This is a genomic window from Streptomyces bungoensis, assembly GCF_001514215.1.
Taxonomy (GTDB): Bacteria; Actinomycetota; Actinomycetes; order Streptomycetales; family Streptomycetaceae; genus Streptomyces; species Streptomyces bungoensis.
In genome coordinates, this window is the sequence record NZ_KQ948853.1 from 372,060 (window position 1) to 428,219 (window position 56,160).

The following is a 56,160-nucleotide window of genomic DNA, read 5'->3' on the forward strand; positions in this document are numbered from 1 at the left end:
CCTTCGGCGGTCTGCTGCTCTTCGGCGGCCGGGTCGCCGACCTGTGGGGCCGCAAGCGCGCCTTCGTCACCGGCCTCGCAGGGTTCGCCGCCGCCTCGGCGCTCGGCGGCGCGGCGACCACCGGCGCGATGATGTTCGGCGCCCGCGCGCTGCAGGGCGTCTTCGGCGCGCTGCTCGCCCCGGCCGCGCTGTCCCTGCTCGCCGTGATGTTCACGGACGCCAAGGAGCGCGCCAAGGCGTTCGGCATCTACGGCGCGATCGCCGGTGGCGGCGGCGCCGTCGGCCTGATCCTCGGCGGCTTCCTCACCGAGTACCTGGACTGGCGCTGGACCTTCTTCGTGAACGTCCCGTTCGCCGTCGTCGCCGCGGCCGGCGCCTACTTCGTCATCCGGGAGCCGGAGGGCGGCCGCAACCGCTCCCCGCTCGACGTGCCGGGCGTCATCCTGTCCACCCTCGGCCTGGTCGCGCTGGTGTACGGCTTCACGCGCGCCGAGTCCGACGGCTGGGGCGACGGCCTCACCGTCTCGATGTTCGTCGCGTCCGCGGTGCTGCTGAGCGCCTTCGCGCTCGTCGAGTCCCGGGTCAAGGCCCCGCTGCTGCCGCTGCGCGTGGTCACCGACCGCAACCGCGGCGGCATCTACCTCTCGCTGGGTCTCGCGATCATCGGCATGTTCGGCCTCTTCCTCTTCCTGACCTACTACCTGCAGGTCGTGAAGGGCTACTCGCCGGTCAAGACCGGGTTCGCGTTCCTGCCGATGGTGGCCGGCATGATCACCGGCTCCACGCAGATCGGCGCCCGGCTGATGACCCGCGTCCCCGCCCGCCTGCTGATGGGCCCCGGCTTCTTCGTCGCCGGCCTCGGCATGCTGCTGCTGACGCAGCTGGAGATCGACTCCTCGTACGCCACCGTGCTGCTGCCCGCCATGGTGCTGCTGGGCCTGGGCATGGGTACGGCGTTCATGCCGGCGATGTCCCTGGCGACCCAGGGTGTCCAGCCCCGGGACGCGGGTGTGGCCTCCGCGATGGTCAACACCTCGCAGCAGGTGGGCGGCGCGATCGGCACCGCCCTGCTGAACACGATCGCCGCCTCGGCGACCACGTCGTACATCCGGGACCACATCGCCGGCGCCACCGCCAAGCCGCAGCAGCAGCTGGTGCAGCTCCAGGGCATGGTGCACGGCTACAGCACGGCGATCTGGTTCGCGGTCGGCATCCTGGGCCTGGCCTCGCTGATCGCCTTCACCTTCGTCAACGCCGGCCGGCCGGGAGCCGCCGTGGTGGCCTCCGGCGAGGGCGCCGAGGACGAGGTGCCGGTGCCGGTGGTGGCCCACTGAGCGGCCGCCCCTGAGGAGTCAGCGGAGCCAGGGCAGGTCCGCACCCGCTTCGTCCGGCTGAAGGCCCTCGGCGACGATCGTCATGATCTCGCCGAGGGCCTTCTGCTGCTCCGGGGTCAGCCGGTCGAACAGCGCCTGCCGCACGGCGGTCACGTGGCCGGGGGCGGTCCGGCGCAGCACCTCGGCGCCCGCGTCGGTGAGGACCGCGAACTGGCCGCGCTTGTCGGAGGGGCAGTCCTCGCGGCGGACCCAGCCGCTCTTCTCCAGGCGCGCCACGGCGTGCGAGAGGCGGGAGCGGGTGATCTTCGACCGCATGGCCAGCTCGGTCATCCGCAGCCGCCGCTCCGGCGCCTCGGCGAGGCCGACGAGCAGGCCGTAGTAGATGTGCGGCATGCCCGCGTCGCGCTGCAGCTGCCGGTCGAGATGGTCCTCCAGCAGGGTGGTGGCGTGCAGGTAGGCGCGCCAGACGCGCTGCTCCTCGGCGCTGAGCCAGCGGTCCCGGCCGGCGGTGTCCGTTGCCGTGTTCATGCGTCCACTGTACGAGGCATCTCCTTGAATGTTGAACAAGTCGGACGTACCCTGTGTCGTAGAACTTGAGAGTTGAAGCACCCTGAGGGGTGAAACCAGCACAACCGGGAGCCGCCGCCATGTCCGCCGCACCGCACGAGACGCCCGCCGCGACGCGGGAGCGCATGCCCGCCCTCTACCTGAGCCACGGCGCCCCGCCCCTCGCCGACGACCCCGTCTGGCCCGGCCAGCTCGCCGCCTGGGCCGCCGGGCTGCCCCGGCCCAAGGCGATCCTCGTCGTCTCCGCCCACTGGGAGGAGGCACCCCTCGCGCTGGGCGCGGTCGAGACCGTGCCGCTCGTCTACGACTTCTGGGGCTTCCCCGAGCACTACTACCGGGTCCGGTACGGGGCCCCCGGCGCACCGGAGCTCGCCGAGTCCGTGCGCAAGCTGCTGCGCGCCCCCGGCACCCCCGTCCAGGACATCCCCGACCGCGGCCTGGACCACGGTGCCTACGTCCCCCTCGTCGAGATGTTCCCCGACGCCGACATCCCCGTCCTGCAGATCTCCATGCCCACCCTCGACCCGGTCCGCCTGATGGACATCGGCCGCAGGCTGGCCCCGCTGCGCGACGAGGGTGTGCTGATCATCGGCTCCGGGTTCTTCACCCACAACCTCGCCGCCCTGCGGCACACCGGCGGCGGCGTGCCCGCCTGGTCCGCCGAGTTCGACGACTGGGGCCGCCGCGCCCTGGAGGCGCGCGACTGGGACACCCTGCTGGACTTCCCGCACAAGGCCCCGGCCGGCCGCTACGCCCACCCGCGCACCGAGCACTTCGCCCCGCTCTTCGTCACCCTGGGCGCGGCCGAGGCGGGCGGCGAGCCGGACGCGCAGAAGTCGGTGATCGACGGGTTCTGGATGGGGCTGGCCAAGCGGTCCGTGCAGTTCGGCTGAGCCGGACCCCGCCCGGACCGGACCCGGGGCGGGCCCTAGCCGAGTTCCTTCTCGTACCAGGCCACGTCCCAGTAGCGGCCGAACTTGCGGCCCACCTCGCGGTAGGTGCCGACGTGGTGGAAGCCGAAGCGGGAATGCAACCGCTCGGACGCCTCGTTGGGAAGGGCGACACCGGCGTAGGCCCGGTGCACGTCCTCACCGGCCAGGGCCGCGAACAGGGCGTCGTAGAGCAGCGTGCCGATCCCGCGGCGCCCGGCGTCGGGGGCGACGTACACCGAGGTCTCCACGGAGGTCACGTACGCGGGCTTCGGCCGGTAGGGGCTGGATGTGGCGTACCCCAGAATCGCCTGTGAGTCCGCGTCCGTGGCAACCATCAGGCGGTACGGGCCGTCTTCCGGGTGGGAGAGCAGCCAGGGGCGGCGCTCCCGGGCAGTGAAGACCGCCGTGTCGAAGGTGATGGCCGTCTCACGTACGTAGTGGTTGTAGATCTCCGTGAGGGCGTCAAGATCCGCCTCGGATCCCGGCCTGACCTGCACCTCTGTACGTCCGGACACCACCACGCCCCTCCGTGTGGCCGACAGGGTACTGCATGATCAGAAAAATTGAGGGGCAGGTTGGGAATTCTGTCCGGATTCCAGTCGTTGTTTCCATCGGATGCAGGGCACCCGAGGAGAGTCCCGGATAAGGGAGTCCGCGAGACCGAACCGGAGCGCCGAGCGTTCACAGGACCACCCGCCAGCCCACCATCGCAAGGGAGCACGCATGGCAACCCGCGCCGTCGCCCGTCGTAAGTCCGCCACCGGCGAGACGGCCGACTCGGCAGGCAGTGTCCGCGCCCACGCCGGCGAGATCGCCGATCGCGACCTGGTCGGCATGTACCTCGACGAGATCGCGCGTACGCCGCTGCTCGACGCCGCCAAGGAAGTCGAGCTGTCACAGACCATCGAGGCGGGTGTGTTCGCGCAGCAGGTCCTCGACGGCTTCGAGGAGTCCTCGTCGGACGCCACCCGCGAGGAGCTCGAGGCCCTGGTGGCCGCCGGTGAGCGTGCCAAGGACGTCTTCATCCGCTCCAACCTCCGCCTGGTCGTGGCGGTGGCCCGGCGCTACCCGCGCAGCGGCCTGCCGCTGCTGGACCTGATCCAGGAGGGCAACGCCGGTCTGGTGCGCGCGGTGGAGAAGTTCGACTACCGCAAGGGCTTCAAGTTCTCGACGTACGCCACCTGGTGGATCCGCCAGGCCATCACCCGCTCCATCGCCGACCAGTCCCGCACGATCCGGCTCCCCGTCCACCTGGTGGAGGAGCTGGGCCGCATCCGCCGCGTCCAGCGCGAGTTCAACCGCGAGCACGGCCGCGACCCGGAGCCCGCGGAGATCGCCGCCGAGCTCGGCTCGACGCCGGAGCGCGTGACGGACGTCCTCGACTGGTCCCGCGACCCGGTCTCGCTGAACATGTCGGTGGACGACGAGGGCGAGACCCAGTTCGGCGACCTCCTGGAGGACACCTCGGCGGTGTCGCCGGAGCAGTCGGTGCTGACCCTGCTGCGCAGCGAGGAGCTGGACGACCTGATCGGCCGCCTGGACCAGCGCACGGCCTCCATCATCAAGATGCGGTACGGCATCGAGGACGGCCGCGAGCGCACCCTGACCGAGGTCGGCAAGGAGCACGGCCTCACCCGCGAGCGCATCCGCCAGATCGAGAAGCACGCGCTGCTCGAACTGAAGAAGCTGGCCCGCCAGACCGGCTTCGACGCGGCGGCGTAACGGTTCGCGGCGGCCGGTGTGACAGGGGTGCGAAAACCGGGCGCGACGGGCGTACGGAGACCGTGTGCCGCGCACGCCCGGTGGCGGAAGACGGCGCAAACATGGCGTGGTACCGCCGCTTCAACCCCGGGGCCCGCGGGAAAAACCCTTCCGGGCCCAGGAGCAGGGCCCGAAGGACCGCACTCCCACACCCCCACACACGGTTCGCTGCACCGGTGAGCCAGGTCCCGACGCTATCCCCCCCCGGCGCCGGGACCTTCCAGGCCGGGCCCCGGCGCCTACCCCCCCCCAGGCGCCTGGGCCCGGTCTTTTCCGTGCCGGTGCTCATGCGGGGTCTCTGCGCCGGTGCCCTACACCGGTCCTGCCTGCTGAGGCGGCGGGTCACCCCGTACCTGAACCCCGGGGTGGCCCGCCGAATGGCAGATTCTGCCACACCGGCATAGCCTGCCGAGGTGAGCACCCCCCGCCCCGACCGCACCACCCCGGACCAGCCGCTTTCCGCCACCGCCCCGGCGTCCTCGGCGTCCCTCACCGAACGCCGCAAGGCCGAGACCCGGATGGTGATCGCGCGCGCCGCGGCCGCCCTCTTCGTCCGCCAAGGGCTGCGCGCCACCCGCGCGGAGGACATCGCCCAGGCGGCCGGCGTCGCGCCCCGCACCTTCTACCGTTATTTCGCCACCAAGGAGGAGGCGGTGGCCCCGCTGTACTCGGTGGGCGCCCGGCGCTGGACGGAGGCGGTCCGCGCCGCGCCGGCCGCGCTGTCCGTCCCGGAGGCCCTGCGGCACGCGGCGCAGCACACCCTCACTCCCGGGGCGGGTGTCTCCGCGGCGTCCTGGGAGTGGGTCCGCACCCTCATCCGCCTGGCCCTCACCAGCCCGGCGCTGCGCAGGGTCTGGGCCGAGGTCTGCCGCACCTCGGAGGCCGACCTCGCCGGCGTGCTGGCCGAACGGCTGGGGCGCGGCGGGCAGAGCGCCGGGGACGCGGCCCGGGGCGAGGCTGACAACGTTGCCGGACCGGCCGGGCCGGACCTCCGCTTCGCCGCGGCGGTGGCCGACGCCGCCGTCCGCGTGGCCGTGGAGTCCTGGGCAGCGACCGAGGCCCCGCCGACCGGCCCCGGCGGCCCGGCGGCCCTGGCGCTGGGCAACCTGGACGCACTGCGGGGGTTCCGGTGGGGCGGGGAGGACATCCCTCAGGGCCCCGCGGCGGGCCTCTCCTGACCACTGCCCCCGGCCCGCCGGCCCTGGGCAACCCGTAGGCGCGGCGGGGTTCCGTCGGGCGAGGGAGACACCCTCAGGGCCCCGCGGCGGGCCTCTCCTGACCACTGCCCCCGGCCCGCCGGCCCTGGGCAACCCGTAGGCGCGGCGGGGTTCCGTCGGGCGGGGGAGACACCCTCAGGGCCCCGCGGCGGGCCTCTCCTGACCACTGCCCCCGGCCCGCCGGCCCTGGGCAACCCGTAGGCGCGGCGGGGTTCCGTCGGGCGGGGGAGACACCCTCAGGGCCCCGCGGCGGGCCTCTCCTGACCGCCGCCCCGCGGCGCTCGCGGCCCTGGGCCCGCGCATTCCGGAGGCGCCACGGGGGCCGGCCGGGTCAGGTCCCGGCCTCCTGAGCCGTCTCCCGCCCGCCGCAGACCCCCGCCGCACGGCTCAGGCGGCCGCCCAGCCGGCCCACGCACTCGGCCAGTTCCGGTGGGTTCAGGACCGTGAACTCGTGTCCCACCATCGCCAGGCGCACCGCCAGCCACTCCAGCGGACCCCCGCCCGAGCCCCGCAGGACGCAGGCGTCCTCCCCGTCCGGCTCGGGCGCGCCGACGAACGCCGGGACGTGCGCGGCCACCACCTCGGCCGGTGCCGCGAAGCGGACCTCGTACGCGAACTCCCGCCGTCCCTCGAGCGACCGGCGCAGATACTCGGCCGCATCCCCGGTCGGCAGCTCCCGCGGGGTGAACCGCGCCCCGGTCGCGAACGGCTCGCTCACCCGGTCGACGCGGAACGTGCGCCAGTCCGCCCGGTCCAGGTCGTAGGCGACGAGGTACCAGCGCCGGCCCGTCGACACCAGCCGGTGCGGCTCGGTCAGCCGGCGCGACCCGCTGCCGTCCTTGGCCCGGTAGGCGAACCGCAGCCGCTCCCGGCCGGCCACCGTCGACGCCATCACGGTCAGCGTCTCCGGCGCGATGCTCGGCCCGTCCCCGCTGGTCAGCGCGGTGGTCGCGGCCTGCAGGGTGGACACCCGGTGCCGCAGCCGGGCCGGCAGCACCTGCTCCAGCTTGGCCAGCGCCCGCACCGACGCCTCGTCCACCCCCTCCACGGCGTGCCCGGCTCCGGCCCGCAGCCCGACCGCGATCGCCACCGCCTCCTCGTCGTCGAGCACCAGCGGCGGCATGGCCTTGCCGGCGATCAGCCGGTACCCGCCGTCGGCGCCCTTGGTGGCCTGCACGGGATAGCCCAGTTCGCGCAGCCGGTCGATGTCCCGCCGCACGGTCCGGCGGGACACCCCGAGCCGGCCGGCCAGCTCACCGCCGGGCCACTCGCGCGGGGTCTGGAGCAGGGAGAGCAGCTGGAGGAGCCGGGCCGGAGTGTCCGTCGTCATGTGTCCGAGGATGCCGTACCACTAGGACACGAGCTGACCTAATGCGGGCCTAGCGTGGGCGCATGACCTCCACGGAACAGACCCTCAGCGCACCGCGGACCCCGGCCGGCCCGGGCGACCGCCGACGCTGGCTCGCGCTCGCGATCGTGATGGCCGCGGCCTTCATGGACCTCGTCGACGTCACGATCGTCAACATCGCCATCCCCTCCATCCAGCGGGACGAGGGCGCCTCCGTGGGCCAGATCCAGTGGATCACCGCGGGCTACGCGCTGGCCTTCGCCGCCGGCCTGATCACCGGGGGCCGGCTCGGCGACATCCACGGCCGGAAGCGGCTGTTCCTCCTCGGGATCGCCGGCTTCACCCTGGCCTCCGCGCTGTGCGGCTTCGCGGCGAACCCCGAAATGCTGGTCGCCGCCCGCATCCTGCAGGGCGGCATGGCGGCGATGATGGTCCCGCAGGTCCTGTCGATCGTGCACGCCACCTTCCCCGCCCACGAACGCGGCAAGGTCTTCGGCCTGTTCGGCGCGATCGTCGGCCTCGGCGCGGTCTCCGGGCCACTGCTCGGCGCGCTGCTGACGGAGTGGAACCTGTTCGGCCTCGAATGGCGGCCCATCTTCCTGATCAACCTGCCGGTCGGCGTCGTCGCCCTCCTCCTCGGCCGCCGCTTCATCACCGAGTCCCGCGCGCCGAAGGCACTCAAGCTGGACCTCGTCGGCGTCGCCCTGGTGACGCTGGGCCTGCTGATGCTGCTCTACCCGCTCACCCGGGGCCGCGAGCTGCACTGGCCGGTGTGGGGGTACGTCTCGATGGCCGGCGCCTTCGGTGTCTTCGTGGCGCTGGTGGCGTACGAGCGGCGCAAGGCGGCGCGCGACGGCTCCCCGCTGGTCGAGCTGTCCCTGTTCCGCGTGAAGAGCTTCGCCGCCGGCATCGCCGTGCAGACGGTGTTCGGAGTCGCGCTCGGCATCTTCTTCCTGGTCTGGACGCTGTACATGCAGATCGGCCTGGGCTGGAGCCCGCTGCGGGCGGGGCTGACCGGGGTGCCGTTCTCGCTCGCGGTGTCGACGGCGGCCGGGCTGTCGGTGCAGAAGCTGGTGCCGCGGTTCGGCCGCAAGGTGCTCCAGGCGGGCGCGCTGGTGATGGGCGCGGGCGTCCTCCTCTACATCTGGGAGGCGCACCGGTACGGCCTGTCCATCGCCTCCTGGCAGATGGCGCTCCCGCTGGTCGTGATGGGGACCGGCATGGGCCTGATCGTCGCGCCGCTGACGGACGCGGTGCTCTCGGAGGTGCCCCGCGAGCACGCCGGGTCCGCGTCCGGCCTCATCAACACCGTGCAGCAGATGGGCAACGCGCTCGGCCTGGGGCTGGTCTCGGTGGTGTTCTTCGGGGTGATCGGCGACCGGCTCACCCGCGCGGAGGTGCGCCCTGCCTTCGTACACGCCTTCCAGCACGCGCTGTGGTGGGTCGCCGGGGTGATGGGCGTGATCTTCCTGCTGATGTCCGCCCTGCCCAAGCGGCCGGCGCAGCACGTGGAGGGAGCCGTGGCCGAGGTCGCGGCGGTGGAGAGCGCGCTGGTGGGCTGACCGAGCGGGGACCGAGCGGCAACCGAGCGGGACGGAGGCCCGAGGCCCGGCACCAGGGGTGCCGGGCCTTCGTGCTGCCCGGACGGCCTCGAAGTCCGTTCGTGCCCGAAGTCCATTCCCGGGCCCGAAGTCCGTTCATGCCCGAATGAGCCCGAAGCTGTTTACTTCGCGGATATTCAGGCGTAGCCTCACAGAGAAACCACACGTTCGGGCATGGCATCGGGCGCGGGCGGACAGCGAGTCGGAGGCGAGACGGACATGTACGCACCGGAGCGGCAGCAGGAGATCCTCCGGCTCGCCCGGGACGGCGGCCGGGTGGACGTCCTGTCGCTCGCCGAGGAGTTCCAGGTCACCGCGGAGACCATCCGCCGTGACCTGAAGGCCCTCGACCGCGCCGGCCTCGTCCGCCGGGTGCACGGCGGCGCCATTCCGGTCGGCCGCCTGGACTTCGAGCCGGACCTCGCCGAGCGCGAGTCCACCGCCGCCGGCGAGAAGGACCGCATCGCCAAGGCGGCGCTCGCCGAACTGCCGGCCGAGGGCACCCTGATCCTCGACGCCGGTACGACGGTGGCGCGGCTGGCCGCGGCCATCCCGCTGGAGGCCTCCCTCACCGTCGTCACCCACAGCCTGCCCATCGCCGCCCGCCTCGCCGACCACCCGGGCATCCAGCTCCACCTGGTCGGCGGGCGCGTCCGGCACCGCACCCGCGCCGCCGTGGACGCCTGGGCGCTGCGCGCCTACGGCGAGATCCGCGCCGACGTCCTGTTCGTCGCCGCCAACGGATTCTCCGCCGAGCACGGGCTGACCACCCCCGACCTCGCCGAGGCCGCGGTCAAGCGGGCGGCCGTCGCCGCCGCCCGCCGGGTCGTCCTCCTCGCCGACTCCGCCAAGCACGGCCAGGAGCACTTCGCCCGCTTCGGCGGCCTGGACGACGTGGACCTGCTGATCACCGACAGCGGGCTGAGCCCCGACGACGCAGCCGACATCGAGCGCGGCGGCACGGAAGTAGTACGCGCATGATCCTCACCGTCACCCCCAACCCCTCCCTCGACCGCACCTACGAGGTCCAGGCCCTCAAGCGCGGTGAGGTCATCCGTGCCGAGACCGAGCGGATGGATCCCGGCGGCAAGGGCGTGAACGTCTCGCGCGCCGTGGCCGCCGCCGGCCGGCGCACGCTCGCCGTCCTGCCCCTGGGCGGCGCGCCGGGCGCGCTCGTCTTCGAACTGCTCGACGCCCAGGGCATCGAGGTCGCGCCGGTGCCGGTCACCGGGGACACCCGCTCCAACATCGCGCTCGCCGAGGCGGACGGGGTGCTGACGAAGATCAACGCGCCGGGGCCGGAGCTCTCGGCGGCCGAGCAGGAGCAGCTCCTGGAGACCGTGCGCGAGCAGTCGCGCGACGCCGACTGGATCGCGTGCTGCGGCAGCCTGCCGCGCGGTCTCGCGCCCTCCTGGTACGCCGACGTCGTCACGCGGGCGCACGCCGGGGGCGCGCGCATCGCCCTGGACACCTCCGGGCGGGCGCTCGCGGAGGCCCTGCGCGCCCGGCCCGACGTGGTGAAGCCCAACGCCGAGGAGCTCGCCGAGGCCGTCGGACGCCCCCTGGCGACCGTGGGCGACGCGGTGAAGGCCGCCGAGGAGCTGCGCGCGATGGGCGCCCGCGCCGTCCTCGCGAGCCTGGGCGCCGACGGACAGCTCCTTGTCGACGACGCGGGCGCCTGGTTCGGCAGCGCGCACGTCGACGCCGTACGCAGCAACGTGGGCGCCGGTGACGCGGCGCTGGCCGGCTTCCTGATCGCCGGCGGCAGCGGCCCGGAGGCCCTCGCCTCCGCCGTCGCCCACGGCGCCGCCGCCGTCCAGCTCCCCGGCAGCGTCATGCCGACCCCGGCCGACCTCGACCCGGCCGCGGTGACCGTCACGACCGACATCCCCGCCGACCGCGAACTCACGGAGCCGGTGTCATGACCTCCTACGCGCCGGACGCTGTGCGCCCCGGGTCCCGGCGGCTGGGCGGACGGTCCGTGTCCGTGCCGAGCCGCGCACGCTCCTGGTTCCGGCACCCGGGTGCGCGTCCGGTGTCCGCGCCGGGCGGCGCGCCGTTACTCGCCACCCGGGCCGGCCGGCCCGGTCTCCCGGACCACCAGGCCGGCCACGGCAGGCGGGGTTTCCCCGGCTCCGCCTCCCGCACCCCAGCTCCCCCCACGGCACCCCCGTCCCCTCTCCCGCCCACGGCACTCCCCGGGCGACACGCGTGCAGAGGAGCCCGCGATGAGTGACATGATCACCGCGGACCTGGTCGACCTCGACCTGTCCGCCGACACCAAGGAAGCGGCGGCCCGCGCCCTCGCCGAGCGGATGGTCGCCCAGGGCCGGGTGACCGACCTGGACGGCTTCCTCGCCGACGTGGCCGCCCGCGAGGCGCAGATGCCGACCGGTCTCGACGGCGGCATCGGCATCCCGCACTGCCGCAGCGCCCACGTCACCGAGCCGACGCTCGCCTTCGGCCGCAGCGCCGCCGGCATCGACTTCGGCGCGCCGGACGGCCCCGCCGACCTCGTCTTCCTCATCGCCGCCCCCGCGGGCGCCGACGACGCCCACCTGACGATCCTCTCCTCCCTGGCCCGGCAGCTGATGAACACGGAGTTCACGGACGCGCTGCGCTCCGCGGACGACGCGGCCTCGGCGGCGGCGCTGATCCGCGGGGAGGAGGCGGCGGAGGCACCGGAGCCGCAGGGCGCCGCCGAGGGCGCCTCCGGTGCGGCAGGCGCCGCCGAAGACTCCGCCGCGGCTCCGGCGGCGGCCTCCGCCGGCGCCGCGGCGGACACCCCGGCCCCGGCCGCGCGGCCCTTCCGCGTCGTCGCCGTCACCTCCTGCCCGACCGGCATCGCCCACACCTACATGGCGGCCGAGTCCCTGGAGAACGCGGGCCGCGAGGCCGGCGTCGAGCTGGTCGTCGAGACGCAGGGCTCGGCCGGCTTCACCCGGCTCGACCCGGCGGTGATCGCGGCGGCGGACGGCGTGATCTTCGCCCACGACGTCCCCGTGCGCGACAAGGACCGCTTCGCGGGCAAGCCGACCGTCGACGTCGGCGTGAAGGCCGGCATCAACCGCGCGGCCGAGCTGATCACCGAGGTGCGCGGCAAGGCGGAGCGCGGCGAGGTCACCGCCGGCGCCGGCCCCGCCACCCCCGTCGAGCGGGCCGGCGACTCCACGGAGGGCTACGGCACCAAGCTCCGCAAGTGGCTGATGTCCGGCGTCAGCTACATGGTCCCGTTCGTCGCCGCGGGCGGCCTGCTCATCGCCCTCGGCTTCGCGATCGGCGGTTACAAGATCAACAAGGCACCGTCGGTGATGGACCACTTCGTGTGGACGCAGACCGACAGCTGGGGCGCCCTGCTCTTCCAGATCGGCGTCGTCGCCTTCGGCTTCCTCGTCCCGGTCCTCGCCGGTTACATCGCCTACGGCATGGCCGACCGGCCCGGCCTGGTCCCCGGCTTCGTGGGCGGCGCGATCGCCCTCACCATCAACGCCGGCTTCCTCGGCGGCCTGGCGGCCGGTCTGATAGCCGGCGGCGTGGTGATGGCCATCCAGAAGGTCGCCATCCCACCGGCGCTGCGCGGCGTCATGCCGGTGGTGGTGATCCCGCTGATCTCCTCGGCGGTCGTCGGCTTCCTGATGTTCGTCGTGATCGGCAAGCCCATCGCCGCCGCCCAGAAGGGCATGACCGACTGGCTGGGCGGCCTCACCGGCACCAACGCCGTCCTGCTCGGCGCCCTGCTCGGCCTGATGATGTGCTTCGACCTGGGCGGCCCGGTCAACAAGGTGGCCTACACCTTCGCCACGGCCGGCATCGCGGTCACCAACCCGAGCGACTCCGCGATGAAGATCATGGCCGCGGTGATGGCGGCCGGCATGGTCCCGCCGCTGGCGATGGCCCTGGCCACCACCGTCCGCGGCCGGCTCTTCACCCGCACCGAACGCGAGAACGGCAAGGCCGCCTGGGTGCTCGGACTGTCCTTCATCTCCGAGGGCGCGATCCCGTTCGCCGCGGCGGACCCGCTGCGGGTCATCCCCTCCGCGATGGTCGGCGGCGCGCTCACCGGCGCCCTGTCGATGGCCTTCGGCGCCACCCTGCGCGCCCCGCACGGCGGCATCTTCGTGGTCCCGCTGATCGGCAACCCGTTCCTCTACCTGATCGCCATCGCGGCCGGCGTCTGCGTCACCACCGGCCTGGTCGTCCTCCTCAAGGGCCTGCGCAAGCCGGCCCCGGAGGCCACGGCGGCCGACTCCGCCGCGGGCGCGGCCGGTGCGGCGGGGGAGAGGAAGCAGCCGGTCGCCGCATAGCCCGGTGTCCCTTTGGTGAGCTGTGGGTCGTTCACCTCACTTGCGAGATACGTCACGGTCCGGGACCACAGTCCCGGACCGTGGTGTTCACTGGATCCCATGCCCCAGCACGTGTCGACCCTCCAGCTGATCGGCGCCGCCGCCCTCACGGTGGCGGGCGTCGTCTGGGCCGTCGTCGTGACGCGCCTGCTGCGCCGCGCACGCGTCGAGGCCGCCGGCCGGTACGCCGCCGCCACCCTGGCGGCCCTCCCGCCCCAGCGCCAGGCCGGCCCCGCCCGCGAGTCCGTCGAGCTGACCTCGGCGGAACGGGACGCCTTCGCGGGCCTGGTACGACTGCTGCGCGACCGCTGACGGCCTCCCCGCCCCCTGTGTCTGCCGCGCCCTACGCCTGACGTGCCGCGCGGCGCTCCATCGCCCCGCGCGCCGCGGCCTCCGTCGCGTACACCTCGCACATGTGCCGCCCGTCGGGCGTCGCCGTGTGCTCGACCTCCCACAGGGAGACCTCCCGGCCGTCCGGCAGCAGGAACGCGTGCTCGTACAGCGCGTAGCTCAGCCCCGCGCGGACGGTCCGGCCGGGCCGCCCGAACGCCTGGGTGATCTGGTGCCCGGCGGCCGTCGCCAGCAGTGCCGCCAGCTCCGCGTCCGGCCGGTCGGGGTTCTCGGCGCGGCGCAGCAGCCGGCGCGCGTGGTCCGCCGAGTCCTCCGGCGCGTACACGTGCCGCGGCTCGGGGATCGCGGAGAGCTGCAGCAGCACCGGCAGCTCGAAGTCCGGGGTCTCCGGCGGCAGCGGGAGCCGCGCGGTGGCCGCGTGCAGTTCCTCGTCGTCGCTGTACAGCTCGTGCTGCGCCTCGCCGCCCGGCGCCGTGTTGTGCACGAGCTCCCACAGGGTCACCGCCGAGCCGTCGGCGAGCAGCCAGGTGTGCCGGTACGTCTCGCGGTGCAGGCCCGCGCTGTGGTGCGCGGAGTGCAGGGAACTGTCGTGGGCCAGCGCGCAGTCGAGCCGGCCCAGCACCTCGTCGGGCAGCTCGAAGGAGTTCAGGGCACGGCCGAGGAGCCGCGCGAGGTGCTCCTCCGGAGACTCGGGCGACTCGGCGGGTTCGTACGCTGCCGTCTCGTACGGAACGCTCAAGGTTTCTCCCGGCGTTGCTGCATGTCACCTTGTGGGTGCATACCGTAGCCCCTCGGTCGGACATCGTGTCCGGGATACCGAGAAAACGTCTGCCGGGAAAACGCGAGAGCCGCGCGAAAAGTTCCCGCGCGGCCTCACAGGGCGTCAAAACAAGCCGGTCAGACGGCACTTCCGGCGGTCCAGGCGCTCCAGGACAGGTTCCAGCCGTTGAGGCCGTTGTCCGGGGCGACCGTCTTGTCGGGGGAGTTCTTGACGATCACGACGTCCCCGATGAGGGAGTTGTCGTAGAACCACTTGGCGGGCGTGGCGCCCTGGCCCCCCTGCTCGTCCGCCATGCCGACGCAGCCGTGACTGGTGCCCTCCCGGCCGAAGGGCGGGTTGCCCCGGTTGTACCAGTAGTTGCCGTGGATGAAGGTGCCGCTGTTCGTCAGGCGCATGGCGTGCGGCACGTCCGGGATGTCGTACTCGCCGCCCAGGTCGACCGTCCTGCTGTCCATCCGGGTCTGGGCGAACTTCTCCGCGATCACCATCTGCCCGTTGTACGTGGTGTGGTCCGGGCTGCCAGTGGAGACCGGCACCGTCTTCACCGTGGCGCCGTCCCGGACCACCGTCATGGTCTGGGTCCTGACGTCGACGGTGGAGACCTGCGACCGGCCGACGGTGAAGGTCACCGTCTTCCTCTGCACGCCGTAGACGCCCTGCGCGCCCTGCACGCCGTCCAGGTCGATCCTCATCGTGACCTTGGAGCCGGCCTTCCAGTACTCCTGCGGGCGGAAGTCGAGCCGCTGCGTGCCGAACCAGTGCCCGGCCACCTGCTGGCCGCTGCTGGAGGTGACCGTGATGTGCGACTGCACGGCCTTCCTGTCGGTGATCGCCTTGTCGAAGGTGAACGACACCGGCATGCCCACGCCGACCGTGGTGCCGTTGTCCGGCGTGTACGTGCCGATGAAGCTGTTGGCCGAGGTGACGGTGGTGAAGATGGAGTTGGCCGCGGCGGCACGGCCGTTCGCGTCCTTCGCCTGCGCCGCGATCTCGTACTTCGTGCCGCGCTCCAGCTGCTCCTTCGGCTTCCAGGTGCTGCCGTCCGTGGATATCGTCCCCGGCACGGCCTGTCCGGAGCCCGCGACGGTCATCTTCACCGCGGTCAGCTTCCCGCCGCTGACCTTCACCCCGGTGGAGTTGATGGACGCGCCCGTCGAGCCGTCCTCGGCCGAGATCCGGATGGTGGCCGTCGAGGTCCTGGAGGAGGTGCCGCCGCCCTTGCCGCCGGCGTCGTCGGCGCTGGCGGCGCCGCCGCAGGCGGTGAGGGTGAGGGTGCCGACCATCAGGGCGGCACAGGCCCCCAGTACGCGCCGCGCTGCAATGTCCGGCGTTGTCACGGGCTGCTCCCTGTACGTGTGATGTGCGTGATCCGTTCCAGTGCGTGGAGAAGGATGGCCCGGGCAGCCCGGGAGGTTCCCGCCGACGCCCCGGCAACCGCGTCACGTGACACAACCGCGACATCCACCGCACCACCGTGACCTTGCGGACCGCTCGGCTACGGCCGCCCGTACAGCTCCCCGTACGACGGCCACGCTCCGCCCGGACCGGCCACCGGCTCGGCGGCGCGCACGGCGCGCACGATCGCGCGCGTCACGAGATCGGCGCCGGCCGCGAGGACGTCGTCGAGCGCCGTCGGGCCCTCGCCGCCGAGCGGGCGGGCGCCCGTCGCCAGGGTGAACACCGTGTCGCCGTCGTGCATCAGGTGCACCGGCCGGACGGCGCGCGCGATGCCGTCGTGCGCCGTGCCCGCCAGCTTCTGCGCCTGCGCCCTGGTGAGGACGGCGTCGGTCGCGACCACCGCGAGCGTCGTGTTGAGCGGCGGGACCGGGTTCCGCGACGCGGCCTCGTCCAGACGCCGGCGCGCCGCCTCGTGCACCCGCGCGTCCGGGTACCGCACCGGCCCCTGGAACAACTCGCCGTACAGCACACCGGTTTCCGGAGCCGCCACGGCTCCCACCGCGTTCACGACGGCCAGCGCGGCCACGGTGATCCCGGAGCCGAGCACCGTGCTCGCGGTCCCCACCCCGCCCTTGAGGCCCCCCGCCACCGCTCCGGTGCCGGCCCCCACGCAGCCCTCCGGCACCGGCGCACCGGGCGGGCTCGCCGCGGCCGCCTCGACCGCCGCGCGGCCGGTCGCCGCGTCCGGGCGCGCCCGGAAGTCCCCGCCCCGCCCCAGGTCGAAGACGCAGGCGGCGGGCACCACCGGCACGACGTGCCTCGGATCCGGGCCCACCGGCACCCCGCGCCCGCGCTCCTCGAGCCAGGCCATGACGCCGGAGGCCGCGTCCAGCCCGTACGCGCTGCCCCCGGTCAGCACCACGGCGTCGACCTTCTGCACCAGGTTGCGCGGATCGAGGGCGTCGGTCTCCTTGGTGCCGGGACCGCCGCCGCGCACGTCCACGGCGGCCACGGCGCCGCCCTCGGGCGCGAGCACGACCGTGGTGCCGGTGAGCCAGCCGTCCCCGGCGCGGGTGGCGTGCCCCACGCGCAGCCCGGCCACATCCGTCAAGGCGTCAACAACTGTCATGGGGGCCAGTCTGGCCGACCCGTCACGGCCCTCCGCGGCGGCGCTCGGCCCGGGGCCGGCGGCACCGGGCCGTACCCTGGAGGTATGAGTACGACCCCTGCGGCCGAGCCGCGCGACCCGAAGGCCGCGCTGGTCTTCGACGACCCGCTGAGCCAGCAGTCCTCGGACGACACCGACCGCGGGTGGGGCGAGCGCGCGGACCGTGACAGCGCCGCCGATCTGCGGCGCTTCCTGGACGAGAAGCCGCCCCACCACCTGTGAGCCCGCCGCGCGGCGGCCGCCGCTAGCGCTCGCCGCGGCCCGCGGTGCGCCGGGCGACCAGTTCGTCGCGGATCTCCTTGAGGACCTCCAGCTCGGTCACCTGGACGACCTCGTGCGTACCCTCGCGCGCGGCCTTGCGGGCCGCCTGCCGCGCCAGGTACCTCGACATGGGCAGCACCATGAGGAAGTACACGACCGACCCCGTGATCAGGAAGGTCAGGGTGGCGCCGAGGACGGATCCCCACATCAGCTGGATGCCGTGCGTGCCCTTGCAGGTGGTGCTCAGGCACGTGCTGTAGGCGTCCAGGTTCTGGGTGCCGATCGTGCCGACCAGCGGGTTGATTATCCCCTTCACCACCGCGTTGACGATGTTCGTGAAGGCGGCGCCGATGACCACCGCGACCGCCAGATCGACGACGTTGCCGCGCATCAGGAAGGCCTTGAAGCCCTGCCAGACGCTCGGTTCCTTCTTTGCGCTCACCTCGGGGACTCTCCTCGCATGCACAGGCTGTGGAACGAAACGCTCCGCAACCTACGGCACGGTGACACCACCGTGTCCAGTCCCGGCTCAGCACAGCGTCACCGCCAGCCGGGCCGTGGCGCTCGCGCCGACCACCCGCGCCGCCGAGGCGCGCGGCACCGCCAGCACGACCAGCGCGCCGCTCTCCGCCGCGCCCTCCAGGGGTTCGGGCACCTTCGTCACCCGCACACCGCGGGCGAGCACCCGGGCGCCGCCTCCGGTCGACGGGTCCTCGGCGGCGATGACGTCGACCCGGTCACCGGGCCGCAGCAGCCGGACGGCCGCGGCGTCGGCGATCCGCACCGGCGCCGTCACCACGTCCGCCGCGGGCCGGCGTACCGGCCGCTCGACCGGGTGGCCGCGGGCCCGGTCGTCGCGGGCCGGCTGCGGCGCGGCCCGTGGCCCCGCCGCCACGAGCGCCGCCGCGGCCACGGCCAGCCCGGCCACGAGGGCTCCCCGGCGCCGCCGTACGAGCCGTTGCAGCCCGTACCGCCCGTCGCGCACCCGCACCGGGGCGAAAGGCGGCACCTCGCTCGTCGCGGGAGCGTCCGTGCCCAGCGGGTGCGGGAGCCGGAACGGGCTCCCGGACGGCGCGGGGGGAGACGGGTGGGGGGAGGGTGGACGGGGGGCGGACGACGGGGTCAAGGGCATGGGGATCACCGCCTGCGACGAGGAGTTCGGCCTGCGATGCCACGATGACGCCTCGCGCCGAAGCCCGCCGGAGCCGGTGCGCTACTCACCGGTTGTGGAAAACTCGCTCACCCGGAAGGGCAGAGCCACCGGGGCGCACCCCCGCGGACCCACCGCACGCCGGGGCCGCGCCCCCACGTCAGGGCACTACGGCAGGGGGAACCCCGGGTCCATCCCGCCCAGCGCGTTCACGCACAGGCAGTCCCGCGCCCCGCTCCCCGGCAGCGCGGCCACCGCGTCGAACAGCACCCCGCGCAGCCGGTCCACGTTGGCCGCGAACACCTGGAGCACCTCCTCGTGCGAGACGCCCTCGCCGGTCTCCACGCCGGCGTCCAGGTCCGTGACCAGGGTCAGCGAGGTGTAGCAGAGCTCCAGTTCCCGGGCGAGCGCGGCCTCCGGGTGCCCGGTCATGCCGACCACCGACCAGCCCTGCGCCTGGTGCCACAACGATTCGGCACGGGTGGAGAAGCGCGGCCCCTCGACCACGACCAGCGTGCCGCCGTCCACCGGCTCCCAGTCCCGGCCGCGCGCCGCCTTCAGCGCGGCGGCCCGGCCGGCGGGGCAGTACGGGTCGGCGAGCGACACGTGCACCACGTTGGGCACCGTGCCGTCGGGCAGCGGCAGCCCGTCGAAGTACGTCTGCGCCCGGGACTTCGTCCGGTCCACGAACTGGTCCGGCACCAGCAGGGTGCCCGGGCCGTACTCGGGGCGCAGCCCGCCCACCGCGCACGGGCCGAGGACCTGGCGGACGCCGACCGAGCGCAGCGCCCAGAGGTTGGCGCGGTAGTTGATCCGGTGCGGCGGCAGGTGGTGGCCGCGCCCGTGCCGGGGCAGGAAGGCCACCCGCCGGCCGGCGATCTCGCCGAGGAACAGGGAGTCGCTGGGCTGCCCGTAGGGGGTGTCCACCTGGACTTCGGTCACGTCCTCGAGGAACGAGTAGAAACCCGAGCCCCCGATCACGCCGATCTCTGCGTTCGCCATGGCCAGCACACTAGCTGGCCGCGTACGCACCCGGGGAGCCGGTGCCGCGGGTGCACCGAAGGCCCCGCCGTCGTACGACGACAGGGCCCGGAAGCGACGGGGTCAGGCCGCGGAGGTGCCGGTGGAACCGGACGACGACGAGGGCGTGGACGCCGCGGGCGCCGACGAGGTCGTCGAGGACGACTTCGAGTCGGACGAGGAGCCGGACGGCTTGGACGCCGGGCTGCTGCTCGACGTGGAGCCGCGGGAGTCGTTGCGGTAGAAGCCGGAGCCCTTGAAGACGATGCCGACCGCGGAGAACACCTTCTTCAGGCGGCCACCGCAGCTGGGGCACTCCGTGAGGGCGTCGTCGGTGAACTTCTGCACCGCCTCGAGGCCCTCGCCGCACTCGGTGCACTGGTACTGGTAGGTCGGCACTGTCTTCCTCCTGGCACTCTCACTCGATGAGTGCTAACGACGATCCATAGTGACGTATTCCGGGGAATCAGTCCACCGTCACCGGCACGCGGTGACCGACGCCACGCGCCACGGTCCGGTTCGGGGACCCCGTGGCCAGCCGCGACCGCTGGGTCACCAGGGTGGCCAGCGCGAGCAGGGTGCCGGTCATCGGGACCAGGAAACCCGCACCCTGCCACAGCCGGTCCTCCAGCTGGCCGGCGACCGTGACGGCGGCGGCCTGGCCGAGGGCGACGGCGCCGGTCAGCCAGGTGAACGCCTCGGTCCGGGCGCCGGCCGGGACCAGCCCCTCGACCAGCGTGTAGCCGGTGATCAGGGACGGCGCGATGCAGGAGCCGACCAGCAGGCCGAGCGCGGCCAGCAGCAGTACCGAGTGCGCCGTCCACAGCGCGGACGCGGTCAGCGCGAGGGCCGCGTAGCCCACCACCAGCCGCCGCTGCGGGGCCACCTTCCAGGCGATCGCGCCGCAGGCGACGCCGGAGAGCATGTTGCCCGCGGCGAAGACCCCGTACAGGACGCCGTTCAGGCCGGGCTCGCCGATCGACTCGGTGAACGCCGCCAGCGACACCTGCATGCCGCCGAAGACCGAGCCGATGCCGAGGAACGTCACGACCAGGACGCGCACGCCCGGCACCCGCAGCGCGGACGCGTGCCGCACGCGCGCGTGCCCGGCCGAAGCCGTCGCCGGCGGCTGGGTGCTCCTCTGCGCGGCGAACAGCAGACCGCCGACGAGCGTCAGCCCGGCCTCCGTGACCAGGCCCGCGGCCGGAGCCGCGGTGGTGCACAGCGCGGTCGCCAGCAGCGGCCCGAAGACGAAGGTCAGCTCGTCGGTGACGGACTCGAAGGCCGCCGCCGTCGTCATCAGCGGGGAGCCCTGGAGCGTCACGCCCCAGCGGGCGCGCACCATCGGGCCGACCTGGGGCACCGACGCGCCGGTGGGCACGGCCGCCGCGAACAGCGCCCACAGGGGCGCGTGGGCCAGCGCGAGCGCCGTGAGGGACAGGCCCGACAGGGCGTGCACCAGGACGCCCGGGACCAGCACGGCGCGCTGGCCGTAGCGGTCGGCGAGGCGGCCGCTGTACGGCGCGAACAGCGCCATGGACACACCGGTGGCGGCCGCGGCGGCGCCGGCCGCGCCGTAGGAGCCGGTGGTGTGCTGCACGAGCAGCACGATGGAGATCGTGAGCATCGCGAACGGCTGGCGCGCCGCGAAGCCGGGGAGCAGGAACGTCCAGGCGCCGCGGGTGCGCAGCAGCTGTCCGTATCCCGGACGGGACGACGCCGACGGCGAGGTCCTCGCCGGTCCGGTGGTGACCGTGGATCCCACGGCCGTGCCTTTCCGCCGCCTGGTAGCGCGGGCCGCGTACGGGCCCGGGCGCCGAGAGCTGTCCTCTTGCGCGGACTGCGGTAGATACCGGCGCCCACCGGGGGTGGGAGCGACACGGCCGCCATACGGTCGCGCCAGCTCTGCGTCAGGCAGAGTTGGTTCGATCAGGGTGCGGCCTTCATGGTACAGGGATCACGGGGCCGTCAGCCTGTGAAAACGAGCACCACGTCGCTCGCCACCTGGGATTACGGGCGGTGTGAACCGGACGAAACGTCCTCGTGACGTGCCCCTCAGCGCGAGCCGCCGGCCCCCGCGCCGTTCGTGCCCAGCCAGCCGGCCAGCTTGCCGCCGTGGGCCACCGCGCGCAGGCGCCGTTCCGCCGCGTCGCGGACGGGGTCGGTGGCGACCACCAGGAGTTCGTCGTCGCGCCGCAGCACGGTCGTGGGCAGCGGGACGAACGATTTCCCCTCGCGGACCACGAGGGTCACGGCGGCCCCGGCCGGCAGCCGCAGCTCGTTGACCTCGACGCCGTGCATCCGCGAGCCCTCGGGGACGGAGACGGACAGCAGATGGCCGCGCAGCCGCTCCAGGGGGGCGGACTCGATGCCGAGGTCGGACGCCTCGCCCTGCTCGCCCAGCCGCAGGGTGCGCGCGAGCCAGGGCAGGGTCGGGCCCTGCAGCAGGGTGTAGACGACGACCAGCACGAAGACGATGTTGAAGATGCGGCGGCTGCCCGTGACGCCGTTCACCATGGGGATGGTCGCCAGGATGATGGGCACGGCGCCGCGCAGCCCGGCCCACGACATCAGCGCCTGCTCCGGCCACGGCACCCGGAACGGGGTGAGGCTGAGCACCACGCCCAGCGGGCGGGCCACCATGGTGAGCACCAGCCCGATCACGAGCGCGGGCACCACGTCGTCGCCCAGCTCGTGCGGGGTGACGAGCAGGCCGAGCAGGACGAACATGCCGATCTGGGCGATCCAGCCGAGCCCCTCGGCGAAGCCGCGCGTGGCGGGCCAGTGCGGGAGCTTGGCGTTGCCGAGCGTCATCGACGCCAGGTAGACGGCGAGGAAGCCGCTGCCGTGCGCGAGGGCGCCGCCCGCGTAGGCCGCGACGGCGATCGCCATGACGGCGATCGGGTACAGGCCGGAGGCGGGCAGCGCGACGTGCTTCAGGCCCCAGGAGCCGAACCAGCCCACGGCGCACCCGATGATCGCGCCGATGGCCAGTTCCAGGAGTATCTCGCCCACCAGCACGTACCAGTGCTCGACCGGGCCGGCCGTGGAGAACGCCACGACCAGGATGACCACCGGGGCGTCGTTGAAGCCGGACTCCGCCTCCAGCGTGCCCGTCACGCGCGCGGGGAGGGGGATTCTCCGCAGGACGGAGAACACGGCCGCCGCGTCCGTCGAGGAGACGACCGCGCCGATGATGAGCGACTGCCGCCACTCCAGCCCGACCAGGTAGTGCGCGCCGGCCGCCGTGACGCCGACGCTGACCGCGACCCCCGCGAGCGCCAGCGCGGAGGCGGCGGGCAGGACCGGCCGGATCTCATTCCACTTCGTGCCCAGACCGCCCTCGGCCAGGATCACGACCAGGGCCGCGTACCCCATGACCTGGGTCAGCTCGGCGTTGTCGAAGTGGATGTGGCCGATGCCGTCCTGGCCCATGAGGATGCCGATCCCCAGGTACACGAGCAGGCTGGGGAGCCCGCTGCGCGAGGAGATCCGGACGGCCGCCACGGCGACGAGGAGAACGAGGGAGCAGGCGAGCAGGAGCTGGTTGAGGTGGTGAACAGTCAGCGGCGTTTCCTCCCCTTGCGTGTCCGGGCGAGCACCCGGTTACTTCATTAGCCTACCTAACTCTTGACGCTTTCTTGACGCTTTCCCGGGCAAGATCGAACGTCCGTCCGCGCCGGGACCCGACTCCGCGTCAAGTGCGATTCGGCCCTGCGCCTATGGTTGCTCCAGCACTCCAGGACCGCCTGCCGCTCGCGTTAGGACAGCAAGGACAGCGATGCCCCCCAACACCACCGCCTCAACGGGTGACAAGCCCGGCAAGTCCGGCAGGAAGAAGGGGCGCAAAGCCCGACTTATCGTGCTCGTGCTGGTGCTGGCCGTCATCGCGTGCGTCGCCGGCGGGGCGTACTGGTCGATCAGCACCGTCCGCGCCTCCTTCCCGCAGACCAAGGGATCGATCACGCTCGACGGCCTGTCGGGCCCGGTCGACGTCAAGCGGGACGGCAACGGCATCCCGCAGATCTACGCCTCGTCCGACCAGGACCTGTTCATGGCGCAGGGCTACGTCCAGGCGCAGGACCGGTTCTACGAGATGGACGTGCGCCGGCACATGACCTCCGGGCGCCTGTCGGAGATGTTCGGCAAGAGCCAGGTCAAGAACGACGAGTTCCTGCGCACCCTCGGCTGGGACCGGATCGCCAGGAAGGAGTACGACACCAAGCTGTCGGACTCCACGAAGAAGTACCTCGACGCGTACGCCAAGGGGGTCAACGCCTACCTCCAGGGCAGGGACGGCAAGGACATCTCCCTGGAGTACGCGGCCCTGGGCTTCGCCAACGACTACAAGCCGCAGAAGTGGACCCCGGTCGACTCCGTCTCCTGGCTGAAGGCGATGGCCTGGGACCTGCGCGGCAACATGCAGGACGAGATCGACCGCGCCCTGATGACCAGCCGCCTCGGCCCGCAGCAGATCCAGGACCTGTACCCGGAGTACCCGTACAGCCGCAACAAGCCGATCGTCCAGGAAGGCCAGTACGACGACCTGGCCGGGGCCTTCCGCCAGAGCGGCGCCACGGGCTCCGCCCAGGGCGCCCCCGGCTCCACCCAGGGCACCACGGGCTCCGCCCGGGGCACCACGGGTGCGAGCGGCACCTCCGGCACCTCCACCTCGTCCAGCACCGGTTCGGCCCTCACGAGCCAGCTGGCGGGCCTCTACAAGGTCCTGGACGACGTCCCCCCGGCCGTCGGCGTGAACGGCCAGGGCATCGGCTCCAACTCGTGGGTCGTCGGCGGGAAGTACACCATCACCGGCAAGCCGCTGCTCGCCAACGACCCGCACCTGTCGGCGTCGCTGCCGTCCGTCTGGTACCAGATGGGCCTGCACTGCCGCACCGTCTCCAGCACCTGCCAGTACGACGTCACCGGCTACACCTTCGCCGGCATGCCCGGTGTGATCATCGGGCACAACGCGGACATCGCCTGGGGCATGACCAACTCCGGGGTCGACGTCACCGACCTCTACCTGGAGAAGGTCACCGCGAACGGCTACCAGTACGACGGCAAGGTGCGGCCCTTCAGGACCCGCGAGGAGACCATCAAGGTCGCCGGCGGCGCCGCCAAGAAGATCGTCGTCCGCCAGACCCAGGACGGCATGCCCCTGTTGTCCGACCGTGACGACGAACTCGTCCAGGTGGGCCGGAAGGCCGCCGTCAACACCGCCGCGCCCGACCGCGGCGACGGCTACGGCATCGCCCTGAGGTGGACCGCGCTCGACCCGGGCACCTCCATGGACGCCGTCTTCGCCCTGGACAGGGCGGCCGGCTGGAGCGACTTCCGCGCCGCGGCGGCCCTGTTCGACGTGCCCTCGCAGAACCTGATCTACGCCGACACCGACGACCACATCGGCTACACGCTGCCGGGCCGGATCCCCACCCGCTCCTCCGTGGACGACGGCGCCATCCCGGCGCCGGGCTGGGACTCGAAGTACAAGTGGACCGGCTTCGTCAAGCAGGACGAGCTGCCCTACGAGTACAACCCGAAGCGCGGCTACATCGTCACCGCCAACCAGGCCGTGATCGACCAGGACAAGTACCCGTACACGCTGACCACCGACTGGGGCTACGGCACCCGCAGCCAGCGCATCACCGACCTGATCGAGTCCAAGATCAAGGACGGCGGCAAGATCTCCACCGACGACATGCGGCAGATGCAGCTGGACAACAGCAGCGAGATCGCCAAGCTCCTGGTGCCAAAGCTGCTGAAGATCAACATCGACGACAAGGACGTCCGCCAGGCGCAGAAGCTGCTCGAGGGCTGGGACTACACCCAGGAGGCGGACTCCGCGGCGGCCGCCTACTTCAACGCCGTCTGGCGCAACGTCCTCAAGCTCGCCTTCGGCAACAAGCTCCCCAAGGAGCTGCGCGTCAAGGGCCAGTGCCTGTGGGTCGACAAGATCGACAGCACCGGTCCGGTGGACGACGACACCAAGGTGCGCGAGTGCGGCGAGCGCGACGCCGACCAGGCCCAGCCCGACGGCGGCGACCGCTGGTTCGAGGTGGTGCGCAAGCTGATGGACAAGCCGGACAGCGATTGGTGGAAGGCTCCCAAGACGGGCACCCGTCCCGAGGCCACCGACCGGGACACGCTGTTCAAGCGGGCCATGATCGACGCCCGCTGGGAGCTGACCGCCAAGCTCGGCAAGGACATCGACACCTGGAGCTGGGGCCGGCTGCACCGCCTGTTCCTGAAGAACCAGACCCTCGGCACCGAGGGCCCGGGCATCCTGCAGTACGTCCTCAACCGCGGCCCCTGGAAGCTCAGCGGCGGCGAGGCCACCGTGGACGCGACCGGCTGGAACGCCGCCGGCGGCTACGGCGTCGTCTGGGTGCCGTCCATGCGGATGGTGGTCAACCTCGCCGACCTCGACAAGTCCAGGTGGATCAACCTCACCGGCGCCTCCGGGCACGCCTACAGCGCCCACTACACCGACCAGACCGACAAGTGGGCCAAGGGCGAGCTGCTGCCCTGGTCGTTCTCGGACAAGGCGGTCGACCGGAGCACGAGCGACACCCTCGTCCTGAAGCCGTGAGCCACTGACGGCACGACGGGAAACGGCCCTCCACGCGCGCGTGGAGGGCCGTTTCCCGTACCAGGCACACCGGGCTCAGCCGCGCGGGAAGCGGCGCACCCCCGAGGGCGTCACCACCGCGTGCACCGGCCGGTCGTGGGCCTCCGCGGGGACGCGGGCGACGACCTCGGTGTCGTAGAGGAGCACCACGAGCGCGGGGCGCGCGCCCGCGCGCTCCAGCCGGTCGAGGACCCGGTCGTACGACCCTCCGCCGCGGCCCAGGCGCATCCCGCGCGCGTCGACCGCGAGCCCGGGCAGCAGCACGACGTCCGCCGCGGTCACCGCGGCCGGCCCGAGGCGTTCCCCGGACGGCTCGAACAGGGCCATCTTCCCGCCGTGTCGGACGCGCGCGAGGGAGTCGGGGCCGGCGTACTCGCCCCAGTCCAGGTCGTTGTCGGGCAGCAGGGCGGGCAGCAGGACGCGCACCCCCCGCGCGCGCAGGGCGTCCAGCAGCGCCAGGGTGCCGGGCTCGCCGCCGACGGAGACGTACGCCGCGACCGTGCGCGCACCCGCCAGTTCGGGCAGTCCGAGGGCGCGCTCGGCCAGCGCGTCGCCCGCCGCCCGAACGACATCTCCCGGCAACCCGCTCCTCACCGCGAGGAACTCCCGCCGCCATGTGCGCTTGTCAGGATCGGCCCCGCGTCCGTCGTGTTCCACTGGTCGTTCCCGCGCCTTTCTTCATGTGCTCGCACGCGATGTGCTCATATGAGGGCCAACTCACCGGAGCCACAGATTCCCCACAAAGGCACCGGATAAAGTTGCGGACATGACTCAGTCCCACCCCCGGATCAGTAAGGCTGTCATTCCCGCGGCAGGCCTTGGCACCCGGTTCCTCCCGGCCACCAAAGCCACTCCCAAGGAGATGCTGCCGGTCGTCGACAAGCCCGCGATCCAGTACGTGGTCGAGGAGGCCGTGTCGGCGGGGCTCGACGACGTCCTCATGATCACCGGGCGCAACAAGCGCCCGCTGGAGGACCACTTCGACCGCAACTACGAGCTCGAGTCGGCGCTCGAGAAGAAGGGCGACGCCGAGCGGCTCGCGAAGGTGCAGGAGTCCAGCGACCTGGCCACCATGCACTACGTGCGCCAGGGCGACCCCCGGGGCCTCGGCCACGCGGTGCTGTGCGCCGCCCCGCACGTCGGCCAGGAGCCCTTCGCCGTGCTCCTCGGCGACGACCTGATCGACCCGCGCGACCCCCTGCTGCAGCGCATGATCGCGGTCCAGGAGCAGCACGGCGGCAGCGTGGTCGCCCTCATGGAGGTCGCGCCCGAGCAGGTCCACCTCTACGGCTGCGCGGCCGTGGAGACCACCGCCGAGGGCGACGTGGTTAGGGTGACCGGACTGGTCGAGAAGCCGGACCCGGCGGACGCCCCGTCGAACTACGCGATCATCGGCCGCTACGTCCTCGACCCGCACGTCTTCGACATACTGCGCAAGACCGAGCCCGGGCGCGGCGGCGAGATCCAGCTCACCGACGCCCTCCAGCAGCTCGCCCAGGACGAGAAGGTCGGCGGACCGGTGCACGGCGTCGTCTTCACGGGCCGCCGCTACGACACCGGCGACCGGAGCGACTATCTGCGTGCCATTGTCAGACTCGCGTGCGAACGTGAGGACCTGGGCCCGGACTTCCGGACCTGGCTCCGCAGTTACGTAGCCGAGGAGATGCAGCAGAGTTGAGCAGCGCCGCGACCCGCCCCGCCGGCCCGGACGACCTGTGGTCGGTGGACGAGCACCTGGAGGACATCCTCGCCACGGTCCGCCCCCTGGAGCCCATCGAACTGCACCTGCTCGACGCCCAGGGCTGCGTCCTGGTCGACGACGTCACGGTGCCGGTGGCCCTGCCGCCGTTCGACAACAGCTCCATGGACGGGTACGCGGTGCGGGTCGCGGACGTGGCGGGCGCCAGTGAGGAGTTCCCGGCCGTCCTGGAGGTCGTCGGGGACGTCGCGGCGGGCGCGGGCGGCCTGCTCCGGGTCGGCCCCGGCCAGGCGGCCCGCATCATGACCGGCGCCCCGCTGCCGCCGGGCGCCGAGGCCGTCGTCCCCGTGGAGTGGACCGACGGAGGGCTCGGCGAGGGCCCCGTGACCGGGATGCGGGCCCGCAGCCTGGCCCCCGAGGGCGCCCAGGGGCAGGTGCGCGTGCACCGCCCCGCCGAGGCGCGCGCGCACGTACGCGCCCAGGGCAGCGACGTGAAGGCCGGCGACCTCGCCCTGGAGGCCGGCACGGTCCTCGGCCCGCCGCAGATCGCGCTGCTCGCCGCGATCGGCCGGGGCACGGTCCGGGTGCGCCCGCGCCCGCGCGTGGTCGTCATGTCCACCGGCAGCGAACTCGTCCAGCCCGGCGAGGAACTGGGCCCCGGCCGGATCTACGACTCCAACAGCTTCGCCCTCACCGCGGCCGCCCGGGACGCCGGCGCCATCGCCTACCGGGTCGGCGCCGTCGCCGACGACGCCGACACCCTGCGCGCCGCCATCGAGGACCAGCTCATCCGCGCCGACCTGCTGGTGACCACCGGCGGGGTGAGCGTCGGAGCGTACGACGTGGTCAAGGAGGCGCTGTCGTACGCCGGGGACGAGGACGAGCCCGGCAGCGGAGTGGAGTTCCGCAGGCTCGCCATGCAGCCCGGCAAACCCCAGGGCTTCGGCTCCATCGGCCGCGACCACACCCCGCTGCTGGCCCTGCCGGGCAACCCGGTGTCGTCGTACGTCTCCTTCGAGCTGTTCGTCCGCCCCGCGATCCGCACCCTGATGGGCCTGGACGACGTCCACCGGCCCCGCACCCGGGCCACCCTGAGAACCGACCGGGCGCTCGGCTCCCCGAAGGGCCGCCGGCAGTTTCTGCGCGGCACGTACGCCGACGGCGAGGTCACCCCCGTCGGCGGCGCCGGCTCCCACCTGATCGGGGCGCTCGCGCGCGCCGACGCACTGATCGTCGTCCCCGAGGACACCGAGTCCGTGGCGCCCGGGGCCGAGGTCGAGGTGGTCCTGCTCGGCTGAGCCCGACCGGTTGGCGGTACCGTGTCGCGCACAGCAGGCCCCAGCACCGCACCGCGACGGGCCCGGACCGGGAGCGCCACACCGCATGACTGAGCCTTCCCGGGGGGAGACCCCCGGAGCCCCTGCACAGGACCACCTGACCCACCTCGACGAGGCGGGCGCGGCCCGCATGGTCGACGTGTCCGGCAAGGACGTGACCGCGCGCACCGCGCGCGCGAGCGGCCGCGTCCTGGTGTCACCCCGCGTGGTCGAGCTGCTGCGCGGGGAGGGCGTCCCCAAGGGCGACGCCCTGGCCACCGCGCGCATCGCGGGCATCATGGGCGCCAAGCGCACGCCGGACCTGATCCCCCTGTGTCACCCGCTGTCGGTGTCCGGTGTGAAACTGGACCTGTCGGTCGCGGACGACGCCGTGGAGATCTGGGCCACCGTGAGGACGACGGACCGCACGGGCGTCGAGATGGAGGCCCTCACCGCGGTCTCCGTCGCCGCGCTCACCGTGATCGACATGGTCAAGGCGGTCGACAAGGGAGCGGTCATCACGGACGTGAGGGTCGAGGAGAAGACGGGCGGCAAGTCGGGCGACTGGAGCCGGTCATGAGCTACCGCGCGCTGGTGGTCACCGCCTCCAACCGGGCTGCCTCGGGCGTCTACGAGGACAAGGGCGGCCCGCTGGTCGCCGACGGCCTGAAGGGCTTCGGGTTCAGCGTCGACGGCCCCCGGGTCGTGCCCGACGGCGACCCGGTGGCTGCGGCCCTGCGCGCCGCCGTCGAGGCCGGGTACGACGTCGTCGTCACCACCGGCGGCACCGGCATCTCGCCCACGGACCGCACCCCCGAGGCGACCCGGAGCGTCATCGACCACGAGGTGCCGGGCATCGCCGAGGCCATCCGCGCCTTCGGCCGGGAGAAGGTGCCGACCGCGGCGCTGTCCCGGGGCCTGGCCGGGGTGGCCGGGCGGACGCTGATCGTCAACCTGCCGGGCTCCACCGGCGGGGTCCGGGACGGGCTGGCCGTCCTGGAGCCCCTGCTGGCGCACGCCGTCGACCAGATCCGCGGCGGCGACCACCCGAGACCCGCCGGTAGTGGGGGTGCGAGCTGAACAGCCCTTCCTGGCCCGTCGTGCTGGCGGACGGTGACGTCGTCCTCCGCCCGATAAGGCTGCGCGACCAGCGGGTCTGGCGTGAGGTGAACCGGCGCAACCGGGAGTGGCTGCGCCCCTGGGAGGCGACCATCCCGCCGCCCACGCCGAGCGGCCCGATCGTGCACCGGCCGACGTACCGCCAGATGGTGCGGCACCTGCGCTCGGAGGCCAACGCGGGCCGGATGCTGCCGTTCGTCATCGAGTACCAGGGGCAGCTCGTCGGGCAGTTGACGGTCGCCGGGATCACCTGGGGCTCGATGTGCTCGGGGCACGTCGGCTACTGGGTGGACGAGTCGGTGGCCGGACGCGGTGTCATGCCGACGGCCGTCGCCCTCGCGGTGGACCACTGTTTCCGTACCGTCGGGCTGCACCGCGTCGAGGTCTGCATTCGCCCCGAGAACCGGCCCAGCCGCCGGGTCGTGGAGAAACTCGGATTCCGCGAGGAGGGGCTCAGGCCGCGTTATCTGCACATCGACGGAGCCTGGCGCGACCACCTCGTCTTCGCGCTCACCGCGGAGGAAGTGCCCGAGGGGCTGCTCGGGCGCTGGCGGCGGACCCGTTCCGCGCGCGAGCAGCGCGCCTCGGGACCGGGGAATCCCGCCTGGCCCGGAAATTGAATAAGTGTTCGAAATTGATCGGCCGATGACCGTCTCCGGACATTCATTTCGCGACTTCGGCGGTCCGCTGATCGCATCGATGGCAAAAAAAGCTGGAAATATCAGCCGGATCGTGCGACACACCGGCGCAATTGGCAGATGGCCTCACGCAAACCCCTCTACCGTGTGAGGCGTGAGCAGCAGCGGCCTCATCTACGCAGTCATCGTCGGGGCCTGGGCCGCCTACTTGGTGCCGATGTGGCTCCGTAGGCAGGACGAGCTGAACGAGGCCCGTCCGACGGAACGCTTCAGTACAGCCATCCGGCTGCTGTCCGGACGGGCGGGCATGGAGCGCCGGTACGCCAAGGACCTGCGGGCGCGCTCCACCCAGGAGGGGGAGCCGGACGCCGGGGATCCGGACGCCGCCACCGACTCGGTGGACGTCCGGGCCTTCGCCATGCCTCCGACCCGCCGTCAGGTCCGGGTGGACACCGGCCCGCAGACGGCCGGGCGGGCGGAACCGGCGCGCGAGCAGCACGCCGCCCCGGCACCCGCTCCGGCGCCCACCCCGGCACCCCGGACGGCTCCCGCCGCCGGCACCGTGCCCGCGCAGAAACGCGGACCGGCCGAGCGGCACTCCCCGTCGGGGCAGGCGGCAGCGGCACGCGCCCGGCGCTCGAAGGTGCTCGCGCGCCGCCGGCGCACCACCGTGATGCTCTTCCTCGCCTTCACCCTCGGCGCGATCGTCGCCGCTGTGGGCGGCCTCGCGTTCCTGTGGGCCCCCGGCGTCCCCGCCGTCATGCTCAGCGCGTACATCGCCTACCTGCGCTCCCAGGAACGCCGCCGCTTCGCCTACCAGATGGACCGCCGGCAGGCCGAGGCCGCGGCCCAGCGCCTGCGCGAGCGCCAGCCGCGCCGGCGCGCGCCCCTGGAGGGGGGTGCCACGGCCGGCGACACGGACGAGGGACCGGGGACCGAGACCGACCCCGGCCTTTCCGCGCTCGCCGCCGACCGCCGCGCCCTCGTCGAGCAGACCGACCACGCCGAGTGGGTCGACCAGCAGCGCGAACGCCGGCAGCGGCCCGGCCACGGCGACAGCTGGGACCCGGTGCCGGTCCCCCTGCCGACGTACGTCACCGCACCGGTCGCGCCCCGCGCGACCAGCGACGTGGACCTCGGGGCGCCGGACACCTGGAGTTCGGCGCGCAGCAGTTCGGTCGTTCCGGAGCAGGAGGCGCACCACGCGCCGCAGGCCGGGGCGGAGGAACCCCCGTTCGAGGAGAAGCCGGCGGACGGCCGCACCGACGCCCGCCGCGCCGCCTCCGCCCGCCGGGCCCGCGGCCGCGGCCGCACCCCCCTCTTCGACCAGTACGAGGACGGCGGCCGGCCGCGCGCGGCCAACGAGTGAGGCCCCCGGGAGCCCGCCCCTGACCAGTCAGGGAACGGATTTCCAAGCACCCCGGCGGGGATGCTAGAGTTTCACTCGTTGCAAGGGCCTGTGGCGCAGTCCGGTAGCGCACCTCGTTCGCATCGAGGGGGCCAGGGGTTCAAATCCCCTCAGGTCCACGCAGCACGAGATCCCGATCAGACGGTCACCGTCAGGTCGGGATCTCGTCGTTTTCGCGCCGATGAGTCGGTGCGCCGGGGCGCCCACCACTTCCCGGGTGGCGAACAGCCCCTCCAGGCGCCGAAGTCGCTCACAGCCGCTTCGCGTAGCAGCGGCTCTCCTCGTGGTGGCGGTAGTAGCCGAACTTGGTGCAGGGCTCGTAGCCGGCGGAGGTGTACAGGGCGATGGCCTCCGGCTGCTTGGTGCCGGTCTCCAGGACCATGCGGACGCGGCCGGCCGTGCGGGCGTCCTCCTCCAGGGCCGCGAGCATCCGGCGGGCCAGGCCCCGGCCGCGCATCTGCGCGACCACGAACATCCGCTTCAGCTCCGCGTCGCCGTCCTCGTTGCCCACGCCGTTGCTGTCCTGGCTGCGCCAGCCGCCGGTGGCCACCGGGCGGTCGCGGTCGTCGTACGCGATCAGGTACACGCCCCGGGGCGGGTCGAAGTCGGTCGCGGCGAGGACGGTGGCGTCGCCGTCGTCGCCGTAGCGCAGGGCGTACTCGGCCTGGACCTCGTCGTTCAGCTTGACGGCGTCGGGATGGTCGAATCGGACGCGACGAATATTCATGCTAGGCATCGTACTTCTATGCAGAGGATGGGATCGGGACCCGTCCAGTGTGCCGGTATCGTGCCCTGGTGCTGACTGTGACCTCGGTGAACGTGAACGGACTGCGGGCCGCCGCCAAGAAGGGCTTCGTGGAGTGGCTGGCCGGCACCTCCGCGGACGTCGTCTGCCTGCAGGAGGTGCGCGCCGAGCCGCACCAGCTGTCCGAGGAGGTGCGGCAGCCCGACGGCTGGCACGTCGTGCACGCCCCGGCCGCCGCCAAGGGCCGCGCCGGCGTCTCCCTCTACACGCGCCGCGAGCCCGACCGCGTCCAGGTCGGTTTCGGCTCCGCCGAGTTCGACGGCGCGGGCCGGTACGTCGAGGCCGACCTGCCCGGTGTCACCGTCGCCTCCCTCTACCTGCCCTCCGGCGAGGTCGGCACCGAGCGGCAGGACGAGAAGCTCCGGTTCATGGGGGAGTTCCTGGCCTACCTGAAGGAGCTGCGGGAGCGGGCCGCCGCCGACGGCCGCGACGTCCTCGTCTGCGGCGACTGGAACATCGCCCACCAGCAGGCCGACCTGAAGAACTGGCGCGGCAACACCAGGAACTCCGGCTTCCTGCCCGAGGAACGGGACTGGCTCGGACGGGTGCTCGCGGGTGGTGACGGTGGCTACGTGGACGTCGTCCGCGCCCTGCACCCCGGCGTGGAGGGGCCGTACACGTGGTGGTCGTACCGGGGGCGGGCCTTCGACAACGATTCCGGATGGAGGATCGACTACCACGTCTCCACGCCCGGGCTCGCGGGCAGGGCGGTCAAGGCCGTCGTCGAGCGGGCCGCCACGCATGCCGAGCGGTGGTCCGACCACGCGCCGGTGACCGTCGTCTACGACCGCTAGCGGAAACGGCCCTCACGGTCAGTCCCGTTTCGTCATCCGCCGGTCCATCGCCAGCGACAGTTCCGCCTCCACCACGCTGCGGGCCAGCGGGCGCAGGCGGTGGAGGTCCTCCTCGGGGGCGTGGCGGAGGATCAGGTCGGCGAAGAGGGCGGCCAGGGCCTCGGCGTGTTCGCGGACGCGGGCGCCGGCGGTGAGGACCTCGGCGAGCGGGATGCCCTCGCGGACCAGCGCGGAGGAGACGTCCAGCAGGCGGCGGCTGATGTGGACGATCTGGTCGCCGTCGGTGCCGAGGTAGCCGAGGTCCATGGCGGCGGCCAGGTTCTCGGGGGTGACCTCGCCCTCGAAGCGGGCGGCGAGTTCCTCGGGGGTGAGGCGGATCGGTTCCTCTTCGGTGGGGGTGCCGACGCCGAGCAGGTCGGCGACGTCGCGGCCCTGGTCGAGGGCCTCGGCGAGTTCGGCGATGCCGTTCAGGGTGTGGCCGCGCTCCAGCAGGGCGGCGATGGTGCGCAGGCGGGCCAGGTGGTGGTCGTCGTACCAGGCGATACGGCCCTCCCGGCGGGGCGGTGGGATCAGCTTGCGCTCACGGTAGAAACGCAGGGTGCGCACGGTGATGCCGGCCAGGCGGGCCAGTTCCTCCATGCGGTACTCGCGCCGCGCCGCCGGCCCGGCCTCCGGGTGTTCCGCTTCCTCTGCCACAGTCGCAGCCTAGGGTGTACCGCCGGTAACTTTCCTTCCCGCACCCCCTACCGCTCGGTACGGAGCTGCTCTACAGTCCCATTGCGCCAGTGTTCACTGGCAGGGTCCGAGGCGATGCGTGGAGGCGTCGGGATGGCCGAGCACGAGCATGTACGGGTGGCGGTGATCGGGTCCGGGTTCGGCGGGCTGGGGGCCGCGGTGCGGCTGCGCCGGGAGGGGATCACCGACTTCGTCGTCCTGGAGCGGGCCGACAGCGTCGGCGGCACCTGGCGGGACAACAGCTATCCCGGGTGCGCCTGCGACGTGCCCTCCCACCTGTACTCCTTCTCCTTCGCCCCCAACCCCGACTGGCCGCGCACCTTCTCCGGGCAGGAGCACATCCGCGCCTACCTGGAGCACGTCACCGACACCTTCGGACTGCGCCCGCACATCCGCTTCGACTCCGAGGTGAAGATGATGCGCTGGGACGGCGAGAACCTGCGGTGGGAGATCGAGACCGCCCGCGGCACGCTCACCGCCGACGTCGTCGTCTCCGCCACCGGGCCGCTGTCCGAGCCGAGGATCCCCGAGATCCCCGGGCTCGCCTCCTTCCCGGGCAAGGTCTTCCACTCCGCCCGCTGGGACCACGACTACGACCTGCGCGGCAAGCGCGTCGCCATGGTCGGCACCGGCGCCTCCGCCATTCAGATCGTGCCCGCCATCCAGCCCCGGGTCGGCCGGCTCACCCTCTTCCAGCGCACCCCGGCCTGGGTCATGCCCCGGGTGGACCGCGCCATCGGCGGCGCCGAACGCCGGCTGCACCGGGCGCTGCCCTTCACCACCCAGGTGCGGCGCGGGGTGCTGTGGGGCATCCGGGAGCTGCAGGTGCAGGCGTTCACCAAGCACCCCGACGAACTCGGCCTGGTCGAGCGGCTCGCGAAGCGCAACATGGCCCGCGCCGTCAAGGACCCGGCCCTGCGCGCCAAGCTGACCCCCGACTACCGCATCGGCTGCAAGCGGATCCTGCTGTCCAGCGCGTACTACCCGGCACTGGCCCGGCCCAACGTCGACGTGGTCGCGAGCGGGCTGAGCGAGGTCCGCGGCTCGACGGTCGTCGCCGCCGACGGCACCGAGGCCGAGGTCGACGCGATCATCTTCGGTACGGGCTTCCACGTCACGGACATGCCGATCGCCGAGCGGGTGGTCGGGGCGGAGGGCCGCACGCTCGCCGAGTCCTGGAAGGACGGCATGCGGGCCCTGCGCGGCGCCTCGGCGGCCGGGTTCCCGAACTTCATGACGATCATCGGGCCGAACACCGGCCTCGGGAACTCCTCCATGATCCTCATGATCGAGTCCCAGCTGAACTATCTGGCGGACTACATGCGCCAGTTGGACGTCCTGGGGGTCCCCCCAGGCCCTCAGGGCACCGGGGGAGGCCGCACGGCCCTCGATGCCCGGCCGGCGGCCGTCGAGGACTGGAACGACCGGGTCCAGGAGCGCATGAAGCGGACCGTGTGGAACACCGGCGGCTGCACCAGCTGGTACCTCGACCCGAGCGGCCGCAACACCACCATCTGGCCCGGTACGACCACCGAGTTCCGGCGCGCGACCCGGCGGGTCGACCTGGCGGAGTACGAGCTGCTGCGCAGGCCGGGAACGCCCGCCGCGCGGACGGCCGGCGAGAAGAGCGAGGCCGTCGCATGAGCCGCGGCCTCTCCGTGGCCACCGGCCCGTACGCCCCGCCCACCCCCGCCCGCACCCTCACCGCCGTCTCCGCCGACGGGGCGCCGCTGCACGTCGAGGTGCACGGACCCGACGACGCGCCCGCGGTCGTCCTCTCCCACGGCTGGACCTGCTCGACCGCCTTCTGGGCGGCGCAGATACGGGAGTTGGCCACCGGGCACCGGCTGATCGCCTACGACCAGCGCGGGCACGGGCGCAGTCCCGCGAGCCCCGCCTGCACCACCGACGCGCTCGCGGACGACCTCGAGGCGGTCCTCGCGCAGACGCTCGCGCCGGGGGAGAAGGCCCTGGTCGTCGGCCACTCCATGGGCGGCATGACGGTCATGGCGGCCGCCGCGCGCCCCCGATTCCGCGAGCACGCGGCCGCCGTCCTGCTGTGCAGCACGGGCAGTTCCCGGCTGGTCGCCGAGTCGCTGGTGGTGCCGCTGCGCGCCGGCCGGACGCGCACCTGGATCACCGGGCGCATCCTCGGTTCGCGTGCCCCCCTCGGGCCGGTGACGCCGCTCGCGATGCGGATCCTCAAGTACGGCACCATGGGCGCCGGTTCCGCCCCGCACATGGTGGAGGCCTGCGCGCGGATCGTGCACGCCTGCCCGCGCGCCGTGCGCCACGCCTGGGCCGGTGTGCTCGCCGCACTCGACCTGGACCACGGCGTACGGCAGTTGCACGCGCCCACCGCGGTGGTGCACGGCGCGTCCGACCGGCTCACGCCCCCCGTGCACGCCCGCGCGCTGGCCGCCGCACTGCCGCACTGCGTCGGCCTCACCGAACTGCCCGGTGTCGGCCACATGACCCCCATCGAGGCTCCCGGTCAGGTGACCGCCAGGATCCGCGAACTCGTCACCACCTACGTCACCGGAACCGCCACCGGGTCCGGGTCCATCCCCGTGCAGGACATCAAGGAGGGCGCATGAGCAGGGTCGGTCTCCAGGGGCAGGTCGCCGTCGTGACCGGAGCGGCGCGCGGCGTCGGCGAACTGCTGGCGCGCAAGCTCTCCGCGCGCGGCGCGAAGGTGGCGCTGGTCGGTCTGGAGGAGGAGGCGCTCAAGGAGGTCTCCGGGCGGCTGCACGGCGACAGCGCCTACTGGTACGCCGACGTCACCGACCACGAGACGATGAGCCGGGTCGCGCAGGAGGTCAAGGAGCGGTTCGGCAAGGTGGACATCGTGGTCGCCAACGCCGGTGTGGCGACCGGCGGTCCGTTCGCCGACTCCGACCCGGTGGCCTGGCGGCGGGTGATCGAGGTCAACCTGATCGGCTCGGCGGTCACCGCCCGCGCGTTCCTGCCGGTGCTGGTCGAGAGCCGCGGCTACCTGCTGCAGATCGCCTCGCTGGCCGCGATGACCCCGGCGCCGATGATGAGCGCGTACTGCGCCTCCAAGTCCGGGGTGGAGGCGTACGCGCACAGTCTGCGCGCCGAGGTCGGCTACCAGGGCGTGGGCGTCGGCGTCGGCTACCTGTCCTGGACCGACACCGACATGGTGCGCGGCGCCGACCAGGACGACGTGATGCGGGAGCTGCGGCAGCGGCTGCCGTGGCCGTCGAACAAGACGTACCCGCTGGGCCCGGCGGTGGACCGGATCGTCGCCGGGATCGAGCGGCGCTCGGCGCACGTGTACGGGCAGTGGTGGCTGCGCGGCATGCAGGGCGTGCGCGGCTACCTTCCGGGGCTCATCGGGACCGTCGGGCAGCGCGAGATGCGGCGGTTCGCACCGCGCCTTCAGGGGATGCGGTCGGGACTCGTCGGCGCAGGTGGGGCGGCTGATGAGGAGGCTCGCGCTACGCACCGTAACTGATCGACATGCGCAGCGTGTTCGCCCGTGTGAATCTGGTCGAGGCCCCACCGAAGGGCCGAACCAGAGGGCGGTCCCCGGGGTCCGTCCCAGGGGCCGAGTCCCCCGCCCTCGCTCACCACAGGAGTGAACCCACATGGGTATGAAGGACCAGTTCCAGGAGAAGAAGCACCAGGCCGGCCAGAAGATGGGCGAGGCCCGTGAGCGGGCCGGCCAGCGCGGCCAGCAGCAGGGCCAGCACGGCGGCCGGCCGCAGGGCCAGCAGCCCGAGCGGAGCCGCGGCCAGAACCCTCGTGACATCGAGGGCACGGAGCGTGAGATGGAAGACCGCTTCGACGCGGACTACGACGCTTAGTCGCTGCGCTCGGCTTTGGCCGGTGTGATGGGGGTGCCCCTCGGATTCGTTCCGGGGGGCACCCCGCGTTGGTCTTCGGGGGGTGTGGTTGTGGTGCGTGCGTTGTCGGGTGCGGGCCGGTGGGGGCTTGTCGCGCGGTTCCCCGCGCCCCTGGGTGGGGATACGTCTCCTCCTTCGTCTACGAACCCGTTCTCGGGGGGAGTTTCGGGCGGGAGCGGTCCGGTACGTCGTTGTAGCCCGGTGGGGTGGCCGCGGGGTTGGCGTCCAGGAGGCGCAGGGCCAGTTCGACCGCGTCGGAGAGCTGGGCGTGGCGGCCCTCGGCCCAGTCCAGGGGGGTGCGCTCGATCTCCAGGTCGGGGGCGACGCCGTGGTTCTCCACGGACCAGCCGTAGGCGTCGAACCAGGCCGCGTTCATCGGCACCGTGATGACGGTGCCGTCGCCGAGGCGGTGCCGGCCGGTCATGCCGACGACGCCGCCCCAGGTGCGCTGGCCGACGACCGGGCCGAGTTTCAGCAGCTTGAAGGCGGCGGTGATCATGTCGCCGTCGGAGGATGTCGCCTCGTCCGCCAGGGCCACCACCGGGCCCCGGGGCGCGTTCGAGGTGTACGACACCGGCTGCGCGTCGCGGGTCAGGTCCCAGCCGAGGATCGGCCGGGTCAGCTTCTCGATGACGAGTTCGCTGATGTGCCCGCCCGCGTTGCCGCGCACGTCGACGATCAGCGCGGACCGCGACACCTCCATGCGCAGGTCCCGGTTGAACTGGGCCCAGCCCGAGCCGCCCATGTCGGGGATGTGCAGGTAGCCGCACGCGCCGTCGCTCAACTCGCGGACGACGGCCCGGCGTTTGGCCACCCAGTCCTGGTAGCGCAGCGGCCGCTCGTCGATCAGCGGGACGACGGCGACCCGCCGGGCCCGCCCCGGCTCGCCCGGCGGCGGGGTGAACGTCAGCTCCGTGGTCGTCCCGCCCGAGCCGGCGAGCAGCGGGTACGGTCCCGCCACCGGGTCGACCGGGCGGCCGTCCACGTGGGTCAGGACGGCGCCCTCGCGGATTCCCGTGCCGGCCAGCGGGGAGCGTGCCTTGGAGTCGGAGGAGTCGCCGGGCAGGATCCGCCTGACGGCCCAGCCCTCCTCCCGGCGGACGAAGTTGGCGCCGAGCAGGCCCTGCCAGCGCTGGTAGTGGGGCGGGCCCTCGTTGCGGCGGGCGGCGGTGACGTAGGCGTGCGAGGTGCCCAGCTCGCCGAGGACCTCGCGCAGCAGGTCGGCGAACTCGTCGGGGGAGGCGACGCGTTCGACCAGGGGCCGGTACTGGTCGAGGACCGCGTCCCAGTCGATGCCGCACATGCCCGGCTCCCAGAAGTAGGCGCGGATGAGCCGGCCTGCCTCGTCGTACGACTGGCGCCACTCGGCGCCCGGGTCGGCCTGGTGCACGATGCGGCGCAGGTCGATCCAGGCGGTCGAGTCGGCGTCGCCGGACTCGGTCGACGGCACCGCCCGCAGGTCGCCCTCGTCGACCACCACCAGCCGGGTGCCGTCGCCGCTGACCGCGAACCAGTCGAGGTGGTCGACCAGTTCGGACTTCTTCGCCTTGGTGATGGCGAAGTACTCCAGCGCCGGCCGTCCGGTGGTGTCGGCCGGGTTGGCGAAGGTCTCGCCGAGCGCGCCGGAGATCGGCCAGCGCAGCCAGACCAGCCCGCCGCCGGCGACCGGGCACAGGGCGGAGTACTTCGAGGCGATGACCGGGAACGGGGTCACCCGGTTCTCCAGCCCGGCCACCTCCACGGTGACCGTGCCGTGCTCGCCGGTCTCCTCGTCCGCCAGCGGGTCCAGCCCGCCGGCGGCCGGGCGGCCCTCGGGGTTCAGGGCGAAGGGGGAGGGGGTCGCCGAGGACAGCGGGACCAGGTACGGGCGGCAGCCCAGCGGGAAGGAGAGGTCGCCGGTGTGGACGTCGTACACCGGGTCGAAGCCGCGCCAGGACAGGAAGGCGAGGTAGCGGCCGTCCCGGGTGAAGACGGGGTTCTCGTCCTCGAAGCGGCCGTTGGTGACGTCGATGACGAGCCGGTCCTTGATGCGGGCCAGCTTGATCTGCCGCAGGGAGCGCCCTATGCCCGGGTGGGACCAGGTGATCCAGGCGCCGTCGGGGGAGAAGGCGAGGTCGCGGACCGGGCCGTTGTCCGACCGGACCAGCTCGGTGACCTCCTCACCGCCGGCCGCAGCCTGCTCGGTGGTGCCCTTCTCGCCGGTGGCGTCCTCCTCCGCCTGCTCCCCGGCGACGTCGATCAGCAGCAGCCGGCCGTCGTGCGAGGCCACGGCCACCCGCTCGCCCTGCGGGTCGCACACCAGCTCCAGCACCCGCCCCAGCTTCCCGGAGGCCAGCCGGCGCGTGGCCCGCTCCCCGCTGGCGCGGGGCAGCCGGGCGATCTCCAGGGCGTCCGCGCCCTCGGCGTCCGTCACGTACGCCACCTGCCCGGTCTCGCCGAGCATCTCCGGCAGCCGGACCCGGACGCCGGGCGTGTCCGTGATGGTGCGGGACGGGCCGTCCCGGTGGGTGAGCCAGTACAGGCTGCCGCGCACGACGACGGCGCTGGCCCGCCCGGTCTCGTCCACGGAGATGCCGTCCACGTTCTGCGCGGCGGGCACCTGGTAGCGGCGGCGCCCCGCGCGCGGGCCGCTCAGCCGGACGTCCAGCCGGCGTGGTCCGGTGCCGGCGGCGAGGTCGTCCACCAGCCACAGGTCGCCAGCGCACTGGTAGACCACCCGCGTGCCGTCACTGGCGGCGTGCCGGGCGTAGAAGGCGTCGTGGTCGGTGTGGCGGCGCAGGTCGGAGCCGTCGTGGGCGCAGGAGTAGAGGTTGCCGACGCCCTCGTGGTCGGAGAGGAAGGCGATCCGGCCGCCGGTGAACATGGGGCAGGCCAGGTGCCCGCCGATGTCCGGCAGCAGCCGCTGCCCGTGCAGCCACAGCCGGCCCGTGGCGCCGCCCCGGTAGCGCTTCCAGGAGGCCGGTTCGTGCGGCGGGGTGCCGGTGAGCAGCAGGGTCCGGTGCTGCCCGTCGACGTCGGCGACCTGGAGGTCGGAGACCGGCCCCCAGGGCAGCTTGCGCCCCGGGTCGCCGTCCGTGCCCACCTTGTAGGCCCAGGTGAAGTAGGAGAACGGCTCGCCGTGGGAGGCGACGGCCAGGATCTCGCCGTCCGGGTCCCAGCCGCAGACCCGGGTGTCCGGGCTGCCCCAGTAGGTCAGCTGGCGCGCGGGCCCGCCGTCGACGCCGACGAGGTGGATCTCGGGCACGAGGCTGCGCCAGGACGTGTACGCGAGGTGGCGGCCGTCCGGTGAGAAGCGCGGGTGGCCGGCCTTGGTGCGGTCCACGGTGAGCCGCCAGGCGCGGCCCGGGGCGTCGAGGGGGGCCAGCCAGAGGTCGTCCTCGGTCACGAAGCTCAGCACGTCGCCGTGGAGGTGGGGAAAGCGCAGATAGCTCACCCTCCCCATGCTTTTCCGCGGGGCAAAGCCCAGCAACTCGTGGGAAAAAGGGGCGTCGCGGACCGGCGTGACCCGGGACACGTACGAAACTGTTTCGTTTCCTTGAGGGGCTGCGGTACATTCGTCACGTACGAAACCGTGTCGTTCGACAGCGGGCAGCCGCGTCGGGAAGGTGAGAGCCATGGCTGAGGTCGCCGCCGCGCGTCGCAGTCGGATCACGCCCGAACGCGAGGCCGAGTTGTACGAGGCGGTGCTCGACCTGCTCCGGGAGGTCGGCTACGACGCCCTCACCATGGACGCCGTCGCCGCCCGCACCCGGTCCAGCAAGGCCACCCTCTACCGCCAGTGGGGCGGCAAGGCCGAACTGGTGGCCAGGGCGATCCGGCACAGCAAGCCGGGCAGCATCGCCGACGTCGACACCGGGTCGCTGCGGGGCGACTTCCACGCCCTGGTGACCCGCGAGGACGACTGCACCATGGAGCAGAACAACGCGCTGATGCGGGGTCTGGCCATGGCGACCCACACCAACCCCGACCTCCTGCGCGCCTTCCGGGAGCAGCTCGTGCAACCGGAGACCGAGGAGTTCCGGCGCGTGCTGGGGCGGGCCGTCGACCGCGGCGAGGTCCGCGCCGACAACCCGGCCCTGCCCTTCGTGGTGCACATGATGATCGGCGCGTTCGCGACGCGCGCGATCATCGACGACCAGCCGCCCACCCAGGCGTTCCTGCGGTCGTACATCGACGCCGTGGTCCTCCCCGCCCTCGGCGTCCCCACCTCCTGACCCCTCTCCCCAGCAAGCCCACCACCTGACGTCCCGCTCACGTCGTCGGGCTGATCACCCCTGCCCAGATGAACCCCACGACCTGACCGGGAGTACGTCTCCATGGCCACCTTCCTGTACCGACTCGGCCGTCTCGCCTTCCGGCGACGGCACTTCGTCGCCCTGATATGGGTGGCGCTGCTCACCCTCGCCGGGGTGGGCGCGGCCTCCGCCCCGGCCGCCGGGAACTCCTCCTTCTCCATCCCCGGCACGGAGGCCCAGAAGGCCTTCGACCTGCTGGAACAGCGCTTCCCCGGCATGAGCGCCGACGGCGCCACCGCACGCGTGGTCTTCAAGGCGCCGACCGGCGAGAAGATGACCGGCACGGACAACCGGAAAGCGGTGCGGCACACGGTCGCCGAGCTGCGCGACGGCTCCGAGGTCGTCTCCGTCACCGACCCCTACACCGCGCACGCCGTCAGCAAGGACGGCACGATCGCCTACGCCTCCGTGAAGTACGAGGTCTCCGGCATGGAGCTGAAGGACTCCTCCCGGGACGCGCTGAAGGCGGCCGCCCAGGACGCGCGCGACGCAGGGCTCACCGTCGAGGTCGGCGGTGACGCGCTGAACACCACGCCCGAGACCGGCTCCAGCGAGGTCATCGGCCTCGCGGTCGCCGCCGTGGTCCTCGTCATCACCTTCGGCTCGCTGCTCGCCGCCGGATTCCCGCTGCTCACCGCCGTGATCGGCGTCGGCATCGGCGTCTCCACGATCACCGCGCTCGCCAGTGCCCTGGACCTGGGCACCACCACCTCCACGCTGGCCTCGATGATCGGCCTCGCCGTCGGCATCGACTACGCCCTCTTCATCGTCTCCCGCTACCGCTCGGAGCTCGCCGAGGGCCGCGAGCGCGAGGAGGCGGCCGGACGGGCCGTCGGCACGGCGGGCTCGGCGGTGGTCTTCGCCGGTCTCACCGTCGTGATCGCCCTGGTCGGCCTGTCCGTGGTCGACATCCCGATGCTCACCAAGATGGGCGTCGCGGCCGCCGGCACGGTCGCCGTCGCGGTCCTCATCGCCCTCACCCTGATCCCGGCGCTGCTCGGATACGCCGGCCGCAGGATCCGCCCGGCCGGCCAGAAGAGCAGGCTCCTCGGCGGCGGCCGGGCACCGAAGAGGCCCGGCCGACCCAACATGGGCACCCGCTGGGCGAGCTTCGTCGTCCGCCGCCCGGTGGCGGTCCTGCTGCTGGGCGTGATCGGCCTCGGCGCGGCGGCGGTCCCGGCCGCCTCCCTCGAACTGGGCCTGCCGGACGACGGCTCCCAGCCGGTCTCCACCACCCAGCGCCGCGCCTACGACCTGCTCTCCGACGGCTTCGGCCCCGGCTTCAACGGCCCCCTGATGGTCGTCGTCGACGCCAAGGACAGCACGCACCCCAAGGCCGCCTTCACCCGGGTCGGCGACGAGATCAAGGGCCTGAAGGACGTCGTCACGGTCACCCCGGCCGCGCCCAACAAGGCGGGCGACACCGCGACGATCACCGTCGTCCCGGACTCCAAGCCGTCCTCCGTCAGCACCGAGGACCTCGTGCACGCCATCCGCGGCAAGGGCGCGGACGTCACCGCCGCGACCGGTGCCAAGGTGCTGGTCACCGGCTCCACCGCGATGAACATCGACGTCTCGCAGAAGCTGAACGACGCCCTGGTGCCCTACCTCGCGCTGGTCGTCGGCCTGGCGTTCCTGCTGCTCATCGTGGTGTTCCGGTCGATCCTCGTCCCGCTGAAGGCGGCCCTCGGCTTCCTGCTCAGCGTGCTGGCGGCCCTCGGCGCCGTGGTCGCGGTCTTCCAGTGGGGCTGGCTGTCGGGCCTGATGAACGTCGAGCAGACCGGCCCGGTGATGTCGATGATGCCGATCTTCATGGTGGGTGTCGTCTTCGGCCTCGCCATGGACTACGAGGTCTTCCTGGTGACCCGCATGCGCGAGGCGTACGTCCACGGGGAGAAGCCCGCCCAGGCCGTGGTCACGGGCTTCCGGCACGGCGCGCGGGTCGTCACCGCCGCCGCCGTCATCATGATCGCCGTCTTCTCCGGCTTCATCGGCTCCAGCGAGTCGATGGTCAAGATGATCGGCTTCGGCCTCGCGGTCGCCGTCCTCTTCGACGCGTTCGTCGTCCGCATGGCCGTCGTCCCGGCGGTGCTCGCCCTGCTCGGCCGCCGCGCCTGGTGGCTGCCGAAGTGGCTCGACCGCGCCCTGCCCAACGTGGACATCGAGGGCGAGGGCCTGCGCACGGCCGGCGACCGCAGGGACGCCGACCCCGACGGGCAGCGGGAACTGGTCCGCGTCTGACGCGCCGGCTCCGACACAGACCGGCCGGTGAGGGATCCGTGGGGACGGGGCACCCTCACCGGCCTCTTCATGTCCGTGCGCGAGCGCCGGCCCGGCCGGGGCGGGCCGGCCACAACCCGGTCGCGTGCACCGGCCGGCCCCCGCTAGCGTGCCCCGCATGACGACAGCCGCCACTGACGCCGAAGAGTCCGGAGCCCACCCCCGGTTCGCCGCAGCACTGCGCTCGCTGGGACTCGGGGACGTGCTCGCCCGCACCCGGCGGTTCCCTGAGGGGACCCGCACCGCCGCCGAGGCCGCCGCCGCGGTCGGGTGCGAGCTGAGCCGGATCTGCAAGTCGCTGGTCTTCGCCGCCGACGGGGTGCCCGTGCTGGTGCTCATGGACGGGGCCTCGCGGGTGGACGTGGAGCGGGTACGGGCGGAACTGGGGGCCGCCGAGGTCACCCGGGCCGCCGCCGGGGTCGTCCGCGAGACCACCGGGTACGCCATCGGCGGGGTGCCGCCCTTCGGGCACCGCACCCGCACCCGCGTCCTCGCCGACCGCTCGCTGCTCGCCCACGACGTGGTGTGGGCGGCGGCCGGGACACCGCACGCCGTCTTTCCCATCGCGCCGCGGGACCTGGTCGCCCACGCGAGCGCGACACTCGCGGACGTCCGCGAGCGGACCGCGTGACGCCGCTGGTCACCGCGGCGGTCCTGCTCGCCGCGGTCACGCACGCCAGCTGGAACGCCATCGCCCACCGCATCACCGACAAACTGGTCGGCTTCACCCTGATCCTCGCCGGCGGGGTGCTCATCGGCCTGCTCCTGGCGCCGTTCGCGCCGTTCCCGGCGGCCGGCGCCTGGCCGTACCTGCTGGGCTCGGCGGTCATCCACCTGGCGTACATGATCCTGCTGATGACCTCGTTCCGGCTGGGTGACTTCGGGCAGGCCTACCCGATCGCGCGGGGCAGCGCGCCGCTGCTCGTCACCGTGTTCGCGGCCCTCTTCGCACACGAGGTGCCCGACGGCTGGGCCGCCGCCGGCGTCGCCCTGTCCTGCGCGGGCCTGACCGGGGTGGCGCTGTGGGGGCTGCGCGGGCGCCGGCCGGACTGGACGGCGATCGGCGCGGCGCTGGCGACCGGGCTGACCATCGCCTCCTACACGCTCGTCGACGGGCTCGGCGTCCGCGCCTCGGGCTCCGCGCTCGGCTACACCGCCTGGCTGATGGCCGTGCAGGGACTGGCGATCCCCGCCTACGCCGTCTGCTGCCGCTGGCGGCGCCAGACGGTGGCCGTGCTGCGCCCCTTCGCGGCGCTCGGCCTGCTCGGTGCCGCGCTGTCCGTGGCCGCCTACGGCCTGGTGCTGTGGGCCCAGACCCGCGCCGACCTCGCCCCCATCGCCGCGCTGCGCGAGTCCTCCATCCTCGTCGGCGCGGCCATCGGCGCCCTGTTTTTCAAGGAGCGCTTCGGGGCACCCCGGATCGCGGCGGCCGGCCTGGTGGTCGTGGGAATCGGGCTCATGCTGCACGCCGGTTGACATCCTCGCCGCCCTGAAGGACGGCGATTCCCGCCTACCGCGCCGTTGAAGGCTGCGGTGTCGAGTGGGTTCCTGCTTCGCCGCGCGGTGCCGGGACGAGCCCTGGTCTTACCTGCGCTCCACAGGCTGACACGGCCAGTCCGGCCGCCTTGGCGACGTTGACCGCCGCGTTGATGTCCCGGTCCAGGACGGCCCCGCATGCCCCGCAGGTCCACACACGGACGTGCAGGGGCTTTGGACCATCCTTGACGCCGCACTGCGAGCACACCTGAGAGGTCGGCTCGAACCGGCCGATCTTCACCAGCGTGCGCCCGTATCGTGCAGCCTTGTACTCCAGCATCCCGACGAACGCCGACCATCCGGCGTCGTGGACGGACTTGGCCAGGCGCGTGCGGGCGAGTCCCTTGACCGCCAGGTCCTCCACGGCGATCGCTTGGTTGTCGCGGATCAGCTGTGTGGAGAGCTGGTGATGGAACTCGCGGCGCGCGTCCGCGACAACGGGCGTGTGCCCGTGCACCGCGGACCCTGGCCGTGTCCCTGTCCTTGCTGTGCTTCTCCTTGCGGGAGAGGGCGCGCTGTGCCTTCTTCAGGCGCTTCTCGGCCCGGCGCAGGAAGCGGGGGCTGTCGATCTTCGTGCCGTCGGAGAGGACTGCGAAGTGCCCGAGACCGAGGTCGATGCCCAGCTCGGGTCTCGTCTCCGGCAACGGTTCCTCGGGGCCGGTCTCGACGACGAAGCTCGCGAAGTACCGGCCTGCGCTGTCCTTGACCACCGTCACCGTGGACGGCGTCGAGGGCAGCGTGCGGGACCAATTCACCCGCACATCGCCGATCTTCGGAAGGCGCAGCTTCTGCCCCGGCGTGATGGACCAGCGGGCGTTCGCGGTGAAGCGGACGGCCTGCCGGGTGTCCTTCCGCGACTTGTACCGGGGCGCCCCCATGCGCGGGCGCTTGCCCTTCAGGCCGCCAGCAGAACCGGCCACTCGGACCTAGGCTGAGGCGATCAGCGCAGATCCGTGCACACAGCTGAGGTCAGAGCGGGCCAAAGATTCGCTTCACCACCGGGCTGAAGCCCGGTGCACTGCGAATAGACCCGGTAGCAGGCTGACGGGGTACCTGACGTACGAGATCCACGAGAGACCACTAGGGAGCCGTCGATGACCGACAAGCCGACCGTCAGCGTCCTGGGCACGGGCATCATGGGCGCCGCCATGGCGCGCAACCTGTGCCGGGCCGGACTCACCGTCCGCGCCTGGAACCGCACCCGTGAGAAGGCCGAGCCGCTCGCCGCGGACGGCGCCGACGTCACCGGCACCCCGGCCGAGGCCGTCGAGGGCGCCGACGTCGTCCTGACCATGCTGTACGACGGCGCCACCGTCATGGACGTCATGCGCGAGGCCGCGCCAGCCCTGCGGCCCGGCACGGTGTGGGCGCAGTGCACCACCGCCGGCACCGAACGGGTCTCCGACCTGGCCGCCTTCGCCCGCGAACACGGGCTCGTCTTCTACGACGCCCCGGTTCTCGGCACCCGGCAGCCCGCCGAGGAGGGAAAGCTGACCGTGCTGGCCGCCGGCCCCGAGGAGGGCCGGGAAACGGTCACCCCGGTGTTCGACGCGGTCGGCGCGAAGACCGTGTGGACCGGCACGGACGGGGGCGAGGGAAGCGCCAGCCGGCTGAAGCTCGTCGCCAACAGCTGGGTCCTCGCGGCCACCGCGGCGACCGGTGAGGTGCTGGCCCTGGCCCGCGGCCTCGGCGTCGACCCGCAGAGCTTCTTCGACCTGATCGAGGGCGGCCCGCTCGACATGGGATACCTGCGGGCCAAGTCCGCGCTGGTGCTGGACGGGCGGCTGACCCCGCCGTCGTTCACCGTGACGACCGCCGAAAAGGACGCCCGGCTGATCGTGGCGGCCGGCGAGAGGGCCGGCGTACGGCTGGACGTGGCCGCCGCCACCGCCGAACGCCTCGCCCGGGCCGCCGCCCAGGGCCATGCCGACGAGGACATGGCCGCCGCCTACTTCGCGAGCTTCGACGAGAAGAACGACGGCTGAGCGCCGCTTCGCCGACGTGACGTTCCGCGCGCCCGGGAGCACCCTGGAATCAGTGATTCGGAGGTGGTCGAGATGACGCACACCGCGGTGGGATGGCACATCGAGCTGGAGTTCTCGGAGGACGATCAGCACACCCGGGCGGCGGCCCTGGTGCGCTTGGCCGACGGCACGGAGGTCCGGGCCCACGGGCACGCCACCCGGCACCGGGTCGACTCCAACCAGCCCCGGGTGGGCGAGGAGATCGCCGGTGCCCGCGCCCTGAACGAACTGGCGATGCGGCTGCTGACGAAGGCGCACGACGAGATCGACGCCGAGTCCGGGCGGGTCTCGCACCCGATCCACGTGTGACGCCGGGTGCGCGGACCCACGGGTGAGGACGCGGCTCCCGGCGCGCCGCCTCAGCCGAGCGCCGAGCGCACCGCCCGGACCAGCGTCTGCGCCCTGGGGTCCGCCGTGACGCTCTTGCGGAAGCCGTTGGTGACGTAGCCGAAGGCGACGCCCGACTCCGGGTCGGCGAACCCGAGGGCGCCACCGCGGCCGGGATGGCCGAAGGAGCCGGCGGCGAGCAGCGGGGACGCGCTGCCGTGCAGCATGTAGCCGGCGCCGAACCGGGTGCCCACCACGAGGACCCGGTCCGGCCCGGCCGACTGCTCGGCGCGGGCCAGCTCCGTGGTGGCGGGGGCGAACAGGCGGGTACCGCCGTCCACCTCGCCGATGAGCGAGGCGTAGAAGCGGGCGAGGCCGTCGGCGGTGGCGATGCCGTTGGAGGCCGGCAGGGCGGCGGCCTGGTAGGCGGGGTCGTTCTCGTCCGGGAGCGGGGTGATGGCCGCGAAGGCGCGCCGGGTGAGGGAGTCCGGGTCGGCGTAGGCCTCGGAGACCGCCCGCTTGGGGCGGACCTTCAGCCCGCCCGCCGCTTCCGCCCCCTCGACCGGGCCGACGCGGCCCACGCGCCCCTGCTCGGCCTCCGGCAGGCCGAGCCACAGGTCGGCGCCGAGGGGCGCGGCGATCTCCTCGGCGATCCACCGGCCGACGCCGCGCCCGGTGACCCGCCGGACCAGTTCGCCGGTGAGCCAGCTGTAGGTCTGGGCGTGGTAGCCGTGGTCCGTGCCCGGCTCCCACACCGGTACCTGCGCGGCGACGGCCGCCGCACCGAGGTCGGGGTCCGCGGCCTCCTGCGGGGTCAGCGGGCGGTCCAGCACGGGCACGCCCGCGCGGTGGGCGAGCAGGTGCCGGACGAGGGTGCGCTCCTTGCCGGCCGCCTTGTACTGCGGCCAGTACTCCCCGACGGGCGCGTCCAGGTCCAGCTCGCCGCGCTGGTGCAGCAGCAGGAGGACGGCCGCGGCGACGCCCTTGGTCGCCGAGCGCACGACCTGGGCGGTGCCGCGCTCCCAGGGCGCCGTGCCGTCGACGTCCTTCGTGCCCGCCCACAGGTCGACGACCCGGTGCCCGTCGCGGTACACGGCGAGCGCCGCGCCCCGCTCCCCGAGCAGGGCGAAGTTCGCGGCGAACGCCTCCCTGACCGGCTCGAAGCCGTCGGCCACAGTGCCGTGCACGTCCACGTCCGCCGTCCCTTCCCTCGCCTGCGACAGCGGGTGCAACACCGGTCCGGTGCCTGCGATTCCTCGGTGGGATCAGCCCAGCAGAATCGTTACGTCGATGTTGCCGCGGGTGGCGTTCGAGTACGGGCACACCTCGTGCGCCGCGTCGACCAGCCGCGTGGCGACCTCTCGGTCCAGCACGGGCAGGGAGACGCTGAGGGCGACCGCGAGGCCGTAGCCGCGCCGCCTGTTGGGTCCGATGCCCACCTTGGCGGCCACGGTGGAACCGGTGAGGTCGTAGCCCGCGCGTTTGCCGACCAGGATGAGCGCGTTGTGGAAGCAGGAGCTGTACCCGGCCGCGAACAGCTGCTCGGGGTTGGTGCCGCTGCCGTCCCCGCCGAGCTCCGGCGGCATCGCGACCTTCAGCCGGATGTGGCCGTCCTGGCTGGTGACATGGCCGTCGCGGCCGCCGTGGGCGGTGGCCTCCGCGACGTACATGATCTTGGTCGGACGGGCGTCGGCGGAGGCGTCTGCGGAGGCGCCCGCAGGGGCGTCGGCGGCGGTGGCGGCCGCGGTGCCGTCGGTCATGGTCGGCCTTCCCGGACAACAGGTGTGCGCAAGTACATCGTGCACAAGGTACTGGCCGGTATGTCAGCTGTCCGCAGCCGGGGTGGAAACGTGGGGAATCCGTGATCAGCGGCGCCCCGCGGCCCCGTCCGCCCGCCGCGCGAGCTGCCACAGCTCCTCGCGCAGCCGCGCGACCTGCCGCTCGTCCAGCCCCGTGGCCTCGAGCAGCGCGCCGGGCACGCGCGCCGCGCGCTCCCGCAGCTGCTCCCCGCGCCCGGTGCACGCGACCAGCACCGAGCGCTCGTCGCCCGCCGCGCGCTCCCGGTGCACCAACCCCGCCGCCTCCAGGCGCTTGAGCAGCGGCGAGACGGTGCCGTAGTCCAGGCGCAGCGCGGCCGCCAGCTCCTTCACGCTGGTCTCACCGCGCTCCCAGAGCACCAGCAGCACCAGGTACTGCGGGTAGGTGAGGCCGAGTTCCTCCAGGAGCGGACGGTAGGCGGCCGTCACGGCGCGCTGCGCGGCGTACAGCGCGAAGCACAGCTGGTCGTCCAGCAGCAGCGACCCGGCGGGCCCGCCTTCGTCCCGGTCGTCTTGAGGCGTCACGCGCCCATTGTCACGGACTTCGGGTCGAAGCCGAACGGCAGCTCCAGCCGGTGGGCCCGCATCAGCTCGTCGTCGCCGAGGAGTTGGCCCGTCGGGCCGTCCGCAGCGATCACGCCGTCGCTGAGGACCAGCGCGCGCGGGCACAGCTCCAGCGCGTACGGCAGGTCGTGCGTGACCATGAGGACCGTCACGTCCAGCGAGCGCAGGATGTCGGCCAGTTCGCGCCGGGACGCCGGGTCCAGGTTGGACGAGGGCTCGTCCAGGACCAGGATCTCCGGCTCCATCGCCAGCACCGTGGCGACGGCGACCCGGCGCCGCTGGCCGAAGGACAGGTGGTGCGGCGGCCGGTCGGCGAACTCCCGCATGCCGACCCGCTCCAGCGCGGTGCGCACCCGCTCCTCCAGCGCGGCCCCCCGGATCCCGGCCGCCGCCGGGCCGAACGCCACGTCCTCGCGCACCGTCGGCATGAACAGCTGGTCGTCCGGGTCCTGGAAGACGATGCCGACCTTCTGCCGGATCTCGGCCATGTGCTCCCTGCCGACGGGCAGCCCGGCCACGGTCACCGTGCCGGTGCCGCCGCCGAGGATGCCGTTGAGGTGCAGCACCAGGGTGGTCTTGCCGGCGCCGTTCGGGCCGAGCAGCGCGACCCGTTCACCGCGCGCGATCTCGAAGTCGACGCCGAACAGGGCCTGGTGGCCGTCGGGGTAGGCGAAGGCGAGGCCGGAGACCTGGAGAGAGGCTGTCACAGAATCCATCCCAGCAGACAGACGAGGAGGGCGGCGAAGGGCAGGGCGAGGGCGTACGACCACTGCGCCCGGGACGCGGTCACCTCGTCGATCACCGGCATCGAACCGGCGTACCCGCGGCTGACCATGGCCAGGTGCACCCGCTCCCCGCGCTCGTAGGAGCGGATGAACAGCGCGCCGGCGGACTTGGCGAGCACCCCCCAGTGCCGCACGCCCCGCGCCTCGAAGCCGCGGGACTCGCGGGCGATCCGCATCCGGCGCATCTCGTCGGTGATGACGTCCCCGTAGCGGATCATGAAGGAGGCGATCTGCACCAGCAGCGGCGGAAGCCGCAGCCGCTGCAGCCCGAGCAGCAGTTCCCGCAGCTCGGTGGTGGCGGCCAGCAGTACGGAGGCGGCGACCCCGAGCGTGCCCTTGGCGAGCACGTTCCAGGCGCCCCACAGCCCGCCGACGCTCAGCGACAGCCCCAGCACGTGCACCCGCTCGCCCTCCGCGACGAACGGCATGAGCACCGCGAACGCCACGAACGGCACCTCGATCAGCAGCCGCCCGAGCAGGAAGGCGCCGGGCACCCGCGCGAGGCGCGCCACCGCGGCGAGCAGCACGGCGTACAGCGCGAACGCCCACATCGCCTCCCGCGGGGTCGACACCACGACCACCACGAAGGCGAACACGGCGGCCAGTTTCGTGTGCGGCGGCAGGGCGTGCACGGGCGAGTGCCCGTGCCGGTACAGCCGGTGCGCTCCCCCACGCTCGAATGCGCTCGCGCGGGAGGTAACCCCATCCGCCCCCATCAGGCCGCCTCGGCCGGCTCACCCGTACGGCGGCGGCGCACCACCCAGAAGACCGTGCTGCCCGCGGCGACGGTGGCGCCGACACCGATCACCCCCGCGAGCCCGCCGGAGAGCCGGGCGTCCGCGACGTCCTTCACGCCGTAGCCGGCGAGCGGGGAGCCGTGGGCCGCGTGCCGCTCGGCCTTGCGGTCGATGCCCTGGTCGTGGGCGATCTTCTCCAGGCCGTCGGGGCTGGCGGAGGCGTAGAAGCTGACGAACCCGGCGAGCACCAGCGAGGTCACCAGGCCGGTGATCCACAGCCCGCGCCGCGAGGTCCTGGCGGCGGCCGGCGCCTGAGCGGCGGGCGCGTCCACCAGTTCGCCGTTCACCCGCAGCTTCAGCCGCTGCCGCAGGCCGCGCGCGCCGTGCACCAGGTCCGGGCGTACGGCGATGACGGCGCCGACGGTCAGGGCGGTGATGACGGCCTCGCCGAGGCCGATGAGCACGTGGACGCCGATCATCGCGGTGGCCACCTTGCCGAGCGAGACGTCCGTGGTGCCGCCGACGGCGTAGATGAGGGTGAAGGCGACGGCGGCGGCCGGCACCGACACCAGCGCGGCGGCGAAGGCGGCGACGGTGACCGAGCGCCGCCCCCGGGGCAGCACGGCGAGCAGCCCGCGGAAGACGGCGTACGACACGACGGTCGTGACGATCGCCATGTCGGTGATGTTCACGCCGAGCGCGGTCAGCCCGCCGTCCGCGAACAGGACGCCCTGCATGAGCAGGACGACCGACACGCACAGGACACCGGTGTACGGCCCGACGAGTATCGCGGCCAGGGCGCCCCCGAGCAGGTGGCCGCTGGTGCCGGCCGCCACGGGGAAGTTCAGCATCTGCACGGCGAAGATGAACGCCGCGACGAGACCGGCCAGCGGTGCCGTGCGCTCGTCGAGTTCGCGCCGGGCGCCGCGCAGGCTCACGGCGAGGGCGCCGGCGGCGACCGCGCCGGCGGCGGCGGAGGTCGGGGCGTCGATGAATCCGTCAGGTACGTGCACCCGATGATTTTAAGGGCTTGTTGCGAACGCCTTGCAAGAGGGAGTCGTTCTCGCATTCCGACAGGCGTGAAAGCGGAAATATGGGACATTGGACAGGGGAGGGGAACAGTGGTTCCCCTTCGGGTCACTGAACGTGAGAGGGCGGTCCGATGCCTGTAGTCGAGCAGTACGCACGCGCCCATATCGTCACGGACGAGGAGGACCCCGGAGCCGTGCCCGTGGTGCTCCGGTACGACCCCGACAGTGATCCGCGCGCGATCCGGGTCCGGCTGCCCGGCGAGCCCGAGTGGACCTTCTCCCGCGCCCTGCTCGAACGCGGGCTGCGGGCGCCGGTCGAGAGCGGCGACGTACGGGTGTGGCCCTGCGGGCGCGTCCAGGCCGTCGTGGAACTCCACTCCGACAACGGTGTCGAGGTGGTGCAGTTCGAGACCAGGACCCTCCTGCGCTTCCTGCGCCGCACCTACACCGCCGAGCCGGTGCGGACCTGAGCCCGGTGAGCGGCCGGACGGTGAGCGGTCAGCCGCCCATCTTCAGCAGGGCCGCCACGATCGGTCCGGCCGTGTCGCCGCCGTGGCCGCCCGCCTGGACCACGCCCGCCGCGGCGAGGTCCCCGCGGTAGGCGGTGAACCAGCCGTTCGGCTTCTTCTGGCCGTCGACCTCGGCGGAGCCCGTCTTGGCGCCGTAGTCCGGCCCGAGGCCCGCCATCGCCTTGGCGGCCGTGCCGTACGCCGCCGTGTACTGCATGACCTCCTTCAGCTGCCCCTGCGTCTTCGACGACATGGTCCGCGCGGCCTTCGCCAGGGTGCGTCCGTCCACACTGGGGGCGACCAGGTACGGCTGGTGGAAGACGCCCGCGTCCACCGTCGCCGCCACCGACGCCATGTTCAGCGGGTTCATCCGCACCCCGCCCTGCCCGATCAGCGCGGCGCCCATCTGCGCGCCGCTCTGCACCGGGACCGAGCCGTCGAACGTCGGCACGCCGATGGCCCAGTTGTCCATGCCGAGGCCGTAGACCTGCTGGGCCTCCTTCGTCAGGTCGCTGTTCGACAGCTTCGGCGCGAAGTTGATGAAGGCGTTGTTGCAGGAGGCGCCGAAGCTGAGCTTGAAGCTGCCCTTCTTGATCTCGGAGTCCGCGTCGTTGTGGAACGTCCACCCGGACAGCTTGTACTTCTTGGGGCACGGGTGGGAGGCGTCCGGGGTGACGAGCCCCTTCTCGAACAGCATCGTCGACGTCACGATCTTCATCGTGGAGCCGGGGGCCAGGGAGCCCTGGAAGGCGGTGTTGAACCCGTGCCCGCTGTTGGCGACCGCCAGGATCTCGCCCGTCGAGGGCCGCAGGACCACCACCGAGGCCCGCTGTTTCGCGGCGACCCGCCGCTCGGCGGCCGCCTGGAACGTGGGGCTCAGCGTCGTCCTCACCGTGCCCGGCGTGCCCTTGCTCAGCTCCACCAGGGTCTTGTCGGACAGCTTGGCCGCCTGCGAGGCCTTGCCGCGCACCACGCGCAGCTCCACGCCCGCCTTGCCGCCCGCCGTCTTGCCGTACTTCTCGCGCAGCCCGTCCAGGACCGTGCCGAGCGAGGGGTACTCGGCGGCCGTCAGCTTCCCGCCGTCGCGGTCCAGCGCGGTGACCGGCGGGGTGCCGGACGCACCGGTGACGAGCGTGTCGCCGTCCCCGAGGTCCGGGTGGACGACGGAGGCGTGCCAGTCGACGACCGCCTCGCCGTCGCTCCTGCGCCGTACGACGGTGAGCGCGCTGTCGTAGGCGAGCGGCTTGCTGAGGTTCTGGTACGCCACGGTCGCCTTGACGGAGAACGGGACCTTGGCGCCGGTCGCGGCCCTGGGCGTGAGGGTGACGTCCTTGAGGTGGGCGTCCTTGGTGTAGCCGGTGAGCAGGGGAGCGGCGGCCGTGGGGTCGTCGGTGCCGGCCGCGGCGCGGGTGACCTGGCCCTGCTGCCAGGCGGTGAGGAACCGGGTGGAGGCCGTGCGCACCTCGGCGGCGGTGAGCGGGCCGGTCTTCACGGCCCGGCCGGCCGCGCCGGACGCCCGCTCGTCGGCCGACGCGCCGCCGCCGTACAGCGCGTAGACCCCGAAACCGGCGCCGCCGAGGACCACGGCGATCATCCCGGCGAGTACGGCGGGTCCGGTCTTCCGTCGCTCGGCGACGCGCCTTCTCTTGCCCACAGCCTCAGTTCCTCCGCGCCTTCACCAGGACCCCACAGCCCCCACACTCCCCAACGACGGCTACCACAGTAAGGTCCCCGTCTTTGCGGGTGACGTCAGCCCGTACTCCGTAGCACGGTTGCGACAATAGGCCCGGCCGCGTCGATGCCGTGCCCGCCGTCCTGCACCAGCGCGGCCGCCGCCACGTCGTCGCGGTACCCGGTGAACCAGCTGTCGGACGTGACGTTGCCGTCGACCTCCGCCGAGCCGGTCTTCGCGCCGATTTCGCCGGTCAGCCCCGCCATCACGCTCGCCGCGGTGCCGCTGCGGGCGGTGCGGTTCATCATCGCGCGCAACTGCTGCGAGGTGCTCGACG

General features: G+C 73.1%; 53 protein-coding genes, 1 tRNA gene and 1 pseudogene (2 of these 55 running past the window's edge). 30 read left to right on the top strand and 25 right to left on the bottom strand.

The window, feature by feature from the left end:
- On the top strand, nt 1-1,334 hold the 3' portion of the coding sequence (locus AQJ66_RS09270; RefSeq protein WP_061919392.1) for an MFS transporter. The gene continues 205 nt to the left of window position 1, outside the view; only the last 1,334 of its 1,539 coding nucleotides appear in the window; the start codon falls outside the window, past its left edge; its stop codon occupies nt 1,332-1,334.
- Between the two features lie 18 nt (nt 1,335-1,352).
- On the opposite strand, the gene AQJ66_RS09275 is transcribed toward AQJ66_RS09270, so the two are convergent.
- Nucleotides 1,353-1,862 carry a MarR family winged helix-turn-helix transcriptional regulator gene (locus AQJ66_RS09275; protein WP_061918995.1) on the bottom strand — a complete coding sequence of 170 codons (510 nt, stop codon included), beginning with the start codon at nt 1,860-1,862 and terminating at the stop codon, nt 1,353-1,355.
- Between the two features lie 119 nt (nt 1,863-1,981).
- On the opposite strand from AQJ66_RS09275, the gene AQJ66_RS09280 reads away from it, so the two are divergent.
- Nucleotides 1,982-2,794: a dioxygenase family protein gene (locus AQJ66_RS09280; protein ID WP_244162784.1), complete on the top strand. Its 813-nt coding sequence runs from the start codon at nt 1,982-1,984 to the stop codon at nt 2,792-2,794.
- 35 nt (nt 2,795-2,829) lie between these two features.
- On the opposite strand, the gene AQJ66_RS09285 is transcribed toward AQJ66_RS09280, so the two are convergent.
- A complete protein-coding gene (locus tag AQJ66_RS09285) occupies nt 2,830-3,351 on the bottom strand; it encodes a GNAT family N-acetyltransferase (RefSeq protein WP_061919395.1) in 522 nt (173 codons plus the stop codon).
- 205 nt (nt 3,352-3,556) lie between these two features.
- On the opposite strand from AQJ66_RS09285, the gene AQJ66_RS09290 reads away from it, so the two are divergent.
- Nucleotides 3,557-4,555 (top strand): sigma-70 family RNA polymerase sigma factor, encoded by a 999-nt coding sequence (locus AQJ66_RS09290; protein ID WP_061918997.1) that lies wholly within the window; start codon nt 3,557-3,559, stop codon nt 4,553-4,555.
- A gap of 452 nt (nt 4,556-5,007) precedes the next feature.
- Complete coding sequence (locus AQJ66_RS09295; protein WP_425264269.1) at nt 5,008-5,772, top strand: TetR/AcrR family transcriptional regulator; 765 nt, start codon at nt 5,008-5,010, stop codon at nt 5,770-5,772.
- Between the two features lie 370 nt (nt 5,773-6,142).
- Here the strand turns inward: AQJ66_RS09295 and AQJ66_RS09300 are convergent, their stop codons facing one another.
- Entirely contained in the window at nt 6,143-7,141 is a 999-nt protein-coding gene (locus AQJ66_RS09300; RefSeq protein WP_208611317.1) for a helix-turn-helix transcriptional regulator, read from the bottom strand.
- A gap of 62 nt (nt 7,142-7,203) precedes the next feature.
- Between AQJ66_RS09300 and AQJ66_RS09305 the strand changes: the two genes are divergently transcribed.
- From AQJ66_RS09305 to AQJ66_RS09325, 5 genes are all read left to right on the top strand, one after another.
- Entirely contained in the window at nt 7,204-8,721 is a 1,518-nt protein-coding gene (locus AQJ66_RS09305) for an MFS transporter (RefSeq protein WP_061919001.1), read from the top strand.
- A gap of 258 nt (nt 8,722-8,979) precedes the next feature.
- Entirely contained in the window at nt 8,980-9,741 is a 762-nt protein-coding gene (locus AQJ66_RS09310) for a DeoR/GlpR family DNA-binding transcription regulator (protein ID WP_061919003.1), read from the top strand.
- Nucleotides 9,738-10,685 (top strand): 1-phosphofructokinase, encoded by a 948-nt coding sequence (pfkB, locus tag AQJ66_RS09315; RefSeq protein WP_061919005.1) that lies wholly within the window; start codon nt 9,738-9,740, stop codon nt 10,683-10,685. The genes AQJ66_RS09310 and pfkB overlap by 4 nt, the downstream gene beginning before the upstream one ends.
- Before the next feature lie 303 nt (nt 10,686-10,988).
- Nucleotides 10,989-13,064 carry a PTS fructose transporter subunit IIABC gene (locus AQJ66_RS09320; protein ID WP_061919007.1) on the top strand — a complete coding sequence of 692 codons (2,076 nt, stop codon included), beginning with the start codon at nt 10,989-10,991 and terminating at the stop codon, nt 13,062-13,064.
- Nucleotides 13,065-13,163: 99 nt separating this feature from the next.
- Entirely contained in the window at nt 13,164-13,415 is a 252-nt protein-coding gene (locus AQJ66_RS09325) for a hypothetical protein (RefSeq protein ID WP_061919009.1), read from the top strand.
- A gap of 31 nt (nt 13,416-13,446) precedes the next feature.
- Here the strand turns inward: AQJ66_RS09325 and AQJ66_RS09330 are convergent, their stop codons facing one another.
- The 3 genes from AQJ66_RS09330 to AQJ66_RS09340 form a co-directional block, all read right to left on the bottom strand.
- Complete coding sequence (locus AQJ66_RS09330) at nt 13,447-14,193, bottom strand: DUF6227 family protein (RefSeq protein WP_061919011.1); 747 nt, start codon at nt 14,191-14,193, stop codon at nt 13,447-13,449.
- Between the two features lie 158 nt (nt 14,194-14,351).
- Nucleotides 14,352-15,572, bottom strand: coding sequence for a L,D-transpeptidase (locus AQJ66_RS09335; RefSeq protein ID WP_425264270.1), 1,221 nt, complete (start codon nt 15,570-15,572; stop codon nt 14,352-14,354).
- Nucleotides 15,573-15,730: 158 nt separating this feature from the next.
- Nucleotides 15,731-16,762 (bottom strand): P1 family peptidase, encoded by a 1,032-nt coding sequence (locus AQJ66_RS09340; protein WP_061919015.1) that lies wholly within the window; start codon nt 16,760-16,762, stop codon nt 15,731-15,733.
- Between the two features lie 84 nt (nt 16,763-16,846).
- On the opposite strand from AQJ66_RS09340, the gene AQJ66_RS39335 reads away from it, so the two are divergent.
- Nucleotides 16,847-17,023, top strand: coding sequence for a hypothetical protein (locus tag AQJ66_RS39335; protein WP_167359154.1), 177 nt, complete (start codon nt 16,847-16,849; stop codon nt 17,021-17,023).
- Between the two features lie 22 nt (nt 17,024-17,045).
- On the opposite strand, the gene mscL is transcribed toward AQJ66_RS39335, so the two are convergent.
- From mscL to AQJ66_RS09370, 6 genes are all read right to left on the bottom strand, one after another.
- Nucleotides 17,046-17,504, bottom strand: a complete 459-nt coding sequence (gene mscL / locus AQJ66_RS09345) for a large conductance mechanosensitive channel protein MscL (RefSeq protein ID WP_061919017.1) — start codon at nt 17,502-17,504, stop codon at nt 17,046-17,048.
- Between the two features lie 87 nt (nt 17,505-17,591).
- Nucleotides 17,592-18,194, bottom strand: coding sequence for a hypothetical protein (locus tag AQJ66_RS09350; RefSeq protein ID WP_079060150.1), 603 nt, complete (start codon nt 18,192-18,194; stop codon nt 17,592-17,594).
- Between the two features lie 186 nt (nt 18,195-18,380).
- The gene (locus AQJ66_RS09355; RefSeq protein WP_061919021.1) at nt 18,381-19,214 is read right to left on the bottom strand and encodes an S-methyl-5'-thioadenosine phosphorylase; all 834 of its coding nucleotides are present in this window, start codon (nt 19,212-19,214) and stop codon (nt 18,381-18,383) included.
- A 102-nt stretch (nt 19,215-19,316) separates the two neighbouring features.
- Complete coding sequence (locus AQJ66_RS09360; protein ID WP_061919023.1) at nt 19,317-19,631, bottom strand: FmdB family zinc ribbon protein; 315 nt, start codon at nt 19,629-19,631, stop codon at nt 19,317-19,319.
- A 67-nt stretch (nt 19,632-19,698) separates the two neighbouring features.
- Entirely contained in the window at nt 19,699-20,997 is a 1,299-nt protein-coding gene (locus AQJ66_RS09365) for an MFS transporter (RefSeq protein WP_061919025.1), read from the bottom strand.
- A gap of 290 nt (nt 20,998-21,287) precedes the next feature.
- On the bottom strand, nt 21,288-22,799 hold the full coding sequence (locus AQJ66_RS09370) for a potassium/proton antiporter (RefSeq protein WP_061919027.1): 1,512 nt from the start codon (nt 22,797-22,799) through the stop codon (nt 21,288-21,290).
- Between the two features lie 214 nt (nt 22,800-23,013).
- Here AQJ66_RS09370 and AQJ66_RS09375 point away from each other — a divergent pair, with 214 nt between their 5' ends.
- Complete coding sequence (locus tag AQJ66_RS09375) at nt 23,014-25,824, top strand: penicillin acylase family protein (protein ID WP_061919029.1); 2,811 nt, start codon at nt 23,014-23,016, stop codon at nt 25,822-25,824.
- A gap of 75 nt (nt 25,825-25,899) precedes the next feature.
- On the opposite strand, the gene AQJ66_RS09380 is transcribed toward AQJ66_RS09375, so the two are convergent.
- The gene (locus tag AQJ66_RS09380) at nt 25,900-26,520 is read right to left on the bottom strand and encodes a 5-formyltetrahydrofolate cyclo-ligase (protein WP_079060151.1); all 621 of its coding nucleotides are present in this window, start codon (nt 26,518-26,520) and stop codon (nt 25,900-25,902) included.
- A gap of 109 nt (nt 26,521-26,629) precedes the next feature.
- Here AQJ66_RS09380 and galU point away from each other — a divergent pair, with 109 nt between their 5' ends.
- From galU to AQJ66_RS09415, 7 genes are all read left to right on the top strand, one after another.
- Entirely contained in the window at nt 26,630-27,541 is a 912-nt protein-coding gene (gene galU, locus AQJ66_RS09385) for a UTP--glucose-1-phosphate uridylyltransferase GalU (protein ID WP_061919033.1), read from the top strand.
- Entirely contained in the window at nt 27,538-28,860 is a 1,323-nt protein-coding gene (gene glp / locus AQJ66_RS09390; RefSeq protein WP_061919036.1) for a molybdotransferase-like divisome protein Glp, read from the top strand. The genes galU and glp overlap by 4 nt, the downstream gene beginning before the upstream one ends.
- Before the next feature lie 85 nt (nt 28,861-28,945).
- On the top strand, nt 28,946-29,458 hold the full coding sequence (gene moaC / locus AQJ66_RS09395; protein ID WP_061919038.1) for a cyclic pyranopterin monophosphate synthase MoaC: 513 nt from the start codon (nt 28,946-28,948) through the stop codon (nt 29,456-29,458).
- On the top strand, nt 29,455-29,958 hold the full coding sequence (locus tag AQJ66_RS09400) for a MogA/MoaB family molybdenum cofactor biosynthesis protein (RefSeq protein WP_061919040.1): 504 nt from the start codon (nt 29,455-29,457) through the stop codon (nt 29,956-29,958). The genes moaC and AQJ66_RS09400 overlap by 4 nt, the downstream gene beginning before the upstream one ends.
- 20 nt (nt 29,959-29,978) lie before the next feature.
- Complete coding sequence (locus AQJ66_RS09405) at nt 29,979-30,617, top strand: GNAT family N-acetyltransferase (protein WP_061919042.1); 639 nt, start codon at nt 29,979-29,981, stop codon at nt 30,615-30,617.
- Nucleotides 30,618-30,789: 172 nt separating this feature from the next.
- Nucleotides 30,790-32,004 carry a divisome protein SepX/GlpR gene (gene sepX, locus AQJ66_RS09410; protein ID WP_208611318.1) on the top strand — a complete coding sequence of 405 codons (1,215 nt, stop codon included), beginning with the start codon at nt 30,790-30,792 and terminating at the stop codon, nt 32,002-32,004.
- 84 nt (nt 32,005-32,088) lie between these two features.
- Nucleotides 32,089-32,162: transfer RNA gene (locus AQJ66_RS09415), tRNA-Ala, on the top strand.
- A gap of 131 nt (nt 32,163-32,293) precedes the next feature.
- Here the strand turns inward: AQJ66_RS09415 and AQJ66_RS09420 are convergent.
- Nucleotides 32,294-32,770, bottom strand: coding sequence for a GNAT family N-acetyltransferase (locus AQJ66_RS09420; protein ID WP_208611319.1), 477 nt, complete (start codon nt 32,768-32,770; stop codon nt 32,294-32,296).
- 68 nt (nt 32,771-32,838) lie between these two features.
- Here AQJ66_RS09420 and AQJ66_RS09425 point away from each other — a divergent pair, with 68 nt between their 5' ends.
- Nucleotides 32,839-33,642, top strand: a complete 804-nt coding sequence (locus AQJ66_RS09425) for an exodeoxyribonuclease III (protein WP_061919046.1) — start codon at nt 32,839-32,841, stop codon at nt 33,640-33,642.
- An 18-nt stretch (nt 33,643-33,660) separates the two neighbouring features.
- On the opposite strand, the gene AQJ66_RS09430 is transcribed toward AQJ66_RS09425, so the two are convergent.
- Nucleotides 33,661-34,281 carry a MerR family transcriptional regulator gene (locus AQJ66_RS09430; RefSeq protein WP_061919401.1) on the bottom strand — a complete coding sequence of 207 codons (621 nt, stop codon included), beginning with the start codon at nt 34,279-34,281 and terminating at the stop codon, nt 33,661-33,663.
- 189 nt (nt 34,282-34,470) lie between these two features.
- Between AQJ66_RS09430 and AQJ66_RS09435 the strand changes: the two genes are divergently transcribed.
- The 4 genes from AQJ66_RS09435 to AQJ66_RS09450 all read left to right on the top strand — a co-directional run bounded on the left by AQJ66_RS09435 (nt 34,471) and on the right by AQJ66_RS09450 (nt 38,207).
- Nucleotides 34,471-36,021, top strand: a complete 1,551-nt coding sequence (locus tag AQJ66_RS09435) for a flavin-containing monooxygenase (RefSeq protein ID WP_061919048.1) — start codon at nt 34,471-34,473, stop codon at nt 36,019-36,021.
- Nucleotides 36,018-36,974 (top strand): alpha/beta fold hydrolase, encoded by a 957-nt coding sequence (locus tag AQJ66_RS09440; protein WP_061919050.1) that lies wholly within the window; start codon nt 36,018-36,020, stop codon nt 36,972-36,974. The genes AQJ66_RS09435 and AQJ66_RS09440 overlap by 4 nt, the downstream gene beginning before the upstream one ends.
- Entirely contained in the window at nt 36,971-37,855 is an 885-nt protein-coding gene (locus AQJ66_RS09445) for an SDR family oxidoreductase (protein WP_061919052.1), read from the top strand. Before AQJ66_RS09440 ends, AQJ66_RS09445 begins: the two co-directional genes overlap by 4 nt.
- 133 nt (nt 37,856-37,988) lie before the next feature.
- Nucleotides 37,989-38,207: a hypothetical protein gene (locus AQJ66_RS09450; RefSeq protein WP_061919054.1), complete on the top strand. Its 219-nt coding sequence runs from the start codon at nt 37,989-37,991 to the stop codon at nt 38,205-38,207.
- 178 nt (nt 38,208-38,385) lie between these two features.
- Here AQJ66_RS09450 and AQJ66_RS09455 read toward each other — a convergent pair whose 3' ends face one another.
- A complete protein-coding gene (locus AQJ66_RS09455; protein ID WP_061919056.1) occupies nt 38,386-41,679 on the bottom strand; it encodes a S41 family peptidase in 3,294 nt (1,097 codons plus the stop codon).
- Between the two features lie 181 nt (nt 41,680-41,860).
- Between AQJ66_RS09455 and AQJ66_RS09460 the strand changes: the two genes are divergently transcribed.
- From AQJ66_RS09460 to AQJ66_RS09475, 4 genes are all read left to right on the top strand, one after another.
- A complete protein-coding gene (locus AQJ66_RS09460; RefSeq protein WP_061919059.1) occupies nt 41,861-42,460 on the top strand; it encodes a TetR/AcrR family transcriptional regulator in 600 nt (199 codons plus the stop codon).
- A 102-nt stretch (nt 42,461-42,562) separates the two neighbouring features.
- On the top strand, nt 42,563-44,782 hold the full coding sequence (locus AQJ66_RS09465; protein ID WP_061919061.1) for an MMPL family transporter: 2,220 nt from the start codon (nt 42,563-42,565) through the stop codon (nt 44,780-44,782).
- Between the two features lie 157 nt (nt 44,783-44,939).
- On the top strand, nt 44,940-45,452 hold the full coding sequence (locus AQJ66_RS09470; protein WP_061919063.1) for a YbaK/EbsC family protein: 513 nt from the start codon (nt 44,940-44,942) through the stop codon (nt 45,450-45,452).
- On the top strand, nt 45,449-46,297 hold the full coding sequence (locus AQJ66_RS09475; RefSeq protein WP_061919065.1) for a DMT family transporter: 849 nt from the start codon (nt 45,449-45,451) through the stop codon (nt 46,295-46,297). Before AQJ66_RS09470 ends, AQJ66_RS09475 begins: the two co-directional genes overlap by 4 nt.
- A 34-nt stretch (nt 46,298-46,331) precedes the next feature.
- On the opposite strand, the pseudogene AQJ66_RS09480 reads toward AQJ66_RS09475, so the two are convergent.
- Nucleotides 46,332-47,259 (bottom strand): annotated as a pseudogene (locus tag AQJ66_RS09480) (RNA-guided endonuclease InsQ/TnpB family protein); the annotation flags it as partial.
- A 192-nt stretch (nt 47,260-47,451) separates the two neighbouring features.
- Between AQJ66_RS09480 and AQJ66_RS09485 the strand changes: the two are divergent.
- Both AQJ66_RS09485 and AQJ66_RS09490 read left to right on the top strand, forming a co-directional pair.
- Nucleotides 47,452-48,342 (top strand): NAD(P)-dependent oxidoreductase, encoded by an 891-nt coding sequence (locus AQJ66_RS09485; protein ID WP_061919067.1) that lies wholly within the window; start codon nt 47,452-47,454, stop codon nt 48,340-48,342.
- 72 nt (nt 48,343-48,414) lie between these two features.
- Complete coding sequence (locus AQJ66_RS09490; RefSeq protein WP_061919402.1) at nt 48,415-48,690, top strand: DUF1876 domain-containing protein; 276 nt, start codon at nt 48,415-48,417, stop codon at nt 48,688-48,690.
- A gap of 50 nt (nt 48,691-48,740) precedes the next feature.
- Here AQJ66_RS09490 and AQJ66_RS09495 read toward each other — a convergent pair whose 3' ends face one another.
- The 6 genes from AQJ66_RS09495 to AQJ66_RS09520 form a co-directional block, all read right to left on the bottom strand.
- The gene (locus AQJ66_RS09495; RefSeq protein WP_061919069.1) at nt 48,741-49,901 is read right to left on the bottom strand and encodes a serine hydrolase domain-containing protein; all 1,161 of its coding nucleotides are present in this window, start codon (nt 49,899-49,901) and stop codon (nt 48,741-48,743) included.
- Between the two features lie 72 nt (nt 49,902-49,973).
- Nucleotides 49,974-50,378, bottom strand: coding sequence for an organic hydroperoxide resistance protein (locus AQJ66_RS09500; protein ID WP_244162792.1), 405 nt, complete (start codon nt 50,376-50,378; stop codon nt 49,974-49,976).
- Nucleotides 50,379-50,573: 195 nt separating this feature from the next.
- On the bottom strand, nt 50,574-51,050 hold the full coding sequence (locus tag AQJ66_RS09505) for a MarR family winged helix-turn-helix transcriptional regulator (protein WP_061919073.1): 477 nt from the start codon (nt 51,048-51,050) through the stop codon (nt 50,574-50,576).
- A complete protein-coding gene (locus tag AQJ66_RS09510; protein WP_061919075.1) occupies nt 51,047-51,805 on the bottom strand; it encodes an energy-coupling factor ABC transporter ATP-binding protein in 759 nt (252 codons plus the stop codon). Before AQJ66_RS09510 ends, AQJ66_RS09505 begins: the two co-directional genes overlap by 4 nt.
- Nucleotides 51,793-52,590 (bottom strand): cobalt ECF transporter T component CbiQ, encoded by a 798-nt coding sequence (gene cbiQ, locus AQJ66_RS09515; protein WP_061919077.1) that lies wholly within the window; start codon nt 52,588-52,590, stop codon nt 51,793-51,795. Before cbiQ ends, AQJ66_RS09510 begins: the two co-directional genes overlap by 13 nt.
- Entirely contained in the window at nt 52,590-53,624 is a 1,035-nt protein-coding gene (locus AQJ66_RS09520) for an energy-coupling factor ABC transporter permease (RefSeq protein ID WP_061919079.1), read from the bottom strand. The genes cbiQ and AQJ66_RS09520 overlap by 1 nt, the downstream gene beginning before the upstream one ends.
- A gap of 149 nt (nt 53,625-53,773) precedes the next feature.
- Here AQJ66_RS09520 and AQJ66_RS09525 point away from each other — a divergent pair, with 149 nt between their 5' ends.
- A complete protein-coding gene (locus tag AQJ66_RS09525; protein ID WP_061919081.1) occupies nt 53,774-54,112 on the top strand; it encodes an SsgA family sporulation/cell division regulator in 339 nt (112 codons plus the stop codon).
- Between the two features lie 28 nt (nt 54,113-54,140).
- On the opposite strand, the gene AQJ66_RS09530 is transcribed toward AQJ66_RS09525, so the two are convergent.
- Together AQJ66_RS09530 and AQJ66_RS09535 are read right to left on the bottom strand one after the other, a co-directional pair.
- A complete protein-coding gene (locus AQJ66_RS09530) occupies nt 54,141-55,805 on the bottom strand; it encodes a penicillin-binding transpeptidase domain-containing protein (RefSeq protein WP_061919083.1) in 1,665 nt (554 codons plus the stop codon).
- Between the two features lie 95 nt (nt 55,806-55,900).
- Nucleotides 55,901-56,160, bottom strand: the 3' portion of a protein-coding gene (locus tag AQJ66_RS09535) for a penicillin-binding transpeptidase domain-containing protein (protein WP_061919085.1). It continues 1,381 nt past the right edge of the window; 260 of the gene's 1,641 nt are visible here — the last part of the coding sequence; its start codon lies beyond the right edge, outside the window; it ends in the stop codon at nt 55,901-55,903.

Bases quoted from the DNA above. Each gene is read 5' to 3' on its own strand.
- AQJ66_RS09275 (WP_061918995.1), bottom strand. From the start codon at position 1,862: ATGAACACGGCAACGGACACCGCCGGCCGGGACCGCTGGCTCAGCGCC.
- AQJ66_RS09280 (WP_244162784.1), top strand. From the start codon at position 1,982: ATGTCCGCCGCACCGCACGAGACGCCCGCCGCGACGCGGGAGCGCATG.
- AQJ66_RS09290 (WP_061918997.1), top strand. From the start codon at position 3,557: ATGGCAACCCGCGCCGTCGCCCGTCGTAAGTCCGCCACCGGCGAGACG.
- AQJ66_RS09300 (WP_208611317.1), bottom strand. From the start codon at position 7,141: ATGACGACGGACACTCCGGCCCGGCTCCTCCAGCTGCTCTCCCTGCTC.
- AQJ66_RS09305 (WP_061919001.1), top strand. From the start codon at position 7,204: ATGACCTCCACGGAACAGACCCTCAGCGCACCGCGGACCCCGGCCGGC.
- AQJ66_RS09310 (WP_061919003.1), top strand. From the start codon at position 8,980: ATGTACGCACCGGAGCGGCAGCAGGAGATCCTCCGGCTCGCCCGGGAC.
- pfkB (WP_061919005.1), top strand. From the start codon at position 9,738: ATGATCCTCACCGTCACCCCCAACCCCTCCCTCGACCGCACCTACGAG.
- AQJ66_RS09320 (WP_061919007.1), top strand. From the start codon at position 10,989: ATGAGTGACATGATCACCGCGGACCTGGTCGACCTCGACCTGTCCGCC.
- AQJ66_RS09325 (WP_061919009.1), top strand. From the start codon at position 13,164: ATGCCCCAGCACGTGTCGACCCTCCAGCTGATCGGCGCCGCCGCCCTC.
- AQJ66_RS09340 (WP_061919015.1), bottom strand. From the start codon at position 16,762: ATGACAGTTGTTGACGCCTTGACGGATGTGGCCGGGCTGCGCGTGGGG.
- AQJ66_RS39335 (WP_167359154.1), top strand. From the start codon at position 16,847: ATGAGTACGACCCCTGCGGCCGAGCCGCGCGACCCGAAGGCCGCGCTG.
- AQJ66_RS09350 (WP_079060150.1), bottom strand. From the start codon at position 18,194: ATGCCCTTGACCCCGTCGTCCGCCCCCCGTCCACCCTCCCCCCACCCG.
- AQJ66_RS09355 (WP_061919021.1), bottom strand. From the start codon at position 19,214: ATGGCGAACGCAGAGATCGGCGTGATCGGGGGCTCGGGTTTCTACTCG.
- AQJ66_RS09375 (WP_061919029.1), top strand. From the start codon at position 23,014: ATGCCCCCCAACACCACCGCCTCAACGGGTGACAAGCCCGGCAAGTCC.
- galU (WP_061919033.1), top strand. From the start codon at position 26,630: ATGACTCAGTCCCACCCCCGGATCAGTAAGGCTGTCATTCCCGCGGCA.
- moaC (WP_061919038.1), top strand. From the start codon at position 28,946: ATGACTGAGCCTTCCCGGGGGGAGACCCCCGGAGCCCCTGCACAGGAC.
- AQJ66_RS09400 (WP_061919040.1), top strand. From the start codon at position 29,455: ATGAGCTACCGCGCGCTGGTGGTCACCGCCTCCAACCGGGCTGCCTCG.
- AQJ66_RS09420 (WP_208611319.1), bottom strand. From the start codon at position 32,770: ATGAATATTCGTCGCGTCCGATTCGACCATCCCGACGCCGTCAAGCTG.
- AQJ66_RS09430 (WP_061919401.1), bottom strand. From the start codon at position 34,281: ATGGAGGAACTGGCCCGCCTGGCCGGCATCACCGTGCGCACCCTGCGT.
- AQJ66_RS09435 (WP_061919048.1), top strand. From the start codon at position 34,471: ATGGCCGAGCACGAGCATGTACGGGTGGCGGTGATCGGGTCCGGGTTC.
- AQJ66_RS09440 (WP_061919050.1), top strand. From the start codon at position 36,018: ATGAGCCGCGGCCTCTCCGTGGCCACCGGCCCGTACGCCCCGCCCACC.
- AQJ66_RS09445 (WP_061919052.1), top strand. From the start codon at position 36,971: ATGAGCAGGGTCGGTCTCCAGGGGCAGGTCGCCGTCGTGACCGGAGCG.
- AQJ66_RS09450 (WP_061919054.1), top strand. From the start codon at position 37,989: ATGGGTATGAAGGACCAGTTCCAGGAGAAGAAGCACCAGGCCGGCCAG.
- AQJ66_RS09460 (WP_061919059.1), top strand. From the start codon at position 41,861: ATGGCTGAGGTCGCCGCCGCGCGTCGCAGTCGGATCACGCCCGAACGC.
- AQJ66_RS09465 (WP_061919061.1), top strand. From the start codon at position 42,563: ATGGCCACCTTCCTGTACCGACTCGGCCGTCTCGCCTTCCGGCGACGG.
- AQJ66_RS09470 (WP_061919063.1), top strand. From the start codon at position 44,940: ATGACGACAGCCGCCACTGACGCCGAAGAGTCCGGAGCCCACCCCCGG.
- AQJ66_RS09485 (WP_061919067.1), top strand. From the start codon at position 47,452: ATGACCGACAAGCCGACCGTCAGCGTCCTGGGCACGGGCATCATGGGC.
- AQJ66_RS09490 (WP_061919402.1), top strand. From the start codon at position 48,415: ATGACGCACACCGCGGTGGGATGGCACATCGAGCTGGAGTTCTCGGAG.
- AQJ66_RS09500 (WP_244162792.1), bottom strand. From the start codon at position 50,378: ATGTACGTCGCGGAGGCCACCGCCCACGGCGGCCGCGACGGCCATGTC.
- AQJ66_RS09510 (WP_061919075.1), bottom strand. From the start codon at position 51,805: ATGGATTCTGTGACAGCCTCTCTCCAGGTCTCCGGCCTCGCCTTCGCC.
- cbiQ (WP_061919077.1), bottom strand. From the start codon at position 52,590: ATGGGGGCGGATGGGGTTACCTCCCGCGCGAGCGCATTCGAGCGTGGG.
- AQJ66_RS09525 (WP_061919081.1), top strand. From the start codon at position 53,774: ATGCCTGTAGTCGAGCAGTACGCACGCGCCCATATCGTCACGGACGAG.